General features: G+C 68.4%; 58 protein-coding genes and 1 riboswitch (2 of these 59 running past the window's edge). Of the genes, 30 read left to right on the top strand and 28 right to left on the bottom strand.

Going from position 1 to position 55,502, the window contains the following annotated elements; all coding sequences use genetic code 11:
- Both GS4_RS10750 and GS4_RS10745 read right to left on the bottom strand, forming a co-directional pair.
- Window positions 1-132 carry the start of a flavin-containing monooxygenase gene (locus tag GS4_RS10750; RefSeq protein WP_007620419.1) on the bottom strand. Its footprint begins 1,500 nt before the window's first position, so 132 of the gene's 1,632 nt are visible here — the first part of the coding sequence; the start codon lies at window positions 130-132; the stop codon falls past the left edge of the window.
- Window positions 122-742 (bottom strand): TetR/AcrR family transcriptional regulator, encoded by a 621-nt coding sequence (locus tag GS4_RS10745; RefSeq protein ID WP_007620418.1) that lies wholly within the window; start codon window positions 740-742, stop codon window positions 122-124. The genes GS4_RS10750 and GS4_RS10745 overlap by 11 nt, the downstream gene beginning before the upstream one ends.
- 178 nt (window positions 743-920) lie before the next feature.
- Here GS4_RS10745 and GS4_RS10740 point away from each other — a divergent pair, with 178 nt between their 5' ends.
- On the top strand, window positions 921-1,904 hold the full coding sequence (locus GS4_RS10740) for an LLM class F420-dependent oxidoreductase (protein WP_007620417.1): 984 nt from the start codon (window positions 921-923) through the stop codon (window positions 1,902-1,904).
- A 722-nt stretch (window positions 1,905-2,626) separates the two neighbouring features.
- Here the strand turns inward: GS4_RS10740 and GS4_RS10735 are convergent.
- A complete protein-coding gene (locus GS4_RS10735; protein WP_007620413.1) occupies window positions 2,627-3,781 on the bottom strand; it encodes a pyridoxal phosphate-dependent aminotransferase in 1,155 nt (384 codons plus the stop codon).
- Between the two features lie 178 nt (window positions 3,782-3,959).
- Here GS4_RS10735 and GS4_RS10730 point away from each other — a divergent pair, with 178 nt between their 5' ends.
- Window positions 3,960-4,526 carry a hypothetical protein gene (locus GS4_RS10730; protein ID WP_157226576.1) on the top strand — a complete coding sequence of 189 codons (567 nt, stop codon included), beginning with the start codon at window positions 3,960-3,962 and terminating at the stop codon, window positions 4,524-4,526.
- Window positions 4,527-4,541: 15 nt separating this feature from the next.
- On the opposite strand, the gene GS4_RS10725 is transcribed toward GS4_RS10730, so the two are convergent.
- The 4 genes from GS4_RS10725 to GS4_RS10710 all read right to left on the bottom strand — a co-directional run bounded on the left by GS4_RS10725 (window position 4,542) and on the right by GS4_RS10710 (window position 10,875).
- Window positions 4,542-5,738 carry an alkaline phosphatase family protein gene (locus GS4_RS10725; RefSeq protein ID WP_007620409.1) on the bottom strand — a complete coding sequence of 399 codons (1,197 nt, stop codon included), beginning with the start codon at window positions 5,736-5,738 and terminating at the stop codon, window positions 4,542-4,544.
- A gap of 53 nt (window positions 5,739-5,791) precedes the next feature.
- Entirely contained in the window at window positions 5,792-6,604 is an 813-nt protein-coding gene (gene erm, locus GS4_RS10720) for a 23S ribosomal RNA methyltransferase Erm (RefSeq protein WP_007620406.1), read from the bottom strand.
- 196 nt (window positions 6,605-6,800) lie between these two features.
- Window positions 6,801-8,468 carry a DNA repair helicase XPB gene (locus GS4_RS10715; RefSeq protein ID WP_007620405.1) on the bottom strand — a complete coding sequence of 556 codons (1,668 nt, stop codon included), beginning with the start codon at window positions 8,466-8,468 and terminating at the stop codon, window positions 6,801-6,803.
- A 52-nt stretch (window positions 8,469-8,520) separates the two neighbouring features.
- Window positions 8,521-10,875 carry a helicase-associated domain-containing protein gene (locus GS4_RS10710; protein ID WP_007620404.1) on the bottom strand — a complete coding sequence of 785 codons (2,355 nt, stop codon included), beginning with the start codon at window positions 10,873-10,875 and terminating at the stop codon, window positions 8,521-8,523.
- A 51-nt stretch (window positions 10,876-10,926) separates the two neighbouring features.
- Here GS4_RS10710 and GS4_RS10705 point away from each other — a divergent pair, with 51 nt between their 5' ends.
- The 5 genes from GS4_RS10705 to GS4_RS10685 all read left to right on the top strand — a co-directional run bounded on the left by GS4_RS10705 (window position 10,927) and on the right by GS4_RS10685 (window position 13,171).
- A complete protein-coding gene (locus GS4_RS10705) occupies window positions 10,927-11,148 on the top strand; it encodes a hypothetical protein (protein WP_007620403.1) in 222 nt (73 codons plus the stop codon).
- A gap of 71 nt (window positions 11,149-11,219) precedes the next feature.
- Window positions 11,220-11,699, top strand: a complete 480-nt coding sequence (moaC, locus tag GS4_RS10700; protein ID WP_040510244.1) for a cyclic pyranopterin monophosphate synthase MoaC — start codon at window positions 11,220-11,222, stop codon at window positions 11,697-11,699.
- A complete protein-coding gene (locus GS4_RS10695; RefSeq protein WP_007620401.1) occupies window positions 11,692-12,186 on the top strand; it encodes a MogA/MoaB family molybdenum cofactor biosynthesis protein in 495 nt (164 codons plus the stop codon). Before moaC ends, GS4_RS10695 begins: the two co-directional genes overlap by 8 nt.
- Complete coding sequence (locus GS4_RS10690; RefSeq protein WP_007620400.1) at window positions 12,183-12,632, top strand: molybdenum cofactor biosynthesis protein MoaE; 450 nt, start codon at window positions 12,183-12,185, stop codon at window positions 12,630-12,632. The genes GS4_RS10695 and GS4_RS10690 overlap by 4 nt, the downstream gene beginning before the upstream one ends.
- Entirely contained in the window at window positions 12,632-13,171 is a 540-nt protein-coding gene (locus tag GS4_RS10685; RefSeq protein WP_007620399.1) for a DUF6328 family protein, read from the top strand. The genes GS4_RS10690 and GS4_RS10685 overlap by 1 nt, the downstream gene beginning before the upstream one ends.
- Before the next feature lie 156 nt (window positions 13,172-13,327).
- On the opposite strand, the gene GS4_RS10680 is transcribed toward GS4_RS10685, so the two are convergent.
- From GS4_RS10680 to GS4_RS10660, 5 genes are all read right to left on the bottom strand, one after another.
- Window positions 13,328-13,966 (bottom strand): transglycosylase family protein, encoded by a 639-nt coding sequence (locus GS4_RS10680; RefSeq protein ID WP_007620398.1) that lies wholly within the window; start codon window positions 13,964-13,966, stop codon window positions 13,328-13,330.
- A gap of 7 nt (window positions 13,967-13,973) precedes the next feature.
- A riboswitch (cyclic di-AMP (ydaO/yuaA leader) is annotated at window positions 13,974-14,167 on the bottom strand.
- A gap of 242 nt (window positions 14,168-14,409) precedes the next feature.
- Window positions 14,410-14,658, bottom strand: a complete 249-nt coding sequence (locus GS4_RS10675; RefSeq protein WP_007620396.1) for a MoaD/ThiS family protein — start codon at window positions 14,656-14,658, stop codon at window positions 14,410-14,412.
- Window positions 14,659-14,664: 6 nt separating this feature from the next.
- Window positions 14,665-15,762 carry a GTP 3',8-cyclase MoaA gene (moaA, locus tag GS4_RS10670; protein WP_007620394.1) on the bottom strand — a complete coding sequence of 366 codons (1,098 nt, stop codon included), beginning with the start codon at window positions 15,760-15,762 and terminating at the stop codon, window positions 14,665-14,667.
- An 11-nt stretch (window positions 15,763-15,773) separates the two neighbouring features.
- Window positions 15,774-16,319 carry a flavin reductase family protein gene (locus GS4_RS10665; protein ID WP_007620392.1) on the bottom strand — a complete coding sequence of 182 codons (546 nt, stop codon included), beginning with the start codon at window positions 16,317-16,319 and terminating at the stop codon, window positions 15,774-15,776.
- On the bottom strand, window positions 16,316-16,525 hold the full coding sequence (locus tag GS4_RS10660) for a hypothetical protein (protein ID WP_040510243.1): 210 nt from the start codon (window positions 16,523-16,525) through the stop codon (window positions 16,316-16,318). The genes GS4_RS10665 and GS4_RS10660 overlap by 4 nt, the downstream gene beginning before the upstream one ends.
- A 193-nt stretch (window positions 16,526-16,718) precedes the next feature.
- On the opposite strand from GS4_RS10660, the gene GS4_RS26325 reads away from it, so the two are divergent.
- On the top strand, window positions 16,719-17,144 hold the full coding sequence (locus GS4_RS26325; RefSeq protein ID WP_007620388.1) for a cold-shock protein: 426 nt from the start codon (window positions 16,719-16,721) through the stop codon (window positions 17,142-17,144).
- A 28-nt stretch (window positions 17,145-17,172) separates the two neighbouring features.
- On the opposite strand, the gene GS4_RS10650 is transcribed toward GS4_RS26325, so the two are convergent.
- Window positions 17,173-17,718, bottom strand: coding sequence for a DUF2771 family protein (locus tag GS4_RS10650; protein ID WP_007620386.1), 546 nt, complete (start codon window positions 17,716-17,718; stop codon window positions 17,173-17,175).
- 4 nt (window positions 17,719-17,722) lie between these two features.
- Window positions 17,723-19,744 (bottom strand): MFS transporter, encoded by a 2,022-nt coding sequence (locus tag GS4_RS10645; protein WP_007620383.1) that lies wholly within the window; start codon window positions 19,742-19,744, stop codon window positions 17,723-17,725.
- Window positions 19,745-19,910: 166 nt separating this feature from the next.
- Here GS4_RS10645 and GS4_RS10640 point away from each other — a divergent pair, with 166 nt between their 5' ends.
- A complete protein-coding gene (locus tag GS4_RS10640) occupies window positions 19,911-20,717 on the top strand; it encodes a DUF3027 domain-containing protein (RefSeq protein WP_007620381.1) in 807 nt (268 codons plus the stop codon).
- 74 nt (window positions 20,718-20,791) lie between these two features.
- Window positions 20,792-23,587, top strand: coding sequence for a sacsin N-terminal ATP-binding-like domain-containing protein (locus tag GS4_RS10635; protein WP_007620376.1), 2,796 nt, complete (start codon window positions 20,792-20,794; stop codon window positions 23,585-23,587).
- A 6-nt stretch (window positions 23,588-23,593) separates the two neighbouring features.
- Here the strand turns inward: GS4_RS10635 and GS4_RS10630 are convergent, their stop codons facing one another.
- Complete coding sequence (locus GS4_RS10630) at window positions 23,594-24,184, bottom strand: TetR/AcrR family transcriptional regulator (protein ID WP_007620374.1); 591 nt, start codon at window positions 24,182-24,184, stop codon at window positions 23,594-23,596.
- Between the two features lie 104 nt (window positions 24,185-24,288).
- On the opposite strand from GS4_RS10630, the gene GS4_RS10625 reads away from it, so the two are divergent.
- On the top strand, window positions 24,289-25,428 hold the full coding sequence (locus GS4_RS10625; protein ID WP_007620373.1) for an acyl-CoA dehydrogenase family protein: 1,140 nt from the start codon (window positions 24,289-24,291) through the stop codon (window positions 25,426-25,428).
- Between the two features lie 107 nt (window positions 25,429-25,535).
- Here GS4_RS10625 and GS4_RS10620 read toward each other — a convergent pair whose 3' ends face one another.
- Window positions 25,536-25,868, bottom strand: coding sequence for a WXG100 family type VII secretion target (locus GS4_RS10620; protein WP_007620371.1), 333 nt, complete (start codon window positions 25,866-25,868; stop codon window positions 25,536-25,538).
- 49 nt (window positions 25,869-25,917) lie between these two features.
- Here GS4_RS10620 and GS4_RS10615 point away from each other — a divergent pair, with 49 nt between their 5' ends.
- From GS4_RS10615 to GS4_RS10600, 3 genes are all read left to right on the top strand, one after another.
- Window positions 25,918-26,556 carry an LppA family lipoprotein gene (locus GS4_RS10615; protein WP_051989692.1) on the top strand — a complete coding sequence of 213 codons (639 nt, stop codon included), beginning with the start codon at window positions 25,918-25,920 and terminating at the stop codon, window positions 26,554-26,556.
- 7 nt (window positions 26,557-26,563) lie between these two features.
- Complete coding sequence (locus GS4_RS10610) at window positions 26,564-28,252, top strand: alpha/beta hydrolase (protein WP_007620367.1); 1,689 nt, start codon at window positions 26,564-26,566, stop codon at window positions 28,250-28,252.
- 568 nt (window positions 28,253-28,820) lie between these two features.
- The gene (locus GS4_RS10600; protein ID WP_007620361.1) at window positions 28,821-29,216 is read left to right on the top strand and encodes a hypothetical protein; all 396 of its coding nucleotides are present in this window, start codon (window positions 28,821-28,823) and stop codon (window positions 29,214-29,216) included.
- Window positions 29,217-29,231: 15 nt separating this feature from the next.
- On the opposite strand, the gene GS4_RS10595 is transcribed toward GS4_RS10600, so the two are convergent.
- Complete coding sequence (locus tag GS4_RS10595; protein WP_040510170.1) at window positions 29,232-30,233, bottom strand: helix-turn-helix transcriptional regulator; 1,002 nt, start codon at window positions 30,231-30,233, stop codon at window positions 29,232-29,234.
- Window positions 30,234-30,326: 93 nt separating this feature from the next.
- Here GS4_RS10595 and GS4_RS10590 point away from each other — a divergent pair, with 93 nt between their 5' ends.
- Window positions 30,327-30,752, top strand: coding sequence for a VOC family protein (locus tag GS4_RS10590; protein WP_007620358.1), 426 nt, complete (start codon window positions 30,327-30,329; stop codon window positions 30,750-30,752).
- Between the two features lie 78 nt (window positions 30,753-30,830).
- On the opposite strand, the gene GS4_RS10585 is transcribed toward GS4_RS10590, so the two are convergent.
- Complete coding sequence (locus tag GS4_RS10585) at window positions 30,831-31,562, bottom strand: hemerythrin domain-containing protein (RefSeq protein WP_007620356.1); 732 nt, start codon at window positions 31,560-31,562, stop codon at window positions 30,831-30,833.
- A 221-nt stretch (window positions 31,563-31,783) separates the two neighbouring features.
- Here GS4_RS10585 and GS4_RS10580 point away from each other — a divergent pair, with 221 nt between their 5' ends.
- The 4 genes from GS4_RS10580 to GS4_RS10565 all read left to right on the top strand — a co-directional run bounded on the left by GS4_RS10580 (window position 31,784) and on the right by GS4_RS10565 (window position 35,553).
- Window positions 31,784-32,344 (top strand): phosphatase PAP2 family protein, encoded by a 561-nt coding sequence (locus GS4_RS10580; RefSeq protein ID WP_007620354.1) that lies wholly within the window; start codon window positions 31,784-31,786, stop codon window positions 32,342-32,344.
- A gap of 94 nt (window positions 32,345-32,438) precedes the next feature.
- Window positions 32,439-33,689: an acyl-CoA dehydrogenase family protein gene (locus GS4_RS10575; protein ID WP_007620352.1), complete on the top strand. Its 1,251-nt coding sequence runs from the start codon at window positions 32,439-32,441 to the stop codon at window positions 33,687-33,689.
- The gene (locus GS4_RS10570; protein WP_040510167.1) at window positions 33,686-34,483 is read left to right on the top strand and encodes an SDR family NAD(P)-dependent oxidoreductase; all 798 of its coding nucleotides are present in this window, start codon (window positions 33,686-33,688) and stop codon (window positions 34,481-34,483) included. The genes GS4_RS10575 and GS4_RS10570 overlap by 4 nt, the downstream gene beginning before the upstream one ends.
- Entirely contained in the window at window positions 34,480-35,553 is a 1,074-nt protein-coding gene (locus tag GS4_RS10565) for a phosphotransferase family protein (RefSeq protein ID WP_007620342.1), read from the top strand. Before GS4_RS10570 ends, GS4_RS10565 begins: the two co-directional genes overlap by 4 nt.
- Before the next feature lie 7 nt (window positions 35,554-35,560).
- On the opposite strand, the gene GS4_RS10560 is transcribed toward GS4_RS10565, so the two are convergent.
- Complete coding sequence (locus GS4_RS10560; protein ID WP_007620340.1) at window positions 35,561-36,502, bottom strand: LLM class flavin-dependent oxidoreductase; 942 nt, start codon at window positions 36,500-36,502, stop codon at window positions 35,561-35,563.
- 89 nt (window positions 36,503-36,591) lie between these two features.
- Between GS4_RS10560 and GS4_RS10555 the strand changes: the two genes are divergently transcribed.
- Window positions 36,592-37,203, top strand: a complete 612-nt coding sequence (locus GS4_RS10555) for a TetR/AcrR family transcriptional regulator (RefSeq protein WP_169331478.1) — start codon at window positions 36,592-36,594, stop codon at window positions 37,201-37,203.
- A 5-nt stretch (window positions 37,204-37,208) separates the two neighbouring features.
- On the opposite strand, the gene GS4_RS10550 is transcribed toward GS4_RS10555, so the two are convergent.
- On the bottom strand, window positions 37,209-37,457 hold the full coding sequence (locus GS4_RS10550) for a DUF2530 domain-containing protein (protein ID WP_007620336.1): 249 nt from the start codon (window positions 37,455-37,457) through the stop codon (window positions 37,209-37,211).
- Window positions 37,458-37,691: 234 nt separating this feature from the next.
- Here GS4_RS10550 and GS4_RS10545 point away from each other — a divergent pair, with 234 nt between their 5' ends.
- Window positions 37,692-39,170: an NCS2 family permease gene (locus tag GS4_RS10545; protein ID WP_245555626.1), complete on the top strand. Its 1,479-nt coding sequence runs from the start codon at window positions 37,692-37,694 to the stop codon at window positions 39,168-39,170.
- A gap of 86 nt (window positions 39,171-39,256) precedes the next feature.
- Window positions 39,257-39,697 carry a MarR family transcriptional regulator gene (locus tag GS4_RS10540; protein ID WP_040510165.1) on the top strand — a complete coding sequence of 147 codons (441 nt, stop codon included), beginning with the start codon at window positions 39,257-39,259 and terminating at the stop codon, window positions 39,695-39,697.
- A gap of 42 nt (window positions 39,698-39,739) precedes the next feature.
- Here GS4_RS10540 and GS4_RS10535 read toward each other — a convergent pair whose 3' ends face one another.
- A complete protein-coding gene (locus tag GS4_RS10535; RefSeq protein WP_007620330.1) occupies window positions 39,740-40,981 on the bottom strand; it encodes a GNAT family N-acetyltransferase in 1,242 nt (413 codons plus the stop codon).
- A gap of 73 nt (window positions 40,982-41,054) precedes the next feature.
- Between GS4_RS10535 and GS4_RS10530 the strand changes: the two genes are divergently transcribed.
- Together GS4_RS10530 and GS4_RS10525 are read left to right on the top strand one after the other, a co-directional pair.
- On the top strand, window positions 41,055-41,909 hold the full coding sequence (locus tag GS4_RS10530) for a TrmH family RNA methyltransferase (RefSeq protein WP_007620329.1): 855 nt from the start codon (window positions 41,055-41,057) through the stop codon (window positions 41,907-41,909).
- Window positions 41,910-42,019: 110 nt separating this feature from the next.
- Window positions 42,020-42,340 (top strand): DUF2537 domain-containing protein, encoded by a 321-nt coding sequence (locus GS4_RS10525; RefSeq protein ID WP_051989695.1) that lies wholly within the window; start codon window positions 42,020-42,022, stop codon window positions 42,338-42,340.
- A 32-nt stretch (window positions 42,341-42,372) separates the two neighbouring features.
- Here GS4_RS10525 and GS4_RS10520 read toward each other — a convergent pair whose 3' ends face one another.
- From GS4_RS10520 to serC, 3 genes are all read right to left on the bottom strand, one after another.
- Window positions 42,373-43,140 (bottom strand): DUF6928 family protein, encoded by a 768-nt coding sequence (locus GS4_RS10520; RefSeq protein ID WP_007620325.1) that lies wholly within the window; start codon window positions 43,138-43,140, stop codon window positions 42,373-42,375.
- A 9-nt stretch (window positions 43,141-43,149) separates the two neighbouring features.
- A complete protein-coding gene (gene sepH / locus GS4_RS10515) occupies window positions 43,150-44,145 on the bottom strand; it encodes a septation protein SepH (protein WP_007620323.1) in 996 nt (331 codons plus the stop codon).
- A 223-nt stretch (window positions 44,146-44,368) separates the two neighbouring features.
- Window positions 44,369-45,514, bottom strand: a complete 1,146-nt coding sequence (serC, locus tag GS4_RS10510; protein ID WP_007620321.1) for a phosphoserine transaminase — start codon at window positions 45,512-45,514, stop codon at window positions 44,369-44,371.
- Window positions 45,515-45,766: 252 nt separating this feature from the next.
- On the opposite strand from serC, the gene GS4_RS10505 reads away from it, so the two are divergent.
- The 4 genes from GS4_RS10505 (at window position 45,767) to GS4_RS10490 (ending at window position 50,099) form a co-directional block, all read left to right on the top strand.
- Complete coding sequence (locus GS4_RS10505) at window positions 45,767-46,636, top strand: endonuclease domain-containing protein (protein WP_245555621.1); 870 nt, start codon at window positions 45,767-45,769, stop codon at window positions 46,634-46,636.
- 162 nt (window positions 46,637-46,798) lie between these two features.
- The gene (locus GS4_RS10500) at window positions 46,799-47,467 is read left to right on the top strand and encodes a TetR/AcrR family transcriptional regulator (RefSeq protein WP_040510163.1); all 669 of its coding nucleotides are present in this window, start codon (window positions 46,799-46,801) and stop codon (window positions 47,465-47,467) included.
- A complete protein-coding gene (locus GS4_RS10495; RefSeq protein WP_007620316.1) occupies window positions 47,464-48,471 on the top strand; it encodes an ABC transporter ATP-binding protein in 1,008 nt (335 codons plus the stop codon). The genes GS4_RS10500 and GS4_RS10495 overlap by 4 nt, the downstream gene beginning before the upstream one ends.
- Window positions 48,468-50,099 carry an ABC transporter permease gene (locus tag GS4_RS10490; protein WP_007620314.1) on the top strand — a complete coding sequence of 544 codons (1,632 nt, stop codon included), beginning with the start codon at window positions 48,468-48,470 and terminating at the stop codon, window positions 50,097-50,099. The genes GS4_RS10495 and GS4_RS10490 overlap by 4 nt, the downstream gene beginning before the upstream one ends.
- 27 nt (window positions 50,100-50,126) lie before the next feature.
- On the opposite strand, the gene GS4_RS10485 is transcribed toward GS4_RS10490, so the two are convergent.
- Entirely contained in the window at window positions 50,127-51,254 is a 1,128-nt protein-coding gene (locus GS4_RS10485) for a citrate synthase 2 (RefSeq protein WP_007620312.1), read from the bottom strand.
- A gap of 183 nt (window positions 51,255-51,437) precedes the next feature.
- Between GS4_RS10485 and pdxH the strand changes: the two genes are divergently transcribed.
- Both pdxH and GS4_RS10475 read left to right on the top strand, forming a co-directional pair.
- Entirely contained in the window at window positions 51,438-52,133 is a 696-nt protein-coding gene (pdxH, locus tag GS4_RS10480; RefSeq protein WP_439644619.1) for a pyridoxamine 5'-phosphate oxidase, read from the top strand.
- The gene (locus tag GS4_RS10475) at window positions 52,133-53,407 is read left to right on the top strand and encodes an MFS transporter (RefSeq protein WP_007620310.1); all 1,275 of its coding nucleotides are present in this window, start codon (window positions 52,133-52,135) and stop codon (window positions 53,405-53,407) included. Before pdxH ends, GS4_RS10475 begins: the two co-directional genes overlap by 1 nt.
- A 295-nt stretch (window positions 53,408-53,702) precedes the next feature.
- On the opposite strand, the gene GS4_RS10470 is transcribed toward GS4_RS10475, so the two are convergent.
- The 3 genes from GS4_RS10470 to GS4_RS10460 form a co-directional block, all read right to left on the bottom strand.
- The gene (locus tag GS4_RS10470) at window positions 53,703-54,692 is read right to left on the bottom strand and encodes an oxygenase MpaB family protein (RefSeq protein ID WP_040510234.1); all 990 of its coding nucleotides are present in this window, start codon (window positions 54,690-54,692) and stop codon (window positions 53,703-53,705) included.
- A gap of 314 nt (window positions 54,693-55,006) precedes the next feature.
- Window positions 55,007-55,276 carry a DUF4235 domain-containing protein gene (locus GS4_RS10465; protein ID WP_007620308.1) on the bottom strand — a complete coding sequence of 90 codons (270 nt, stop codon included), beginning with the start codon at window positions 55,274-55,276 and terminating at the stop codon, window positions 55,007-55,009.
- A gap of 1 nt (window position 55,277) precedes the next feature.
- Window positions 55,278-55,502, bottom strand: the 3' portion of a protein-coding gene (locus tag GS4_RS10460; RefSeq protein ID WP_007620307.1) for a DUF3618 domain-containing protein. It continues 69 nt past the right edge of the window; 225 of the gene's 294 nt are visible here — the last part of the coding sequence; its start codon lies off the right edge, out of view — the gene reads right to left on this strand; its stop codon occupies window positions 55,278-55,280.

Raw genomic sequence — 55,502 nt, 5'->3', positions numbered from 1 at the left:
GGCGAGGCCGCCGAAGCCGACACCCACGACGAGCACGTCGACGCGGTGCGGCAGAGTCGAATCCGTTGTGGATAGCTCGCTCGGCGAGGATGCGGGGGCGGGCGAATCCGTCGGCGCGGGATCATTTGCCATGGCCGGCGATCATCTCCTTCCAGATGGGCAGCAGGCGTCGGGTGAGTGCACGGTCGCCGTCCGCGGTGCGCAGGATGCGTGAGACCGCCAGTCCTCGGACGAGTTCGACGCTCAGCTCGATCTGATCCGGCGTGTAGCGGTCGCCGAACAACTCGGCGCTACCGGTCGTGATCGCGTCCGAGACCTTCTGCTCGAGTGGGATCATCGCTGCCCGGAGCGCGGGATCGGTGCGCGCGGCCACCCACAGTTCGAGCGCAGCGTCGAAGAGCGGGCCGGCGAATGCCTCCAGCAGGATGTCGATGTCCTCGTCGCCGGTCCGCGGCCGGGTCAGCAGCTCTGACATCCGGCGGTCGACGAGATGGCCGACCGCAGCCACCACGAGCGACTCGCGCGTCGGGAAATGGTGCAGGAGCGCACCGCGGGAGACGCCCGCGCGACGGTTGACCTCTTGGGTGGTGGTCCCGGCATAGCCGACGTCGACGAGGGCCTCGACCGTCGCGTCGAGCACCTTTGCCCTGGTCGCGGCGGTCCGCTGAGCCTGGGTGCGCTGCGTTCGGGTGGTCTCGGCGTCGTCGGGCGGGGAGTCGCCGTCGGGGGTGTCCTCGGTCACAGCGGCGATGCTAGCGGGTTTTCAACAAACAGTCCAGACTGCTTGTAAGTTTGTCGCTCGACGTTTTCTGCCCATAGATTGTGGCGGCCTGATCTCCGAGCTCGTGCCGTCGGCGTCGTCCGCTTCGTGCGGCTTCTGTCGGGTAGGTCGCCCGTCGGACGCGCATAGACTCGTCGGCATGCGATTCGGATATTTCGTGCCTCAGGGCTGGCGTCTCGATCTCGTCGACATCGAACCGACCGAGCACTGGTCGGTGATGTCGGGTCTGGCCACGCGTGCCGACGAGGGCGACTGGGATTCGATCTGGGTCTACGACCATTTTCACACCGTTCCCGAGCCGACGGCGGAGGCGACCCACGAGGCGTGGAGCCTGGTCTCGGCGTATGCGGCGACGACGTCGAATGTCGAGATCGGGCAGATGTGCACCGCCATGGCGTACCGCAACCCCGCCTACCTGGCGAAGGTCGCGGCCACCGCCGATCTGATCTCCGGCGGGCGCGTACAGATGGGTATCGGTGCGGGCTGGTACGAACACGAGTGGCGCGCGTACGGATACGGATTCCCCTCCGCCGGTGAGCGACTCGGTCGGCTCGCCGAGGGCGTCGACATCATGCGGCAGGCGTGGTCGACCGGCAAGGCCACACTCGACGGCAAGTACTACACGGTCGACGGGGCGATCGCGTCGCCACAGCCGGCGGCCGGGAAGTTGCCGCTGTGGATCGCCGGCGGTGGCGAGAAGAAGACGCTGCGCATCGCCGCCGAGCACGCCGACTACACCAACTTCGACGGGACCCCCGAGACCTTCGCCCACAAGTCCGAGATCCTGCAGCAGCACTGCGCAGACCTGGGACGCGACTTCGACTCGATCGTGCGTTCGGCCAACTTCAACGTCGTCGTCGCCGAGACAGAGGCGGAGGTGGAGAAGCAGCTGGTGGCCCTCGAGGAGGATCTGAAGCGATTCGTCAGTGCCGACGCCGCGGCCGGGATGGTTGCGAATGTCCGTGCGTCGCAGACGGTCGGTACGCCGGAGCAGATCGTCGAGAACCTCTCCCGGGTGAAGGATCTGGGCCTGGAGTACGCGATCTTCTACATCCCCGGCATCGCGAAGGACACCACCGCACTCGATCTCCTCGAGAGTCAGGTACTGCCTGCCCTGCGCTGAGCTGAGTCGGGCGCGGTCGGTTCGGGTTCAGGTTCGGGCGGGTTCGGCGGCGGATTTTTGGCACGTGAGCGGGTGGTGCTGTGGAATGCGCACACCGTGGCCTGCTCAGGTGTCAGAAATCCGGTGCGGGCGGCCGAACGGGGTGGACGGTCGATGAGGTGAGGTGCGGCCCCTGGGTGTCGGGTGGTCGGATTTTTGGCACCTGAGCGTGCGGTGCTGTGGAGTACGCACACCGTGGCTCGCTCATGTGTCAATAGTCCGGTGGGCGGTCGATGATGCCGGGAGCCGGGGCATCGGGCTCTGGTCGCGGACTTCTGACACTTGAGAGCGGCGCGCTGTGGAATGCGCACACCGCTACCCGCTCACGTGTCAGAAACTCGGTGGGGCGGATCTCAGGTGGTGCACGGTCGACGGTTTCGAGTGCACGGTCGACGGGCGGGGTGTTGATGTTGGGACCTGGTTGGTCGGATTTCTGACACCTGAGAGCGGCGCGCTGTGGAATACGCACACCGTGGCTTGCTCACGGGTCAGAAATCCGGTGGGGGCCGGATCTCAGGTGGTGCACGGTCGACGGACCGGGGAGTTGGGGCGGCGGGCCCTGGTCGCGGATTTCTGACATCTGGGAGCGGCACGCTGTGGAATGCGCACCCTGCGTCCCGCACACGTGTCAATAATCCGATTCGGCGGCCGTCGGCGCGCCCCCGACCACCCCAACCGACCCTTCAGGCCTTTCGCAACCGGTCGGCCGCCTGTTCGATGACCTCGGGGCGCTTGGCGAAGGAGAACCGCACGAGGTGCTGCCACGGTTCGCGGTCGTCGGTGAACACCGCCACCGGGACGCCGGCCACGCCGACGCGGGCGGGCAACTCCCGGCAGAACTCGATGCCGTCGGTGATCCCGAGGGGGCGGGGGTCGGCACAGACGAAGTACGTCGCCTCGCTGCGATGGACCGCGAAACCGGCATCGGCGAGCGCGGACGACAGCAGATCGCGTTGTGCGCCCAACTGTTTCGCCGACTCCGACACCCAGTCCAGCTCGGTGTCGAGGGCGCGTGCGACGGCCGGTTGGAACGGCCCGCTGCCCACGTACGACATGTACTGCTTGGCGGTCCGCGCCGCAGCGACCAGATCGGCCGGACCGCTCACCCAGCCGACCTTCCAGCCGGTCACGTTGAATGTCTTGGCCGCGCTGGAGATCCGCAGGGTGCGCTCGCGCATGCCGGGGAAGGTCGCAAGCGGCCGGTGTCGCCGACCGTCGAAGAGCAGATGCTCGTACACCTCGTCGGTGACGGCGATGACGTCGTGTTCCACGCAGAGCCGCGCGATCTCCGCGAGATCGTCGTCGGCGAGGACGGTTCCGGTGGGATTGTGTGGCGAGTTGACGAGTGCCACCGCCGGTTTGACGGCGAATGCTTCCGCGAGACGTTCGCGATCGACGCGGAACCCGTCTCCGTCGGGGACCAGCGGCACGGTGCGGCGGATGCCGCCCGCCATTGCGACGGTCGCGGCGTAGGCGTCGTAGTAGGGCTCGATCATGACGACTTCGCGACCGGCGTCGACCAGCCCGACGATCGCGCCCGCGATCGCCTCGGTCGCGCCGACGGTGACGAGTACCTCGGTGTCGGGGTCATAGGCCAGGTCGTAGAGATCGTGCTGATGACGCGCGACGGCGGCACGGAGCGCCGGGACGCCGATGCCCGGCGGGTACTGGTTCTGTCCGTCTGCGATCGCCTGTTGTGCGGCGGCGAGCATCGATGCCGGACCGTCGGTGTCCGGGAAGCCCTGGCCGAGGTTGATCGCATCGTGTTCGACCGCCAGAGCCGACATCTCGGCGAAGATCGTCGTCGCGAACGGCTGGAGTCGGGGCACGGTGCGCATGAGGCCAGGCTGTCACAGGTCGCGGACCCGCCGTCGCCCTCGGCCCTCGAGTGGTCACACCGATATTCACACACATCGGCGAACGGTCCTGCGCGATGTCCGTTTTCGCAGGTCAGTGAGCATAGCTAACTATTCGAAACCGATGATTCGATGATTGCAACCGGCGTACGCTTCGCGCATGATTCTGCGAACACGCGGTGCCACGGCGCCGTCTCGGGTGGCCAGCACCCTGCTTGTGGTCTTCGGATGTGCGCTCGTGGCGATGGTGACGGCGTGCAGTGCCAGCGTCTCGGTGGGCAGTGACAAGGTGTCCGAGCCCGGCGACGTGAAGGTCGGGGAATGCGTGAAGGTCGGCGGGACCGACGACCAAGGCAAGGTCGAGGCGACCAAGGCGGAGTGCGACTCCGGTGACCTCACGTTCTATGCCGCATCGACGGTGCCCAAGGACACCGACTGCGCGACCCCCAACTACTCGCACCTGACCTTCGACGGGTCGCCGGATCGCCTCTGCCTCACGCCGAACTTCGTGAAGGACAAGTGCTATCAGATCCCGACCGGTGACGGTGCGTCGCTCGCCGACTACGCGATCATCGAATGCGGCACGGCACCGAAGCCGAACACCAGCGAGGTCCGGGTGGTCGAGCGCACCGAGGGGCAACCGACCTGTGCCGCCGACCAACTGGCGGTTCCTTTCGACCTCCCCAGGCCACTCGGGTACTGCCTCGCCCAGGAGTCCCAGACCTAGCCGCGGCAGTGTCGCTCAGGTGGCGCGTGATGTGCTGTGCGCCACCAGCAACGGCACGAACTGCTCGGCGGCGGTCCAGGCGCCGTGGTGGCCTGGCATCTCGACCTCCAGCGTCGGCTCGCTGAGACTGCGGGTGAGGATCGTGGTGTCGCGCGCGACGGCCACCAGGTCACCGACGCGCTCGGCGATCACGTCGGTGACCTCACCGCCGAACCACGCCTCGTCGAGGGCTTGCTCGCGTCGGACCAGGTGAGCGTGGTCGCCGACGATCGACGTCCAGCGTGCGTGGACGTCGTCGAGCGCACCGGGACGTGTGTAGACGTGACGCACCCGCATCTCGCCGGCCACGGCCTCGACCCCGGTCAGGGCGCCGCCGACGGTGTCGAGATCGATCCGGTTGTCCGCCTGGATCATTCCGTGGTCGCCGGTCACCACCAGCACCGCGTCCGACGGGAGCTCCGCGGCGACGTCGGCGACCATGCGGTCGACGACGCCCAGCGCCTCGACCCACTGCGGGGAGCCCGGGCCGAACAGATGTCCGTACGCGTCCAGGTCGGGTGTGTAGGCGTACACGAAGCGCGGTGCGGTCGAATGCGTACGGAGCAGTTCGATGATCGCAGTGCGCAGTTCGGTCGGTGTCTGTGCCCCGACGTGCTCGCCGACGGCGCGGAATGCCGCACGGCTGAATCCGGAACCACGATAGGCCGATGGCATGGCGTAGGTGATCTCGACGCCACGAGCCGCCAGGTCGGCGATCGTGCCGGGATGTGGCGCGATCGCCTCGGGCTCGTAGGTGTCCAGCGCCGACGTCCCGTCCGACCGGTCGAGGGTCCATCGTAAAGCGTTGAGCGTGCGCCGTTCCCGGCCGGCGGTCTGATCGCGAGCGGTGCGGAACGAATAACCGATGATGCCGTGACTGCCGCACGCCGTCCCCGACATCAGGCTGGTGATGCTGGTCGCGGTCGTGGCCGGGAACCCCGCCCGTACTGTGCCCGCGCGGAGTGCGGTGAGGCTGGGGGCGGACTCCCGATGCTGCTCGAGGAGGACGTCGCCGAGGCCGTCGACCACGAGGAGCACGACGTCTCGCGCCGTCGGAATCGGCAACGCCGGCGCGAGCCCTCCAAGAGCGGTGCCGATGGCGGGCAGGACGTCGGCGAGAGTCGGGTGATCGGCCCACACGCGCGGGTGGACCTCGGCCGTCGGGTCGTACATGTCCCCACCGTAGCGGCGCCGTGCCGCAGCGCCCGGGTGATCTCGACCGGTCGTCATCGTCGACCATCCCGGTGCGGGCCGCGTGGTCGACGCTCCGTGCCGGATGGCAGCGCATCGAACAGATCTGCCCATGCCAAAGGTTGCAGGTCGCGCGGCAGATGTCGCATGTCGATACCGTGGATCTCGCGCCACCTGTGGACGGCGGGGGCGCCGCCGCCGGTCAGTCGCGAGACGATCTGCGGCACACCGCGTCCACGGCCGGTGAACACCGAGTGCACCATCGACTGATATGCACGGCGGCGTCCGATCTCGACGAGCGGTTCCGGGCGGCGATCGACGGTGAACAGACCGGCATCCACCGTCGGACGAGGTGTGAACGCCGAGGCCGGCACCCGACGGACGAGGCGGAACTCGTACCAGGGCCACCACTGTGCGGTCATCATGGTCGCGCCACCGACACCGGCTCGGCGTCTCGCGACCTCCCACTGGGTGATGAGCACTGCGGCGTGCCAATTGTCGGCGTGCAGGAGGCGTCGCAGAATCGCGGTGGTCTGATGGAACGGCAGATTCCCGACCACGATGTGTGGCTCCTCCGGCAGTCGGTGCCGCAAGAAGTCGCCGTGGATCACGCTGGTGCGTGGTGGGACACGGCGTCGGAGTCGGGTGACATGGGCGCCATCGATCTCGACCGCGGTGATGGTGCGGCCCAGCGCCGACATCGGCACCGTCAACGCGCCTGCGCCGGGACCGATCTCGACGATGGGGCCATCGGTACGGGCGACGATGGCGACGATCTGATCGATCAGCCGTCGGTCGGACAGGAAGTTCTGGCCGAATTCGTGTCGGCCGGAAGCATACGGGGACATGGGTACTCCGGGTTCGATGTGACCCGGGCAGCACGGGGTACCGCCCAGCAGGACATGCTGAAGCGGCGATACGAGCACTCAGAGACTTCGGACCGCCGCTAGGAGCGACGGATCCGGATCAATGCCATGACCGGTATTCCCATGGCGGGCACGCTAGCCGACGGCCACCGGTGCGCGCATCTGTTTTTTCGGGACGTCAGCTCGCGGAACCCTCGCCGATGGTCGGCCCGAGCAGGTCGTCGGCGTCGGTGATGCGGTAGGCGTAGCCCTGCTCGGCCAGGAATCGTTGCCGGTGAGCGGCGTAGTCGGCGTCGAGGGTGTCGCGGGAGACCACCGAGTAGAAATGGGCTTGGCCGCCGTCCTTCTTCGGGCGCAACAGGCGGCCGAGGCGCTGGGCCTCTTCCTGCCGTGAGCCGAAGGTGCCCGAGACCTGCACCGCCACCGAGGCTTCCGGGAGGTCGATGGAGAAGTTCGCCACCTTCGAGACCACCAGCGTCTGGATCTCGCCGGACCGGAAGCGGTCGAAGAGGACCTCGCGCTCCTTGTTCTTGGTGGACCCCTGGATCACCGGGGCGTCCAGCTCACGTCCGAGTTCCTCGAGCTGGTCGATGTAGGCGCCGATCACGAGTGTCGGAGAACCCTTGTGCCGCGCCAGGATCGACTTCACCACGTTGACCTTGGTGTGGGCGGTCGAGCAGAGCTTGTACTTCTCCTCGGCTTCCGCGACCGCGTACTGCAGTCGTTCCTCGTCGGTGAGCGTGACGCGTACCTCCACGCAGTCGGCCGGCGCGATCCACCCCTGGGCCTCGATGTCCTTCCAGGGGGCGTCGTACCGCTTGGGGCCGATGAGGCTGAAAACGTCGCCCTCGCGCCCGTCCTCGCGGACCAGGGTGGCGGTGAGGCCCAGGCGGCGTCGCGACTGCAGGTCGGCGGTCATCCGGAACACGGGTGCGGGCAGGAGGTGCACCTCGTCGTAGATGATCAGACCCCAGTCGCGGGAGTCGAAGAGGTCGAGATTCTTGTACTCACCCTTCGACTTCCGGGTCATCACCTGGTACGTCGCGATAGTGACCGGACGGATCTCCTTGCGTTCGCCCGAGTACTCGCCGATCTCCTCCTCGGTGAGCGACGTGCGCGCGATCAGCTCGCGCTTCCACTGCCGGCCCGCGACGGTGTTGGTCACCAGGATCAGGGTGGTGGCCTTGGCAGTCGCCATCGCCGCCGCCCCGACCATCGTCTTGCCCGCGCCACACGGCAGCACCACGACCCCGGAACCGCCGGCCCAGAACGACTCCGCGGCAAGCGACTGGTAGTCGCGCAGTTCCCAATCGGTCTGTTCGAGATCGATGTCGTGGGCCTCGCCGTCGACGTAACCGGCGAGGTCCTCGGCCGGCCAGCCGACCTTCAGCAGCACCTGCTTGAGGCGACCACGCTCGGACGGGTGCACCACCACCGTGTCGTCGTCGATGCGGGCGCCGAGCATCGGTGCGACCTTCTTGTTGCGCAGGATCTCCTCGAGGACCGCGCGGTCGAAGCTGACCAGCGTGAGTCCGTGCACCGGGCTCTTGACGAGTTGGAGTCGGCCGAAGCGCCCCATCGTGTCGACGATGTCCATCAGCAGCGGCTGCGGCACCGCGTAGCGGGAGTAGGTCACCAGGGCATCGACGACCTGTTCGGCGTCGTGCCCGGCCGCACGCGCGTTCCACAGCGCCAGCGGGGTGACCCGGTAGGTGTGCACGTGCTCGGGGGCACGTTCGAGTTCGGCGAACGGGGCGATCGCTCCACGCGCTGCCCCGGCGTCAGGGTGATCCACCTCGAGCAGCAGGGTCTTGTCGGATTGCACGATCAGGGGTCCATCGGTCACCCATCCATTGTCCAGATGAGATGGCGATGCGGCCACCCGGTTCGCCGAGGGCTCAGTTCTCCAGCAGCTCCACGCTCGTGATCCGGTGCAGGGAGAAGCGCTGCTCCTCGTCGGTGTCGGGGTCCGCGGCCACCAGCTGACCCGCGCCCAGCGTGCGGGGGACCACCACGTGGCGGCTCGCCGACCCGTGGGCGTCGACGTAACCGACCCGGACGGGCCGATCGACGCGCAGGGCGAGCTGGATCAGCGCCGTCGCCGACTCGCCGCCGCCGACGGCGCGGACCGGCTGGTCTCCGACGGCCGGACGCACCGAGACCGCCCGGTCGTGTGAGCGGATCCGCGAGACGACCTGGGACAGCTGGTCGGCCGACGGTGTCGTCCGGCGTGGCGCGCGGTGGCGTCGTTGTCGGGACACCGTGACCCGACTGCCACGTTCACGCAGGTCGACGAGCGATCCGGACGAGTCCTCGCCCGCCGGCGCGAAGCCGGCCGCGCGCAGTGCGTCGATGACGGTGCGGACCTCGGCGGGCGACACCGCGACCGTCGGCGCCAGTGCCCGCAGGGCCAACGGTTCGGCGGCGTCGCTGCGCAGGACGGCCGCCAGGGTCGCGGCATCCTCGCACCGGACGAAGGCGGATGCCACGCCGACGCGCAGCTGTCCGTGCCTACGGGCGACATCCTCGATCAGGTAGGTCAGCGACTGCGGCACCGGGGTCCGCGAGTGGGCGGTGAACATGGTGATCAGTTCGCTGCTGCTGCGACCGGCATCGAGCGCTCGTCGCACGCTCGCCTCGGTGACGCGGTACACCGATGCCGCACCGCCCGACTCGAGATCGGCGACCAGGTCGACCTGCTCGGCGAGTTCCGGGGTCATCGGTCCCGGGACGGTCAGCGTCAGATCGGCCTGCGTGAGGAAGTGGTCGACCGGCGTCGGCAGTGCCTTGCCCATCGCGACGAGGATTTGCTTCTCGGTGATCTCGCCGTCGCCGTCCGTCAACGCCGCGCGTCCGACCGCGGTGAGCGCGCCGTGGGCGACGACACCCAGTTCGCGCGCCTCCCGGAGGGTCTCCTCGACCACCCGGCGGGAGAATCGGCGAAGGTGACGCGGGTGGTGCCAGGCCAGCGCGGCGGTCAGCGCGTCGGTGGTCACCGGCACGGCAGGCCTTCCCGTCGCCAGGACCTCGAGGACGAGCCGGCGCTGCACCGGCGCATAGGCGTCGTGGAGATCGGCGGACAACGCCGGGTGTGCGGTGCCGTCGCGATCAGGCTCGCCGACCTGCCACGGCCGACGGGGGAGCTCGAGCCAGGCGCCCAACAGCACCGACCACTGGCGGTCGGGGGATTGGTGCACCCACGAGTCGGATGCGGGCGTCGGTGCGAACGCCTGTTCACCGGCGTCGTCGGCGGGCGGCGGATCCGGGAACCCGACGTCGATGAAGCGCAGGTAGGAGAGCAGCTCGACGACCAGCGCGAGGCGCGGCTGACTCAACCCGGTCGCCTTGCCGAGGCGGCGCAGTTCGCGGACACCGAGTGCACCGGACCGCAGGACCGCGGCCGGCGTCGCGCCGAGGACCGTAAGCAACGACGTCGCGTGTCGGATCAGTTCGAGTGCCTCGCCGCCGGCCGCGCCCTCCAACTCGGCCGCGGTGAACTTCCGCGACCGCGCGGGCCCGTCGACGTTCACGTCGGTCGCATGCAGGTCGGGTGCGCGCAGGTCGTCCACCCGCAGTGGCGGCTCGTCGCGCAGGATCTGACCGATCATCGGCGGCAGCTCGACCGTCTGCTCGTCGACGCGGGCCAGCAGTCCGGCCGCGATGAGTCGGGGAACGGGCTGTGCCGGATCGGCATCGGGCGCGGCATCGCGACTGCGTCCGAGGGCGGGTCCACGCGAGAGTGTCTCGAGGAGTCCACGCTGACGCTCGTCGACGTCGGCGAGCAGCGACCGCAGGTGTGCGGCGTCCATGCCGGCCAGCGGTCCGGTCAGATGATGGGCCTTCCACGGCAGCGCCGACGGGGTGTGGGCGGCCGTCTCCAGGCGATCGCGATCGCCCCACACCAGGGCTCGCCGCAGCAGCAGGTCGAGGCGTGCCTCGAGATCCGCGCGGTCGGCACGGTCGGCGAGCGCGTCGAGGACCGCGGCAGCCGGCACCGGCGCCAGGATCTCGCGACGGCCCGCGTCGGTCCCCAGCGCGATGACCATCTCCAGGACAGCGACCGACAACAGGTCGAGGTCTTCGCCTGCGAGGGTGATCGACGCGGCCGACAGAGCACGCTGGCCCAGCACCGCCGAGCCCTGTGGAGGCGGCGAGGCGAGATCGGGCCGGAGGGCCAACAGGTCGGCCAGGGCGTCGTCGGGGCGTCGGGCGAGATCCTCGGCCAGACTGACGCGCTGGTCATCCGGACTCATTCGATCGATTCTACTGACGCGGCCGTTGGGGCCTCATGGCACAATGACCCCGTGGCTGAGACGACTCCCGCCGAGGGCTCCGAGACCCGCGCGGCGAAGAAGCGATACGTGGACAACGGCTGGCCGAAGAACGACGAGGGCGACAGCGCCCACGCGGTCTCCGAGTTCGCGGCGACGGTCTCCGGCGCCCTGTCGCCGTTCGGTGAGACGGAGTTCCCGCTCCCGACCGACGACCTGCCGTATCTCAACCCGAAGACCGTCATCAACCGCTGATCGCTGTGTCCGGGCCCGATCCCACCGACGCACCGACGCCGTCCCGCTCCGAGGAAGCCGACGGTGCGACCGTGGCGGGTTCGGCTCGGCTGACGCATATCGACGAGACCGGCGCAGCCCGCATGGTCGATGTCGGCGACAAGGCCCGCACGCGTCGCCGTGCCGTGGCCGGCGGCACCTTCCGCACCACCGAAGAGGTGGTCTCGCTGCTGATCGACGACGCACTCCCGAAGGGGGACGTGCTCGCGACGGCGCGCATCGCCGGCATCATGGCGGCCAAACGCACCGACGATCTGATCCCCTTGTGCCATCAGCTGTCGTTGTCCTCGGTGGAGGTCGACTTCGCCGTCGGGGCGGAGACCATCGACGTCACCGCGACCGTCGCGACCACGGGTCCGACGGGGGTCGAGATGGAGGCGCTGACGGCCGTGGCAGTCGCCGGCCTGACCCTGCACGACATGGTCAAGGCCGTCGACCGTCGAGCGAGCATGACCGACATCCGGCTGATCGAGAAGACCGGCGGCACATCCGGTTCGTGGCATCGTGACTGAGCGTGCGCTCCGACGCCGGGCCCACGTGGTGGTCGCCTCGACCAGGGCCAGCCGCGGGGTCTACCAGGACCGCACGGGTCCGCTCATCGAATCCTGGCTCACCGAGCGAGATTTCGTCGTCGAAGAACTGCTGGTCGTCGCCGACGGCGATCCGGTGGGTGAAGCGATCCGGGCAGCCGTGTACGCCGATGCCGATCTCGTCCTGACCACCGGCGGCACCGGCCTGTCGCCGACCGATCGGACCCCCGAACAGACGCGGCGTCTCGTCGAGCGCGAGATACCCGGCCTGGCCGACGCCATCCGCGCGGCCGGACTCCCCACAGTCCCGACGTCGGTGCTCTCGCGGGGGGTCGCCGGCATCGCCGGCTCGACGCTGGTGGTCAACCTCCCGGGATCGACCGGCGGCGTCCGCGATGGGTTGTCCGTGCTGGACGGGGTACTCGGTCACGCACTGGACCAGATCCGTGGCGGAGGTGACCACCCATGACCGGGATCGACACGACGATCGTCGTCCGCACCCAGGTGTCGGAGACACCGATCTCGCTCGCCGACCACGAGGCGGCCGTGGTGTCCGCGTCGGGTGGAGCCGCGGGTGCGATGGTCGGCTTCAGCGGTGTGGTGCGCGACCACGACGGCGGCCGCGCCGTGTCCCGACTCTCCTATTCGGCGCACCCGAGCGCGGGTCAGGTGCTCACCGATGTCGTCTCCGGACTCGCCGCCGACGCCGTCGGCGTCCGCGCGGTGGCGGTATCGCACCGGATCGGCGATCTGGCCATCGGTGACGTGGCCTTCGTCGTCGCGGTGGCGGCAGATCATCGCCGCGCCGCCTTCGAGCTGTGCTCCCTGCTCGTCGACGAGGTGAAGGCGCACCTGCCGGTGTGGAAGCAGCAGTTCTTCGACGACGGCTCCGACGAATGGGTCGGATCGGCCTGATGTCAGAGACTCCGGGGGCCGGTGATTCAGCGACCGGGGAACCATCGACCGCGGCGTCGGGGGAGGACTCGACCGGACGGCACGAGACCCCGACCGAGCGCCTGGACCGGAACTGGAACAGCCTCCTCCAGGAACTGCGGGTCGTGCAGACCGGCGGTCAGATCCTCACCGGTCTGATGCTCACGGTCCCGTTTCAGGAGGGATTCGCCGAGCTGAACACCCGGGAGCAGCGGATCTTCCTCGTCAGCCTGGTGTTCGCCGTGCTGTCGACGGTCACGCTGATCTCGCCGGTGGCCCTGCACCGACTCCTGTTCCGACGCCATGCCATCGGTCGGCTCGTCGACCGCGCGCACCGGCTGACCTTGATCGGCATCGCGCTGCTGGGCACCGCGTTGACAGGAGTTGTCACGACGATCTTCGACATCGTGTTCGGTGGGTGGGCCGCGTTGGCCACGGCGATCATCGCCGCGACGGTCTTCGTGCTGATGTGGGTGGTCATGCCGCTGCGCGAGCGGCACCGCATCGCCGACCCGGACTGAGGCCGGCGAGAACTCCAGGTCGCCGTTCCTGGACGAGCGGTCAACGCACTCGCCCCCAGAAATGGACAAGGGCCCCGCACGGGCTCGTGGCCGACGTGCGGGGCCCTTCGACTGGGGCCCTGTGGGCGGGTGCCGCGGGTGCGCGGCTCACCTCGCTCAGGGAAGGGGCAGCAGCTCCTTGTTCTGGTTGAAGAACGAGATCTGGTCGTCGTTCAGCTGGTAGCCGCTCTTCTTGGCCGCTTCCCAGAGGTTCTTGACCTCGGGGCTGATCTGGCCCTTCTTCTCGGCTGCACCGACGGCGGAGTCGACCTGCGACTTGACGTCATCGGTGGACTTGGCCTCCGGCGCGCTCTGCAGCGAGGTCTTCGGGGCCGGGGTGGCCTCCGGCTTCAGGTCGCGGGGGGCGTCGGTGGGGGCCGGACGCGCGGTGGCGCCGGAGAGGCCGGTGCCGCACACGGGCCATGCGCCCTTGCCCTGGCCGGCGAGCACACGCTCGGCCACGACGATCTGCTCCTGCTTGGAGGCCTGGTCGGCGCTCGGGGCGAACTGGTTGCCGCCGTGGCCGGCCCAGGTGGACGGGCTGAACTGCAGGCCGCCCTGGTATCCGTTGCCGGTGTTGATGGCCCAGTTGCCGCCCGACTCACACTGCGCGACCTGGTTCCATTCGGAATCGGTCGCGGCGTTGGCCGTGCCGGTGCCCAGCGCTGCGGCGCCGCCGCCCAGCACGGCGCCGGTGAGGGCGACCTTGGCGATGGTCTTGGTGGTGGAGGTCTGCTTGCGATGACGTCCGGACATGAGTGGTATTCCCTCTCTCCACGCGCCTGCGAAGTCAGCTGTCGGGTTCGAGCGAGAGGCTGCTCGGTCCGGTGTCGGCGAGGCCGATCCGGTACTTAACCCCAAGGGCGATCAGACTGCGATCGCCCGTCTCAGGGGAGATGGTGGGTCCCCCGCCCTCGTTCCCAGATGTTCTGGTCATCCTGTCGGCGGAACGAGGCTCGGCGCGACCGACGGGACGTTATCGATTTGTTTGCTTACTCGTGACCGGTGAATCGCGGTCGCCTCGTACAGTACGAGAACTCGACGGCCGGATCACCCCTGTCCGCAAGCTGTTTTCGGTGTCGCAATCGGGTCTTTCGACCCAGTTGGGGCGTCATCCCAGTTCACGCGGCTGATGGTCGTCTCGTGTCCATCTCGTTATCGCACTGTTATGTGATAAAGCTCACAACGCGAATGTGGCGTCAGCCACCGGCGAAGGGCGGCAACACATCCAGGATGCGACACGGGCCGAGGGGGGCGCTGCGATCGCGCACCGCGATCTCGTCGCGCAGATACGACGACCGTTCCAGGACCTGAGCGAGCGCGGGATTTCCGTGAGCCAGGACCAATTCCAGCTCGCCCAGAGTCGACGACTCGTCGATCGTGACGACGTTCTCGTCCCGACCGGCTGCGGCGCGAGCTGCAGCGAAGTAGCGGATCGTCAGCTGCATCGGAGATCAGCCGCCGATCGCCGACATCGGTCGGTCGGGCTGATGGAAATCCGGTTCGCCGACCGCGTGCCCGGCCTTCTTCTGCCAGGCGTTACCGCGCCAGAGCGCGGCGATCGCGGCATCGACCTCGGTGTCGGGCAGGCCCCCGCGGAGTGCGGGCATGAGGGTCACCTCGTCGTCGGCGAACAGGCAGTTGCGCAGCGACCCGTCGGCGGTGAGACGGGAGCGATCGCAATCGGCGCAGAACGGCCGGGTGACCGACGCGATCACGCCGACCCGGGCCGGTCCGCCGCCCCGCGCGCCGTAGCCGTCCACGAGCCAGGTGGCGGCCGGTGCGGCGCCGCGGGGCCGGGGGTCGGGACGCAAGGTGAATCGGGCACCCAGCGTCGAGAGGATCTCGTCGGCGGTGACCATCGACGCTCGGGCCCACCGATGGTCGGCGTCCAGCGGCATCTGCTCGATGACGCGCAACTCGTAGTCGTGGTCGAGGCAGTACTGCAGCAGATCGCCCAGGCCGCCGAGATCGGCGCGATCGGGTACGACGGCATTGACCTTGATCGAACGCAGACCGGTTGCTGCGGCCGCTGCGAGTCCGTCGAGCACGTCGGCGAGCCGGTCGCGGCGGGTCACCTCGGCGAAGCGAGCCGCGTCGACGGTGTCCAGGGACACGTTGATCCTCGACAGCCCGGCGTCGACCAGACCGCCGATACGGTGACGCAGCCCGAGACCGTTGGTTGTCATCGCGATCTCCGGCCGACCGGGCAGTGCCGCGACCGCGCCGACGATCTCCTCGAGATCCCGGCGCAGCAACGGCTCACCGCCGGTGAAACGGATCGACTCGATGCCCAGATCGCGGACCGCGACCGTGAGGACGCGGACGAACTCGGCGGTGTCGAGCACCGCCGACGGCGGGAGCCAGTCGAGACCGGCGGCCGGCATGCAGTAGGTACAGCGCAGATTGCAGCGATCGGTCACCGACACCCGGAGATCGCGGACGATCCGACCGAAGGTGTCGACCAGCGGCCCCTCGGTCGGCGCGCCGACAGCGGGCGACTCCCCGGCCGTGGTGGTCGGGGTGGGTAGTCCGAGGTCGACGACGCTCACCGGTGCATCAGCTAACCGTCCTTACGGACTTCCAGGGCGCGGAAGCTGCTCGCGTGGAAAACGAGTGGCTCGACCTCGGGGTCGGCGCGCAGTTCCTCGATCTTCAGGAGCACCAGGGTGTGGTCGCCCGCGGGCAGTTCGTTGTAGAGGCTGCAGGAGAGTGCTGCGGCGGCGCCGGGTACGAACACGGCACCCGAATCGGTCCGCTGTGGCTCGATGCCGTCGAACCGCTTCTCGGCCGGCCCGGCCATCTGTCGGCACAGGTCGGACTGATCGCTGGCGAACACGCTCACGCCGATCGCCGGCGCACTGCGCAGCCGGGGCCACGTCGTCGAGGAGTTCTGCACACACAGCGACACCAGCGGAGGGGCGAGTGAGACGGTGGTGAAGGCGCTCGCAGCCATGCCCAGCAGGATCGGATCGCCGTCGGGGGTCTCGATGCGACTCGAGACGGCGACGACACCGGACGGGAAGCAGCTGTACGCGCGCTTGAGCGCCTGGGCGTCGGACGCAGGCGAGAGGTCGCCGACGAGTGAGATCACGCTGTCGATGGTCATCGGGCCCGCCGCCCGGAGCGCAGCGCAAAGATCAGCGAGAGCAGAAATCCGATCGGGGCGAGCATGGTGAGGAGATAGACGACCGTCGGTGCGGTGCCGCCATGGCTGACCATCGGCGTGACGAAGAGGGCCACGATCGCGCCGATGCCGATGACGAAGAGCACCACCGCTGCCTGGAGCAGGCGGGAGGACGTGTTGCTCTGCATGTATCCACGGTAGTTCACCATCGGCGATCCGTGCCGTGACGGATCTCCCACACCGCCGCCGAGCCCCCGTCAAACCCTCGTGACTCCTCGACCGGGGGTTGGCTAGACTGGCCGGACCAGGCGCCTCGCTCATCTGCTGTGGGTGAGGCGCTTTTCCTATGACGATTCCTCGACACAGATGAAGGTGAGCAGAGTGCCGACCGGCAAGGTGAAGTGGTACGACGCGGAGAAGGGCTTCGGGTTCCTCGCCCAGGAGAGTGGCGAGGACGTCTATGTCCGGGCCTCTGCCCTGCCCGAGGGCGTCGAGGCACTCAAGCCCGGTCAGCGCGTCGAGTTCGGCATGGCCGCCGGTCGTCGCGGCCCTCAGGCGCTGACCGTCACCGTCCTCGAGCCGGCCCCCAGCGTGGCGAAGAACACACGCGAGGCCGCGCGCGACGCGTCCCGCAAGGAGGTCAAGCGGCACACGCCGGACGAGTTGCACGGCATGGTCGCCGACCTGATCACGTTGCTCGAGGGCAAGGTGCAGCCGGATCTGCGCAAGGGGCGCTACCCGGATCGCAAGACGGCACAGCGCATCTCCGAGGTCGTCCGCGCGGTCGCGCGCGAACTCGACCACTGACGTCGCGAACCCGACCGTCGGCGGTCGGTCAGGCGGCCGGCTCGTCGGGCACCTTGAGACCCTCGGGGATGGTGTTCACCGCCAGCAGCCCGCGTGACTCGTAGGACTGCTGATCCTGGGTCGGTACGGCGGACACCACGGTCACCTCGACGTTGACCAGGATGTAGTCCGGTCGTGAGGGCAGCACGGTGGTGACGGTGCTGTTCGACCGCATCTGGTGGATGTCCTCCACCGACCCGCGCGGGGTCAGGTACTCGGCGACGAGTCGCCACGGCGACTCCGAGATGCCCTGCGAGACCGACAACATCACCGACTCGCCGACCGGCACCGGGACGTGCGGGATGGAGACGAGGCTCTGCTGCGACGGTTCGCAGGAACGCAGGAACAGGTCGCACCAGATGGCCGGCTTGACTTGGACCAGACGGTCACCGATCGCGAGGTGGAGGTAGGGCCGCTCGTCGTGGTCACCGCCGCGGCTGAGCAGTGCGACCGACGTCGCGACCACGGCGACGAATGCCACCAGGACCGCGGTGCCGATCGCGAGGGCCTTCTTCTCTCCGCTGCTGAGGTTCACGATGTCAGTGCTGTCCTGTCCGGTCGATCGGGTGGTTCGGGGACGGGTGGCCCGGGGATCGGGGATTCGGGGATCGGGACGCGTCGGCATGGGGCGCGCCGGGTTGCGGCCGGGTCGCGGCAGCGCTCGGACTCCGATCCTGACCCGACGATCCACGTGAATCGCCGTCGACCCGGGTGGGTACCGCGAAGGCGACCGTCGGTGCGGCGTGGTCGGGGCGCCGACCACCGAGGCCGGGCACCAGAGTCGAACCCCGCGTGGTCAACACGGTCTGCAGCAGACCGGCGCCGAGCAGCACGGCCACCACGGTGAACCCGATCCACAGGGTCGGTGGCAACAGCACCCCCAGGGAGGCGCCGAACACCCAGCTGAGCTGCAGGACGGTCTCCGAACGTCCGAATGCCGATGCTCGCGACTCCTCGGGCAGATCGTCCTGGATCGACGAGTCGAGGCACACCTTGCCGATGGCGCTCGTGCCCGACGCCACGAATGCGGCGACGGCGGCGAAGAAGATGTTGCCGAACACGGCAGCCAGCACGGCGACCGCGAAGCATCCAGCGGTGGCCCACACCACGATGCTCGGTGGGTTCTTCAGTTCGAGTCGGGTGCCCACACCGTTGCCGAGGAAGTTGCCGACACCTGCGGCGGCTCCGACGGCACCGAGCAGCAGGAGCTGGGTCCAGTCGGAGTGCACGCCCTGCTGTGCCTTCGCGTAGAACGCGACGAACAGGGTGAGGAAGCCGGTCAGGATGCGGATGGTCCCGTTGCCCCACAGGCCGGCGACGACCTTGCGGCCCAACGGCTGTCGCATCTTCTCGGCGATCGCCCGGGCGCCGTCGCGGGCCCGCGCGGACGGCTTGGCGCCCGGCTTGGGTTCCGGCGTCGACGGTTCACCGTGGTAGGTGATGGTCGTCGGGATCTCACCCTCGGTGACCTCGACCCAGGACGGGATCTTCATGCAGAGGTATGCGCCGCCGGCGGCGATGACCGCGAGCCAGGCCATCGCGCCGGGGATGTGGATCGGGAGGACCTTGCCCAGCAGCATCTCGAACAGCGCTGCGAGTGCGCCGCCGATGATGGTGCCGCCGACCAGACCGAAGGTGGTCAGTCGCGAGTTCACCCGTGGGAGGTCGATGGTCGGTGGCACCACGCGCGGCGTGACGGCCGACTTGAGGACGCCGAAGGACTTCGACAGGACGAGGAGACCGAGCGCGCAGGGATAGAGGACCCATGGGTCGTATTGGAGTTGTCCGGCGACCGGGTCCCACGACGAGTTGGCCATGATCAGCAGGGCCAGGACCACGCGCAGGCCGAAGGTGGTGGCCATCGCGATGCGGCGGCCGTGCTGCATCCGGTCGAGGATCGGACCGATCAGCGGGGCGATGAGGGCGAAGGGCGCGATGGTCAGCGCCAGGTAGAGCGCGACGCTGGTCTTCGACTCGCCCGTCGCGGCGGCGAAGAACAGTGTATTGGCCAGGGCGACGGCCATCGCGGCGTCGACGGCGAAGTTCACGATGACGGGCAGCGTCAGCGCGGTCAGTCCGGATCGGTCAGCGCCGTCGGCTGTTGCGGCGCGGTGGATCTTGCCGATGCCCTTGCCGGTCAGCTCGCGGCCGCGCATCGCCGCCACGCGCGCGACGGTGAGCTTCTTCGGCGTGCCGGGCTCGTGATCGGCCGGCATCGCCCTCGTCCCGTTCCCACCCAGGCGGCCGGTCTCGCCGTAGGCATCCCCATCGCCGTCCAGTGGGGGGAGGTGCGGGTTGTGGGTCGGCGGCGGAAGGTAGGCGTTGCGTCCCGATCCGCGCGGTGTGTCTGGTCGTGCGCCCTGGTGGATGGCACTGGTCTGGCCGGACGGGTCACCGCCGGCCGGCGCCGCGTACCCCGGGTGCTGATCAGTTCCCACCGCACGCCGACCGCGTCCACGGGGGTCGGCGGCGGGATAGTTGGCGGTCCCCGGGTGTTGCCCCACCCGTCGCCGGCGGGGTGGATCGAACCCGCGGGCGACGGGCGGTGCGCCCCGCTCCACGTCCTGGTCTCGATGGCCACGTCGGTTCACATCGACAATTGTTCCTCATCGCGCCGACTCGCCGCCCGACGCCCGTCGTCCCGGCGAGCCGACCGGCACAGACGTTCATCTCGTGGATCCACGGGTGTCCGGGATCACCGTTGTGCCGATGTTGCACACTGGAGGCGTGACAGATGTATTCGATGGTGACCGCCTGCTCCAGGCGGTGGACGTCGCACGCGCCGCGCTGATCGACGACGGTCAGCAGCCGGGTGCGCACCTCGACGCGGGTGTCGAGGGCGACTGGGCGGTGGCGCACTATTTCGCCGCCGACATCCCCGGCTACCGCGGCTGGCAGTGGTGTGTGGTGCTGTCGGGTGCTCCCGGGTCCGATGAGATCACCGTCAGCGAGGTGGTGCTGCTCCCGGGTGAGGGGTCGTTGCTCGCCCCGACCTGGGTGCCGTGGATCGAGCGGGTCGCCGCCGGTGACCTCGGTCCCGGCGATGTGCTCGCCGCCGATCCCGACGATGTACGGCTGGTGCCCAACCAGATCGACACCGAGGACGAGTTCCACCTGGACCCCGACGACGACGATCCCGAGGACATCGGACAGATCGCCGGTGAACTCGGACTCGGCCGCCGGCGCCTGCTGAGCCCGGAGGGACGTGACGAGGCCGCCCAGCGCTGGTTCGACGGCGACTTCGGGCCTGCGTCGGAGATGGCGCAGGCTGCGCCCTACCCGTGCTGCACCTGCGGCTTCTACGTCCCGCTCGGCGGGGCCCTCCGACCTGCCTTCGGCGCCTGTGCCAACGAGTACGCGGCCGACGGTCGGGTGGTGGCCGCCGACTACGGATGCGGCGCACACTCCGACGTCGCGCCGCCGAAGGGCGGCGAGGGTTCACCCGCCTACGACGCCTACGACGACGGTGCGGTGGAGATCGTCGAGATCACCCCCGAGCCCGCGACTGTCGGCGCTGACGCCGACGGCTCCTGACAGCAGCGGATCCCGCGCATCGTGGTGGCGTCGATCCCCACGACCATCCCGGCGACATCGCCTCGAGCCCGGCGATGACCGCCCGCCCGGAGCAGTTCGCCGACCCGTTCGGGACAGCTGACCTACGCACATCGACCCTCGAGGGCTGGCGATCGTCGCCCACCCGCCTCCGTGAAGATCTCGCGACCGAACGCGATCTCGTCACCGTCGGCTACCGGGACCGGCTCCTGACCGAACTCGCCGCCAATGCCGCCGATGCCGCGGCCGCGGCGGGAGAACCGGGTGAACTCGCGATCTGGGCCGACGGCGGCGAGATCCACATCGCCAACACCGGTGTGCCGCTGAGCGAGGACGGGGTCCGATCGTTGGCTGCGCTCAGGGTGTCGGCGAAGTCGTCCGACGATCCCCACGCCATCGTCGGGCGGTTCGGTGTCGGGTTCTCGGTGACGGCGACCGTCGCACATCGTGTCGAGATCCGTTCGCGCTCCGGATCGATCGCATTCGACCGGGCCGCCTCGCGTGACGCTGCGGCGGCTGCCGGCATAGGCAGCATCGACGTTCCGCTGCTGCGACTGCCGTGGCCGATCGAGGCTGCTCCCGTCGCGGAGTTCGACACCGAGATCGTGCTGGTGCTCGAGGACGCAGCCGCCGTGGCGGCGGCGATGGATCGAATGCGCGATCAACTGCCCGATCTCCTGCTGGAACTGACGGCTCTGCACCGGACCCGGATCGACGGTCGAGAGATCGGCATCGATCGCCAGCGTCGGCCTGCCGGCGAGACATCCGGCGCGGCCGACGGGGCGGCCGTCCTGTGGAACATCACGATCGACGACACCGACGACACCGACGGCCCGCCGCGGCAGTGGCTGGAGTCGCAGCGGTCCGGTACCCGATGGCTGGCCGAGCTCGACCCCGAGGGCGGCGTGCTCGTCCCTCGCTCCGATGTCCTCCGCGCCCCGACGCCGACCGACATCGAACTGGGGCTGCCGGCGCGCTGTATCACCGAACTCCCCTTGACATCGGATCGTCGCAATCTCCACCCGGAGGCCGACATCCGCACGGCCGCAGCGGGATACGCGGATCTGGTCGCTGGGGTGCGGGCCGACCAACGCCCGGTGCTCATCCCGGAACCCGGTCTCGCGCGCAATGCCGCCGACGCCCGCCTGACGGAGGCGGTCCTCGCCCGGATCGCTGACGCGCGATGGGTGCCGGCCGCGTCCGGTGGCCTACTGACGGCCGGACGCACGGTGATCCTCGCCGACCTGACCGAGGCGGCCGCCGGAGTTCTCGGTGAGGTGATGGGCGACCTGGCAGATCCGGAAGTGTCCGGACGCGAACAACTCTCGCGGATGCGTAGAGCGGGCGCCGAGGAGATCGGATTCGCCGATCTCGCCGAGCGTCTCACCGGCGTGGAACGCGATCCGGTGTGGTGGGGCCGGCTCTATGCCGCCCTCGACCCGATGCTCCAGTCGCAGTCGCTCGTCGACGAACTCGGCGCTCTGCCCATCCCCAGGGCGGACGGGCGGATGTCGATCGGCGCGCGAGGTCTGTATCTCACCGATCTCGAGGGACTCTCGGTGTCGTGGATTCCCGCGGTCGCCGACGCGGCACACCACCCTCTCGTCGAACGTATGGGTGCCCAGCGCATCTCGGCGTCCGAGATCCTGGCCGACGAGCGCCTCCGCGCGGCCCTCGAGTCCGCTGACGACGCCGACGACGTGGTCGAGGAACTGACCCGCGAGGTGCTGGGTGTGATGGCCGTCGACACCGAAGTGGCGCTGCCGAACCGGCTGTCCGGTCTGCTGCTGCTCCGCGACGACTCCGCCGAGCTGCGTCCCGCCGACGAGCTGTTGTTGCCGGGTGGTCCGTTGGCCGGAGTGCTCGTGGCCGACTCGCCGTTCGGGACGGTCGCCGCATCCGTGGTCGACGATGCCGGGACGCAGGTGCTGCGCCGGGTCGGGGTGGGGTGGGGGTTCACCCTGGTGACCGACGATCTGCCCGTCGCCCCCGATCACGACCTTCCCGACGAGGACGCGTGGTGGGATTCTCTTCCGGAGCCACCCGAATCACTGGTCGCGGTCCGCGATCTCGATCTGGTCGACGACGATCGGTGGCGCGCGGCCCTGACGCTGCTCGCCGAGGACCCGGACATCGCGCCGCTGTTGATGGATCGGTCGGGCTACACCGCGTGGTGGTTACGCCACAATGCGATCATCGACGGTCGGCGGCTGGGAGCGTGGCGTGCGCCGTCGGAGGATGCGCTGCTGGAAGTGCTCGATCCGTTGGACCATCCGCACGCCGACGCACTGGCGGGCGCTCTCGCCGCCGTGGCGATCGAGTCGGTCGCGGACGCCGTCGAACGACTGGAGACCCTGGCGGACACGGCCAGGGAGATCACACCGGGGGTCGCGGTGGGTGTGCATGCCGCTCTGGTGGACGCGGTCCGCGCCGGGATCGTCCATCCCGCCGACATCGAACCGCCGCAACGGGTTCGAACATCGGGCGGGACCGCCGAGGGCGACGTTGTCGTGATCGATCGCCCCTGGTACGTCCAGGTCATGGACGCGGGCGAGTTCGCCGTCGCCGGTGCGCCGGTCACCGCCGAGGATGCCGCCGACCTCGCCGACCTGCTCGACATCTCGCTGGCGTCGGAGGCCGTGACGGTGTCCGTGGACGAGCCGGGTCAGCCGGTGACGGCGACCTCCGCCGACGCGGTCCGGTTCGCCATCGAGCGTGACCTGTCGCTCGGACACGGCGACCTCCGTGTCCACGACGAGTTGTGGATCACGCTGTCCCGTCGGGGTGAATCCATCCGGCATCGGGTGCGATGGTGGATCGACGAGTCGGGGATCACGCATGTGGAGCGCTGATCGCACTCAGTCACGGGCTATACCGGTGGTCAGGATCGTCGCCAACTGCCGGTAGGCCTCCGCGTCCTCGAGCCCGGTTGTCGCAGCCACCTCGCGACGCTGAATCCTGCTCATCGCGGCCGCCGCGAGATCGCCCGCGAATGCCGCATGTACGTCGCGGAACTCGCCGGATTCCACGCCGTCTGCGATGAGCTCCTGGACCCGTCGCGCGGCCGCAGCGGTGTTGAGTTCGTACAGTTCGCGGGTCGGGGTGAACGCGTGCAGGTCCGACATGAACTGCTCGGATGCCGGGGAGAGTGCGTCGCCGACTGCCAGCAGGTAACTGATGACGCGGTCGCGAGCGGACCCCGCAGCCGCCACGCGCTCCTCGACGGCCAGGGTCGCGGTCCGGAAGAAGTGGGTGACGGTGAGTGCGACGAGTTGCTCCTTGCTGTCGGCGAGGCGATAGAGCGTCGTCTTCGAGCACCGCAGGCGTGCGGCGATGTCGGCGACCGAGAGTTGCGCGAATCCGTCGGCGAGCAGCAGGTCGACCAGCGCGTCGAACAGGGCGGCCCGGCGCCGAGTGGAGAACGTCGGCGCATCCGTGCTGGTGGGCATCGCTTCTCCTCCGGATCTGGCGTGGCTCGCCATCCCGATAGTACTATCTCAAGTACTTGAGTACTGTTTTGAGAATCATTTGAGAAGCTATTGGAGGCTCAGCCATGGCGGTCGACCGTCTGCTCCCCACCGATGAGGCGCACGATCTCATCGCCCTGGCCAGGGACTTCGCCGACAAGCGACTGTCGCCCATCGTCGACGAGCACGAGAAGGCGGAGAAGTACCCCGAGGGCGTTTTCGCCGAGCTCGGTGCGGCCGGCCTGCTGGGGTTGCCGTACCCGACGGAGTGGGACGGCGGCGGACAGCCCTACGAGGTCTATCTGCAGGTCCTGGAAGAACTCGGCGCACGATGGGCGGCCGTCGCCGTCGCGGTCAGCGTGCACGGACTCGCAAGTCACCCGCTCAACTCGTTCGGCACCGACGAGCAGAAGCAGGCGTGGCTGCCAGACCTGCTCAACGGCCGCATCATCGGCGCCTACAGCCTGTCCGAGCCGCAGGCCGGCTCCGACGCCGCGGCGCTGGTGTGTCGGGCGAAGCCGGTCGACGAGGGATACCGCGTCACCGGCTCCAAGGCGTGGATCACCCACGGCGGCATCGCCGACGTCTACAACCTCTTCGCGCGAACGGGTGAGGGATCGAAGGGGATCAGTTGCTTCCTGGTCCCGCGCGACACCGATGGCCTGTCCTTCGGCAAGCCCGAGGAGAAGATGGGCCTGCACGCGGTGCCGACTACCTCCGCAACCTACGACGACGCGCTGATCGACGCCGGCCGGCGACTCGGCGACGAGGGGCAAGGTCTTGCAATCGCGTTCTCCGCGTTGGATTCCGGCCGTCTCGGCATCGCCGCAGTTGCGACCGGCGTTGCGCAGGCGGCACTCGATGCCGCGGTCGAGTACGCACAGGAGCGGACGACATTCGGGCGCAAGATCATCGACCACCAGGGGCTGAGCTTCGTCCTGGCCGACATGGCCGCCGCGGTCGATTCCGCTCGCGCGACCTACCTCGATGCCGCACGTCGTCGGGATGCCGGACGGCCATACACCCGTGCCGCCGCGACCGCGAAGCTCGTCGCCACCGACGCCGCGATGAAGGTGACCACCGACGCCGTGCAGGTCCTCGGGGGCAACGGCTACACCCGTGACTTCCGCGTCGAGCGATACATGCGCGAAGCGAAGATCACACAGATCTTCGAGGGCACCAACCAGATCCAGCGTCTGGTCATCGGACGGTCATTGGCGGGGTGAGCAGGAGGTCGCACCGGGTCGTCCGATCGGGTGAATTCTGACGGTCGGCAACACGTGTCGCGGGCGCGACGTATCGCTGCGCGCGAGCTTCCGTGTGACGATCCGTCTCAGAGCCGGAGGTCGGTGTCCGTGGACGCGGTCGGCATGACCGCGCGAACGCGTACACCGTTGTCGGAATCCTGTTTCTCGTATCCGGCTGCTGCCGATCCGGTGGATTCGGCGATGTGTGCCAGTGCATTTCGCAGATGAATCGTCGACTGCGACATGCGCGTGGTGAATCCGGAATAACCCGCCGAGGCGGTACCCGCCCATGCCGATCCGCAGTCGGCGAGGGTGCGGTCGGACGCGCGCAGATGCTCGTCGGCGGTGGCCTTGGTGGTCGAGATCGTCTGGGCCGCCGCCCACAGGACGGCGGGATCGACGCGAACGGGTTCGGTCATGTTGTCTCCCGACGTCGGATTTGCGAAGGTGAGCTCACGCTAGCGCACGGTGGCCCGTGATCGCATCGACGTCGAGGGGGACGCAGTGTTCGGGGGATCGGCCGGTCGCGCCAGTCGCGGACCACTCGGGGTGGGCATGATCGTGACCGTCCTGCTGATCGGGGGATGTTCGATGGATGACCAGTCGACGTTCTTCTCGGATGGCTCTGCGGTGTCGCAGGAGCGCGTCGATGAGATGAACGCGGAGTTGCGGGCACTGCCGTCGCTGGAGGCCACGGGTGCTGAGTTCGGTGCGGTGATCCGCGAGATCGCCTCGGCTGTGGAGCGGGTGGCTCCGGGGACGCGGTTTCCGGCAGAGCCGGAAGGCACCAAGAACGGGATCTGCACGGACGAGTGGGCGTCCTCTGACGGCCGACGAGTGTTCCTGGGTTATCTGACGTCGCCGGTGCCCATACCGGAGGACCGGTGGGACGCTGCGCTGGCGGTCGCGCGGGAGCTTGCCGCGGATCATGGGCTGGTTCATGAGACCGTGCGGCGGGATCTGCCGAACGATCACGATGTGGTGTTCAGTGGTGGTGGGCATCGTGTGTCGATCGGTTCGTTGAAAGCCGCGGTGATCTCGGGGGTGACTGCATGTCGACTTCCCGAGCGCACGGGGGCCGGATCACCGACGTCGACGGCGCCGTGAGCACGCGGTGGACCTGACGACCATCGACCGGTGGGACACCGGCGCACTGGACACGATGGCCGACACTCTCGGCAAACGCGTGACCACGGTGGCCGACGTCGAGAGTTCGCTGCGGACCGCGGGCCGGCTGGAGGGATGGTTCGGCGGCGGTGCCGACTCGGCGCGCGAGCTGTATCGGGTCACCGCAGCGGAACTCACCGACGAGGCGGCTGTACTCGGGGCGGCGAAGCGCCTGGCCAGCGACACGAGTTCGGCTGTCACACATCTCAAGTCGCAGCTCGCGAGTCTGCGTGCCGACGCGGCGGCGGAGTCCATGACGATCCACGCCGACGGCAGTGTCACCGGCGCTCCCGACGTCCCGGAGGACGAACGTGCTGCGCATGAGCAGGAACGTCTTCGGATCGAGGCCGCCGCGAAGGCGCTGATCGCCCAGGCCGTCGACATCGACTCCGATGCCGACAAGGTGTTCGCCGACATCCGCGACGGGAAGATCACTGCACGGGGCGCCACGACCATCGAGGACGCGACCCGAGCCGGCGAGGAGCAGGGTGCGTTGACACCGCCTACGCCCCCGGCCGATCCGACGCCGCAGCAGGCGAAGGCGTACTGGGATGCCATGGATGCCGATCAGCAGCAACAGGTGCTGCGAGAGCATCCGGATTGGATCGGGAACGTCGACGGCATCCCGGCGGCCGTGCGGCACCAGGCCAACACCTCACGGATCGACTCCGAGCTGACGCGACTGGAAGCACGCCGAGACAAGCTCGAGGAGCAGCTCGACGACCACTGGTTCGGGGGCACGTTCACCAACGAGGACGCCGAACTCGAACACGTCGAGAAGAAGATCGAGGACGTGAAGAAGCTGCGGGAGCTGATCGGGGAGGACTCATGGAGCCCAGAGAATCCCGACGGCCGGATGCTTCTGTTGATGGACATGCAGTCGGGCGAGCAGGGCATGGCCGCCGTCGCGATCGGGAATCCCGATGATGCCGACCATGTCTCGGTGACGACGCCGGGACTGGACACGAACATCCGGAACAGCCTCGGCAGCATGCTCGGCGAGTCGGACGCCCTTCGTGACGAAACCAACAGGCAGCTGAATCGGGCCGGAAGTGGGGCAGAGAAGGTCTCGACGATCTCATGGCTCGGCTTCGAGCCGCCGGACAACGACAGCAGCCGGCCGCCCGGAGTGCCCTATCTGGAAGTCGCGCAACAAGACAGGGCGGCGGCAGGTGCGGACGACCTCGCCGACTTCTACCGCGGCCTCGCCGTCACCAACAAGGACGATCCGCATCTGGTCGCGCTCGGTCACTCCTACGGCTCACTCACCCAGGGGCTGGCGCTGCAGGAGCCGGGCGGACATCCGGTGGACGACGCGATCTTCTACGGGTCGCCGGGCTTCGAGGCCAACGACGAGCCCGAACTGGGCCTCCGTCAGGGGCACGGATTCGTCATGGAGGGCGACGACGACTTCATCTCGTATGCACAGTCCATGGGGCCGGTGGGTCCCAACGGGCCCGATCCGTCGAGTACCGACCTCGTGCAACTCGATGTCGGCGACCGTGCGACTGCCGATGGCGTGGAGCGGCAGGGAGCGCACACCCACTCCGACTACCCACGCAATGGGGACAACGGAGAGTTGCGAGTGTCGGGCTATCTCATGGCGCGGGTGCTCGCCGGACTGACGCCGCAGTGAGGGATCGGAACTTCCACGTCCACGTCGACCGTGCGCCCTGATTCGTCGACCGTGCGCCCGAAATCGTTCATCGTGCGCTCGAACTCGTTCATCGTGCGCCACAGCGACCACGGGCCGGCGAGACTTCGGCCTGAAACGCACGGTCGACGCTTTCGAGCGCACGGTCGGGGTGGTGGCGATTGTTGGTGCGCGGCGGACAGTTGAGCGATTCGGTCCAGCACGGCGTCGAGTTCGCCGTAGGCGGCCACCAACTCGTCTATCGAATCCGATTGTGTCGCAGCAGGTGGGGCATCGATCACGGGCGAGGTGGGTGTGGGTGGTGGCTTGTCGAAAGCCATGATCATCATCTCCTCATGGCTTCCGTCATCTACCCAGAACACTGTCCGAGCCCGCCGACAATCTCGTTCACCTGGCTGAACGCTGTGGATGAATCTGCTTGCCTGACAACGCTACCGGTGCGAGTCCGCTGCTCATCGCAACTCGGTCAGTACGTCGACGGTCGGTCTGCCTCGCTCGGCCAATGGCGCACTATGCTGAAGTCGCGCAACTACCTGACGAGGGGTGACAGATGTCCGACAACGACGATGGCAGCGACTTCGATACCGCCGACGACCTCGAATTCGACCCCGTACTGGAACTCCCGGGCTGCGTAGGCGACCTGACTCTGGCGATCGGCGAGGTGCGACGTACCGGCGCCGGCCTCACCATCGACGCCGCCCTGCGAGGTACTGATTCGGCAGCGCGGCAATGGAATCCGTTCCCGAAGCTTCCGCGAGCCCATCTGGTGGTCGGTGGTTCGTCTTTTCCTTTCCGGACCCGGGCGTCTGGATCGGATCGGATGGTCAGCATCGAGTACGTACTGCGTCAAGTGCCGCCGTCACAACCGATCACCGGTGCCGTCGTGGAGTTCCGCGACGCGACAACCGACGAGGTCGTGACCTCTCTCGACCTCCCGGAGGGCTGAACCGGCGACGCCCGACTATCCAACCGCCCGCGTGTACCGTGCCGCCAGTTCCGCGAACGCCTGCCTCAGCTCCGGAGGTTCGACCACCTCCACATCGGCGTCGAACCGACCCAGCTGGGCAGCCAATGCGATCCACGACCACGCCCCCGACCGCAGCCGACACCGATCCGTGCCCACCGGCTCGGCAGATCCGTCGTCAACGTACGGCGCCACCGCCCGTAACGGTAGGTCGAGGATGACCACACCGACGCACGGCCACGTCCCGGAGTGATCTGTGGAACCGCGGAACCGACTGAGCACGAATGCGTTCAGGTCGCCGTCCGGTATCTCCCGGGGCGTGAACCGAGGGCCGTTGGGCGATCTCAGGACCATGCGATCGAGCCGATACGTACGCCAATCCGCTCGACTCGGCTCCCACCCGACCACGTACCAGCGGCCGTTGCGGGTGACCAGATGATGCGGTTCGACCTGCCTCGGCGGACGTGGTCCCGACGGCTCCGATCCAGAAGGTGCAGCGGCCCTGGTATCCGACTCGTACACGTAATCGAATCGCAACGTCTCGGTTCCGCGGATCGCTTCGCCGACGGCGAGCAGCCGTTCGTCGACTCCGTCTACGCCAGGCGTTCGCCGATCATCGATGGCGCTGACCTGCAGGAGATCAACGCGATGTCGGAGACGTGCGGGCATGAGCTGGCGGATCGTCGTCAGCGCGCGCACCGACGCCTCGGCGAGACCGGCGCCTGCGGTGGTCGCGAGTTGCAGTGCGATGGCCACCGCGACCGCCTGGTCGTCGTCGAACCGCAGCGGCGGGAGCTCTGAGCCCGGCTCCAGCCGATAACCGCCATCGGGACCCTTGAACGCGGCGATCGGATAGCCCAGCTCGCGCAGTCGGTCGACGTCACGGCGCACGGTACGGGTGCTGATCGCGAGGCGGTCGGCCAACACGGCCGCCGGCCAGTCTCGACGCGCCTGCAGGAGGGACAGCAGATCCAGTAGTCGAGCGGAGGTCGTCGCCATGAACTCGATCGTGGCCCAAGAAGAGGACACATACTGTCCTCTTCGCCTGCGAGTGTTCGACGAGTCAGCACATCCACCGATCAGGAGATCACCATGTCGATCACCACCACAGTTCATCTCAACTTTCGCGGCGACGCCCGCGCTGCACTCGACTTCTACCGATCCGTCTTCGGCGGTGAGGTGGTCATCATGACCTACGGCGATGCCGATGGAGACACGTCGGGCCCACAGGCAGACCAGGTCCTGTGGGGGCAGGTGCAGTCGTCGGAGGGATTCCACGTGATGGCATATGACGTCCAGGCGGACCGACCCTTCGACGCGGGACAGAACCGGCTCTACATGTCGGTCCGTGCCGAGACCACCGACGAGATCACCGGCTACTGGGACGGTCTGTCCGCAGAGGGCACGGTGATCGTCGACCTCGTTCCGTCCGAGTGGTCCCCGCTCTACGGGATGGTGACCGACCGGTTCGGGATCACCTGGGTCCTCGACGTCGCCGTCGCCTACGTGCCGTCCTGACGCTTCACGCCGACGGAAGCACTCAGAACTCCCGTGTGCGAGCAGACCTTCGCTCGCACACGGGAGTTCTGCTCGCACCTATGCCGCCTGTGGCCGGGCGTCGTAGAAGAAGGCTCGACGCTCGGTCCGGCGGAAGAACGGTTCGGCGATGCGCCCGATGAGACGCATGGGGGCGGGTACGCGGCCCATGACATCGGCCCGATCCGCAGACGACAATCCCTTGAGCAGCCAGGGGATCATCCAGAACAGGTCGGTCGGCTTCATGTCCGCGCCGAACTTCTTCTCCAGCGCCGACCATCCGTCGTGGTCGAAGTACTTCTGCACCAACGTCATCGCCTCGCTCTCCTCGTGCCCCAGATGACGTGCCAACGACTCCGTCGCCGCGATCAACGTCGTCGCGAGATCGCCTCGGACCGAATCATCTCCGGCATCGACCATCTGCTGGAAGCCAGATGCGCAGCGCGCCAACAGCGGGTCGATCTCGCTGTGCTCGGCCTCCATCGCGTCGAGCACCGCGGCCTCGTCGTCGGTCGAGTGTGCGTGCAGGGCCGGCCACAGGTGCTCGTCCTCTGCGGTGTGGTGGTGATGGAGCGCGTCGGCGAAGGCCGTCCACCGAGCCGCGAGTGCTCGCCATGTCGCGCGGTCCGCGACCGGTGTCAACGGCACACACGCGACGAAGTCATCCAGGTCGCGGCGGTAACCGTGGTGCATCAGATACATCATGAAGGTGTCGGCGCGACCTGCGGGAGCGGCCGCCTGACCGGGGAGGTTCAGCTGCGGGACGGTTGCGGTCGGGGTGGCGGTGGTCATGTCGAACTCCTCGGGTACTAACTGGTGGTCGCGGTGTCGGTGGTCGTGCGGACTGGTGGACGTCGATGCTCAAGACCGGCCCGGATCGGAAGGTGGGTCGGCTCTCGGTGCACCGCTAGGGTTGCCCGTATGACTTGCGGTGGGCTTGCGGCCGACTTGGATACGCGGCCACAGCCGGGTGGGGCCCGTGCTGACCAGGGATGTCGTCGAATGCGTCGACGATGGAGTTGACCTCTGGAGACTTCGACCGCTCGATCACCGACTGGGTGGTCGAGCATCGGACCGCGCCGGCGGAGGCGATCGCCCACGCAGTGACGATCACCGGGAACACGGTGGTACTCACAGCGGTCGTGGTCGTCGCGACCATCGCCCTGGCCATCCGCGGGCACCGCGCCGAGGCCATGCTGGTCGGCGCCGGATCACTGGTCGGCTACCTGCTGATGCTGGGCACCAAGGCGCTGTTCCAACGTGATCGTCCGCCGGTCCGGGACCGGCTGATCGACATCGACACGTTCTCGTTCCCATCCGGACACGCGATGATGAGCACGGTCGTCCTCGGCCTGATCGCGGTCGCGGCGTACCGGATCAGCACCTGGGTGCACGACCACCCGGCCGTACTGCTTCTCGCCCCGGTCTGGGCGGTCCTCGTCGGGATCTCCCGTGTGGTCCTTGGCGTGCACTGGACCACCGACGTGATCGCGGGCTGGGTCATCGGCGCGGTGTGGGTGGTCGTGTGCGCTGTGCTCGTCTCCCGGGTGCCGAGGACGGCGGATCAGCAGTAAGTGTCGCTGGGCGACATCGGCCGCTACCGGCCGCTACCGATCCACCCGACGGTTCGGTGACCATCCGCACCGACCGACGGCTACGGTCGGGTACATGGATTTCACCCCGTCGGCTCGGTCGGCCGATCTTCGTGACAGGGTGCGCGACTTCGTCGCCGCCGAGCTCGATCCGGTGGAGGGCGAGCTGCACGCCGACATCGCTCGTCGTCGGGCAGCGGGGGGCGACCCGTGGACACCGTCGCCGGTGATCGCCGAGCTACAGGAGAAGGCGCGCGCTCAGGGCCTGTGGAATCTGTTCCTGCCCAAGGAGCATGCCGGTCGCTACGCCGTCGACTTCGGCACCGACGGTGGTGAGGGCCTGAGCAATGTCGACTATGCGCCGATCGCGGAGGTGATGGGTCGCTCGGCGCTGGCGCCGTTGGTGTTCAACTGCAATGCCCCCGACACCGGCAACATGGAGGTGTTGCTGCGTTACGGCTCCGACGACCAGCGTGCGCAGTGGCTCGAGCCGCTGCTACGGGCGGAGATCCGCAGCGCATTCTGTATGACCGAGCCGGCGGTGGCGTCGTCGGATGCGACCAACATGGCCGCGACCGCGGTGCTCGACGGCGACGAGGTGGTCATCAACGGGACCAAGTGGTGGTCGACCGGCGTCGGGAACCCGGACTGCAAGATCCTGGTCTTCATGGGGCTGACCGATCCGGAGGCGCAGCGCCACGGGCAGCACACGATGGTGCTGGTCCCCATCGACACACCGGGAGTCACCGTCGACCGGATGTTGTCGACCATGGGCTATTTCGACGAGCCCCTCGGACACGGACAGGTCAGCTTCACCGACGTGCGGGTCCCGGCGTCGAACATCCTGCTGGGGCCGGGCCGGGCATTCGAGATCGCGCAGGGGCGCCTGGGGCCCGGGCGCGTGCACCATTGCATGCGCGCCATCGGCCTGGCCGAGCGTGCTCTGGAGCTCGGTGTGCGCCGCGCGCTGGAACGTGAGGCGTTCGGCAAGCAACTGGCCCGCCTGGGTGGCAATGCCGAGCGCATCGCCGATGCCAGGATCGCGATCAACCGGTCGCGCCTGCTCGTGCTGCACGCGGCGTGGTTGCTCGATCAGGGAATGTCGCGCGAGGCATTGTCGGCGGTGAGCGAGATCAAGGTCGATGTGCCCAACATGGCACTGTCGGTCATCGACCTCGCGATCCAGCTACACGGTGGTGGCGGTCTGAGCGACGACTTCCCGCTGGCTGCGGCGTGGGTGGGGGCGCGCTCGCTGCGGCTGGCCGACGGCCCCGACGAGGTCCATCGCAACGTCGTGGCCCGTATCGAGTTGGGCAAGTACAAGTGACCGGGCGGAGAGTGCTGATCACCGGTGCCGCAGGTGGATTGGGGGCGGCGCTGACCGCGGCGTTCACCTCTCGCGGCGACCAGGTACTCACCACGGATCGACCCGGTACCGGCGCCGACCTCGAACTCGACGTCACCTCCGACTCCGACTGGGCGCGTGCGCTCGACGCCGTGCGCGAGCGCTGGGGTGGACTCGACATCCTGGTGAACAACGCCGGCGTGGCCGGTGGCGGTCGCGTCGACCGGGCCACCATCGAGGAATGGCGATGGATCACCGACATCAACCTCTTCGGTGTGGTGCGCGGTGTCGCAACCTTCGCCGCGCTCTTCAAAGAGCAGGGCAGTGGCGAGATCGTCAACATCGCCTCGCTGGCCGGTCTGGTGCATCCGGCCGGCATGGGGTCCTACAACGCGGTCAAGGCCGCGGTGGTCGCGTTCACCGAGACCGTCGGGCACGAACTGGCCCAGTACGGTGTGCACGCACATGTGGTGTGCCCCTCGTACTTCCGGACCAACCTCATGGCGTCGATGCAGGGTGCCGATTCGGCGCTCGCCGGTGTGATGAGCGTGCTCGTCGAGCAGTCGCCGATCAGTGCTGAGGACATCGCCGATGCGGTGCTCGCCGGGATCGACGCCGGCGACGACGTGATCGTCCCCGACGACGCCGCACGTCTTGCGGTGGGGCTCAAGCGTGACGATCGCGCCGCCTACGACGCGGTGATGCGCAAACAGGCACGCAAGTTGAACGCGATCGCCGACGCCACCCCCGAGAGCGGATCGGACGGCGCGCGATGAGTGGCGAGGTGGCGGGCGCGCGGCAGGTCCGTTCGGAGGATTCGTTCGACATCGCGGCGGTCGCGGACTGGTTGCGCACGGCAGCGAGGGACGAACCCGGTCTGGACAAGACCCCGGAGGTCCGTCAGTTCTCCGGCGGCGCATCGAATCTGACGTATCTGCTGCGCTACCCCGAGCGTGATCTGATCCTGCGTCGGGCGCCGCGGGGCACCAAGGCGCGCGGCGCACACGACATGCGCCGCGAGTACCGGATTCAGTCGCAGTTGGCCCCGGTGCTGCCCTACATCGCGCCGATGGTCGCGTTCTGCGACGACGAGGCGGTGTTGGGCGCCGACTTCTATGTCATGGGTCGGATCGAGGGGGTCATCCCGCGCAGCGAGTGGCCTGCCGACGTCCCGCTGTCGGCGGAGCAGGCGGAGCGGCTGTGTCACAACGTCATCGACGTGCTGGTCGAGCTGCACTCGGTCGATCCCGAGCAGGCCGGGCTCGCCGACCTCGGCAAGGGACTCGGGTACGTGCGCCGGCAGGTCGAGGGGTGGTCGACGCGATTCCGCAACGCGCGCACCGACGACGTCCCCGACTACGAGTCGGCGATGACCTGGCTCGCCGACAACCAGCCCGACGACATCGCCAACTGCGTCATCCACAACGACTACAAACTCGACAACGTCGTCCTCGACCCCCAGGACGTCACCCGGGTCATCGGCATCCTCGACTGGGAGATGGCGACACTCGGTGATCCGCTGATGGACGTCGCGGGCTCCCTCGCGTACTGGGTGCAGGCCGACGACGACGAGCAGTTCCAGCTGACGCGTCGGGTGCCGACCCATGTACCGGGCATGATCACCCGAGCGCAGTTCGTCGAACGCTATTGCGAGCGGATGGGTTTCGACATGGACGCGGACCGGTGGCGCTGGTACGAGGCGTTCGGGATGTTCCGCCTCGCGGTGATCGCGCAGCAGATCTACTACCGCTACTACCACGGTCAGACCACCAACGAGGCCTACAAGATGCTGGGCTACGCGGTGGGGATGGTGGAGAACCGGCTGTCGGCGATCATCGCGGGGTGACACCGGCTCACACCGACGTGTATCGCCCCTGTGCGGTGAGAGTGCCGACCACGGACTCGATCTGTGTCACGCTGGTCGCGAAGTCGGGCGCAGTGGAGGAGAGCCACACGTGATCGGCGCCTGCGTGCAGATGCCGGTCGATGGCCTCGGCGATCGCGCCCGGAGGGCCGAACCCGAACAGGTCCTCGATGACCCGGTCGCTCGGTGTGGACAGTTCGTCCGCCCGGTATCCGAGCCGGATCAGGTTGTCCGCGTAGGGACTGTCGGGGTGTCCGAGAACTCGTGCCGCGAAGTCGCCCACCATCCGCCGAGCAACTTCGGCGTCGTCATCGACGGCGATGGTGAGTCCGACCGCGAGTACTTTGTCAGGGCCCAGGAACCGTCGGGTCCGTTCGGTGAACGCGGGTGGGACCAACGTGGGGATCGCGCCGTCGGCGTGGTCGCGGGCGACCCCCAGCATGCGCGGGCCGTTCGCGGCCAAGAGGCGGGGTACCCGCACCTCCGGTGCGGGTGACATGGCCACGACATCGTCGAGGCGGTCGAGGTAGCCGCGAGCGATCTCGAGCGGTCGGGTGAAGGTCCGTCCGATGACGTCGGCCTGCTCGGGATATCCGACTCCGACACCCAGGACGAACCGGCCGTCGAATGCCTCTGAGAGTGACGCAGATCCGCCGCCCGCGGTCTGCGGTGGCCGTGCCCACACGTTCGCTATTCCTGTCGCGATGGTGACCTCCTCGGTGGCGGACAACAGGATTCCCGCCTGCGCGAGTATGTCCTTGCCGCCTACGCCTTCGTTGATCCACACCGTCGACACGCCTGCACGTTCCCACCGGCGAGTTGCTTCGATCTGCTCGGCGGCCGGGACGGCGGGAGTGAACGGGATGAAGGGCAGATGCGCACCGATCCGTCCGAGACGAGTGCGCACCGCAGTGAGATCCAGCTCGGTCATCGACTGCTCCGATCGGCAAAGTGAGCGAAACGCGATTGTTTCGAAATGACGATGTTTCGAAACCTAGCACATCCGATATGCTCCAGGCCATGGAGGTGGTGTCATCTGGTTCGGTGATCCGAGGGCGGCCACGCGATCCGTCAGCGGACCGCGCCATCCTCGATGCGGCGTTCGACTTGATCAGCGCACACGGGTACGCGAAAGTGACTGTCTCGGCGATCATCGCCCGTGCGGGGACGTCCTCGGCAACCGTCTATCGGCGGTGGCCCACCAAACTCGATCTGGTCGCCGCGGCCATTGCTTCGCGTCGAGCGGAGATCGACGACATCGACACCGGACGAATGGATTCCGACGTCGCGAGTTTCGTCGAACGGCTGACCGAGGTGATGTGCCTGCGGCCGGCAGACCTCGGTGATGCGCTGGTCGCCGAGTTGCGTCGCGAGCCTGGCCTGTCGGCTGCCGTCGCGGACACGATGGTGGCTCCGCGGTTGCGGGTGATCGCGGCGATCCTGGATCGGGCCCGCGCGCGGGGGGAGATCGGCGAGATACCGGTGGACGTCGCCTACAGCCTGGTGGTCGGGCAGTTGCAGAGTCTCACGCAGGTGAGTGACCGTGCGTTGGACGACTCATATGTCAGCGCGGCGATCGTCGGCGCCACCGCCGCTCTGAGGGCGTATCCCGCTGCGCGATCATCGGTCTGAGCCGCTCAGTCCAGACCCTGCTGGGCGCCGCGGTCCCCGCGGCGCACCCCGGCCCGCTGCACCAGCACGATGGTGGTGCCGAGGATTCCGACGGCGAGCCCGACGACGCACACCCACCCGGTCCGCTCGCCGCCCCAGCCGGTGGTCCACACCACGACGGTCGCCACCGCCCAGATGACCATCCCGACGATGATCAACGGCTCGGGAGCGCGCACCACACGCGGGAGTTCGGGGATGTGCGCTGCGTCCGACATGCCATCAGGGTAGCTTTCGGTGTGTCCGCCACCCAGGCCCCGCCGACGTCGAAGGGGGATTCCGTCTCGATGACCGACCCGAATTCGCCCAGCCCGCAACCATCCGACGCACGATCGTCGGGTTCGACCGGACCGGCAGAGCCCGGACCCGCCGAGAGGCCGGTGACGACACCGGAGGGTGACACGACGGACGCGGGAACCGCGGACGTGGGGACGGGGGCGACCCCGGACACGGTGAGCACCGAGGCGCATCCGACGACGCCGACCGCGACCGTCGCGACGAACCCGGTCGACCGGTTCTTCAAGATCAGCGAGCGCGGGTCCACCTTCAACCGCGAGATCCGTGGCGGCCTGGTCACCTTCTTCACGATGGCCTACATCGTGGTGCTCAACCCGATCATCATCGGCGGTCTGCCGGGCAGCGACAAGAACGCCGACGTCCTCGGGAACGTACTGCCACTGGCACAGGTCGCAGCGGTCACCGCGCTGGTGGCAGGCGTCATGTCGATCATCTTCGGACTCGTCGCGAACTACCCGTTCGCGATCGCGGCGGGCCTGGGCATCAACAGCCTGCTCGCGGTCACCATCGCACCGCAGGTGACCTGGCCCGAGGCGATGGGCCTGGTCGTCATCGACGGCATCATCATCGTCCTGCTGGCGGTCACCGGATTCCGGACCGCGGTCTTCAACGCCGTACCCGACGAACTGAAGGCCGCCATCGCCGCGGGCATCGGCTGTTTCATCGCGTTCATCGGCTTCGTCGACGCCGGCTTCGTCAAGCGCATCCCCGATGCCGCAGGCACCACCGTCCCGGTCCAACTCGGCGCCGACAACTCGATCACCACGGTCCCGACGCTCATCTTCGCGCTCGGAGTGCTCCTGATGGGCATCCTCGTGGTCCGGCGCGTACCGGGCGGCCTCCTCATCGGCATCATCATCACGACGGTCGTGTCGGTCATCCTGGAGGCGGTCTTCGACCTGGGCTCCAGCGTGAAGGATCCCAAGGGATGGAGTCTGTCGGTTCCCGACCTCCCGGATGGACTGGGCAGCCTCCCGAATCTGAGCCTCGTCGGGGACGTCGACCTGTTCGGTGCCTTCACCCGGATCGGCGTCCTCGCCGCCTCCGTCCTGGTCTTCGCCCTCGTTCTGTCCAACTTCTTCGACGCGATGGGCACGATGACCGGCCTGGGCAAAGAGGGCGGCCTCGCCGACGAGAAGGGCAACCTGCCCGGCATCGGGCGCGCGCTGGTGGTCGAGGGCACCGGCGCGGTCGCCGGCGGTGTCGGTTCGGCGTCGTCCAACACGGTGTTCGTCGAGTCGGCGTCCGGCATCGCCGAGGGCGCGCGTACGGGCCTCGCCAACCTCGTCACCGGTGTACTGTTCCTGGCCGCCATGTTCCTGACACCGCTGTACGAGATCGTGCCGCTCGAGGCGGTCGCACCGGCGCTGGTGGTGGTCGGCGCCTTGATGATCGGTCAGGTCCGCAGCATCGACTTCACCCGATTCGACTACGCGCTACCGGCTTTCCTCACCATCGTGACGATGCCGTTCACCTACTCCATCGCCAACGGCATCGGTGTCGGGTTCATCAGCTGGGTGGTCCTGGCCACCGCACGCGGCCGGATCCGGTCCGTGCACCCGTTGCTGTGGGGTGTCGCCATCCTCTTCGCGCTCTACTTCGCGCGCGGACCGATCTCCGATCTGATCGGCTGACCTGGGACGGACCCGACGAGTTCGCTCGGTGGAACGATCGTTGACCTGTGTCCCGCGATCGCTGACTCTGCTCTAGTCTTGTCGTCGTGAACGCACCGAACGGTGACGACAGCTTGTCCGGGGAACTGTCGCTCGCGGTCGTCCGACTCGCCCGGCGCCTGCGGTTGCGGCGTGCGAGCAAGGTCGTCTCCCTGACCCAGTTGTCGGCGCTGCACACCCTGCATCAGGACGGCGCCATGACACCCGGCGCCCTCGCGGCCGCCGAGCGGGTGCAGCCGCCGTCGATGACGCGAGTGATCGCCTCGCTGGCCGATTTGGGGATGATCCGGCGCGAGCCCCACCCCACCGACGGACGGCAGGCGATCGTGACACTCGCGCCGCTGGGCGAGGAGGTCATCACCGCCGAGCGCGCCGCCCGTCAGGAGTGGTTGAGCGACCGACTCGCCGAACTCACCGCGGACGAGCGTCAGGCATTGGCCGACGTCCTCCCGATCTTCGCGAAGATCACCAACGCCGCAGACGGCTGACCGCGCCGGACCGGCGCACCCGGCGCAGTCGCCCGACAGCCGTCAGAAGAAGGTGCCCGAGTACGGCGCGCGGTCTGTCGCGAACGCGAGGTCGAAGGCCGTGAGCGTCTCGGGGGAGTCGGTCCACAGGCGGTCGGCAGCAGCGAACGAACGGGCGTCGATGCCGCCGAGATAGATGCTCGACAGCACCGAGATGTCCAGGCGCACGGTCGGTTCCGCTGTCGACGGAGCGACGATCGCGCCGCCTCCCCGCACCGAGAGGTCGTAGACGCCCGCGCGTCCGCGGAACCCGTCGGTCACCTCGAGCACCACGTCGAGATCGCCGGAGTACTTCCGTTTGCCCAGTGCAGCAGGCACATCCAGGATGGTGAGCCACATCTTGTCGCTGATCCCGGTCACCTGTGCCGCACGGCGGTCGGTGAGTTTGACCGGAAGGGCGTCGTCGACCGGGATCGACGCGGTGACCGTCGGCAGCAGATCGAGGCCGGAGAGCACCCGCCACAGATCGGTGTGCGCCGCATCGGTGACGGCGACGATCTCCGAGATGTCGCCGCGCCGTGGGTCGGTGGCGGTGTTGATCCGGTAGCTGGCATAACCGTCCTGGTGCAGCAGGTAGTGGAGCCCGCTGCTGCCGAAGGGGCGCTGCGACTTGCGGTCGGCGAGGATCGGCTTCCACCAGGCAGCCGACCGGCCGAGCGCGCCGGCGCGGGTCCTGGTCCACCGGTCGTGGATCTCCGGTATGCGCGCGGCCACCTCCTCGGCGGTGCCGTAACGGACCGTCGCCTGCGCGTCGGCTTCCTGTCGGATGCTGGTCCGGGAGAGATCGACCGTGACGTCATGGGCGAAACAGACCGGCCCGAACCCGAACCGCTCGTAGATCGTCGCCTCGCTCGCGGTGAGGATGCCGAAGACCTGCCCCTCGGATTCCCACTGATCGAACAGTTCGGTGATCATCCGCCGGAGAATGCCCCGGCGTCGGTGCGTGGCGGCGACCGACACCCACGAGAGCCCAGCGGTGTCGGCGACGTCGCCACCGGGGAGCGTCATCGGCAGGCGGTAGTACATCGACACGCCGACCAGCCGCGGCGGCGGTGGACCGGCCTCGTCGTACACGACGACCACATCTGAATCGTCCACCTTGCCGCGTAGGTCGGCGCGCTCGGCGTCGGGCAGCGGATTGCGCATCACGAAGGCACGCGCATCGGTGGCGATGATGTTGTCCCAGTCGGCGTCGGTGGCGCGCCGCAGCGTCAGCCCCTCGGCCGGAGAAGGCGTGGTGTTCACCAGTCAACGGTGGCATACCGACCCGGCATCGCCGCACTCCGCCCCGGGGTGTCCCTCTGGCAGACTGACTCAGGTGCCGAACCTCGCCGTCGACGTGATCGACATCATCGATCCCGCTGACGACCGCGTCGACGACTTCCGTGATCTCAACTCGGTCGACCGCAGGCCCGACCTGCCGGCACTGCCCGGCGGTCGCCCCGGCAAAGGTCTGGTGATCGCCGAGGGCGTGCTCGTCGCCCAGCGGATGATCGCCTCCCGATTCGCCCCCCACGCGTTCCTGGGGGTCGACAAACGCCTCGGGGAACTCGCCGACGACCTCACCCATCCCGCCCTCGCCGGGGTGCCGTTCTATCGGGCCACCGCCGAGGTGATGGCCGACGTGGTCGGCTTCCACCTCAACCGCGGGGTTCTGGCCGTGGCCCGCAGACCGTCGACTCTGGACATCGCGTCGGTGATCGAGGATGCGCGGACCGTGGCGGTCCTCGAGGGCGTCAACGACCACGAGAACATAGGCAGCATCTTCCGGAACGCCGCGGGGCTGGGCGTCGACGCGGTCGTGTTCGGTGCCGGGTGCGCCGACCCGCTCTACCGCCGCTGCGTCCGGGTGTCGATGGGCCACGCGCTGCTCGTTCCGTTCGCGTCCGCCGAGGCCTGGCCTGCCGATCTGGAGACGCTCCGCTCGAATGGCTTCCGCATCGTGTCGCTGACCCCGGACCCGGGGTCGGTGGCCCTCGCCGACGCGGTCGACGCAGAACGGGTCGCGTTCATGGTGGGCGCCGAGGGGCCAGGCCTGACCGAGACCGCGATGCGGGCCGGAGACGTCCGCGCCCGTATCCCGATGAGTCGGGGCACAGACTCGCTCAACGTCGCGACCGCGGCGGCCATCGCGTTCTACGAGCGCGCGCGACGGGAGGCGCCCATCTCGTGACCGAGGATCGGGATCAGACTCGTCCGCCCACCGAGCACCCACCGGCCGACGATGTCGGGGAGGCCGAGGCGGCCGGCATCGACGAGTCCGGTGAGGGCACGTCCCTCCCGATCGCCGCGCCGGACTGGGCGGGGGTCGCCCGCGGCCTCGACCGACCGTCGGGTGAGCCGACCCCATGGGTGACCGGACTGATGGTGAGCGCGATCTTTGCCGTGTTCATCGCGTTCCTGCTCGTCGGTGTCTACGAACTGGTCGGTCAGTTGGCGCAGTGGGTGGGGGTCGGCGCGGTGGGCATCGTCTGCATCGGAGTCGGCTGGACCCTGTGGGACCTGCGCGATCGACCGGTCTGGCGGTGGATAGTGTGGGGCACGATGATCGGGCTGCTCGCCGGGATCGGGTCGTCGATCGCGTTGCTCACGATGGGACGCTGACTGCCGGGGACACGTGTCCCGGCAGGTCGGTCTCAGCGACCGCCGAAGCCGAAGTAGCGTGCGATACGGCCACGGTGAGGAGCTGATTCCGGAACCGACGGCGGTGCCGCCGGCGTCGGGCCCGCGGTGCGGGCGTCGAGGTTGGGCACCGGTGGCGGAACGTAGCCGGCCGGGTGGATTGCGAAGCCGGTCACCGGGATACGCGCGGGATCGGTGTCGGTCGGGGCGAGGGGATGGGTGAACCGGAAGCCGACCCAGTCGCGATTCGCGTCCTCGGCGAGCTGTTGCGGATGGAACGGCAGCGCGAACGGCTCGGGGTCGTGGCCGTTCGCGTACTGCAGCGGATGATCGCCCGCCCAGTAGGTCTTCTCGAAGACGTAGGGGAGCCCGATGTCCTCGGTGATGCTGACCGGGGTGGCGGCGAACGAGCGCCTCAGTTCGCCTTCGTCCCACCGTGCGAACGCCCCGACGGTGCTCGCCGGGTCGGTCACGAGCAGGACCGTCGAGCCGGTCGGGTGCAGTGCGGCGACCGTGCGGGTCAGGTCGGACGGTGTGGTGGTCGCGAAGAGTCCGCAGGTGATCACCGCGATCGGACCGAATGCTCCCACGTAGACGTGGGGATCGGTTGCAGCGACAGCGGCGGCCAGGTTCGTGTCGACCACCGGGACGAGCACGTTGTCGGGGTACACGCGCCCGGCGAGATCACGGGCGGCGTCGAGGTTGCCGGTGAGGCCCGCGCGGACCAGACCGGCCGGATCGGGATGGTCGAGCAACCACAGGGTGACAGCGCGAGCCGACATCGAGTGGACTCAGCTGTTCCCGTTGCTGCGGACACCCAGCAGCACGTCTTCCCACGCCGGCACGGCCGGCTTGCGGGACTTGCGACGACGGTTCTTGGCCGGCTGCGATTCGGCGGGAGACGTGTCGGCGTCGGCCGAGGCCGCCGGTTCCGGCTGAGCGTGCTCCACGGTCGGGCGCGTGTCGGGGACCGGGTGAGCGGGCGTCTCGAACACCTCCTGCTCAGCGGAATCGTCGACGGTCGGCGAGCCGAAATCGATCGCGACGGTACCGAATTCGTCGGACTGCGGCGGCAGATGTCGTGCGCGCTGCGCGCCGATCAGCGAGTCCGCGTCGACGGTCACCTCGTCGTGGTCGTCGACGGTCTCCACGTGCACGGCGAGTTCCGGGGGAGCGGCGACCGGGGTGAGTCGACGATGCGGTGTGATGGCCTCGGGGTGGGTCAGCTCGTCGGCGAGATCGTCGAGCGGGTCGGCGGTACCGCCGTGTGCGCCAGGGTGGAAGCGCCAGTGCGCATGGTTGTCGCTGCGTCCGACGAGCCAGCTGATCTGGACGACCCAGAAGCCGTCCTCGCCCTTCCAGGCGTCCCATTCCGCGTCCTGCGGGCTGTTGCCGCGCAGGGTGAGGGCTTCGGTGACCACCTCACCCAGCGTCGCGACGGCCGGTCCGTCCTCGCGGATCGGATGTGACAGAGACGCGAGTTCGGTCGCGCGGGTTCGCTCGAGAAGCACCGGATGCGCGAAACGTTCGATCTTCTCGACCGGGACACCGGCGAGCGCGGCCACCTCGGCCACACTGGCGCCGGCACGGATTCGGGCCTGGATCTCGCGGGGGCGCAATGAACTCTCCATCTCGATCTCGATCTGTCCCAGACGGGAGATGTCGCCCCGGGCAGCCGCACGCAATCGCTCGTCGGCCGCGACGCGGAACTTGTCGCCGGACTGCGGGTCCTGGCAGATGACATGGCTGCCGTCGGCCTCTACACCGACCACGCGAAGTTCACGCATCTGCTCCTCCTCCTCCGACCACGAGTGCGGGCATTGGGGTCACAGTACTTCCTCGACGCGCCGCCGCCCGGTTGGACACGCGGCAAAACCGCAGTTCAACAAGGCTGTGACGCACGGTTCCCAGGGGAACACAGTGGCGTATGTGACCGCTGTGCTCCAGGCTACCGAGTGTGGAGGGACCCGCGGATCTCGCACCCGCGGTGAAGGATCAGGAGGGCAGCGCTCAGAGCGCGGCGACCACGTGATCGATGCTGCGGGTCAGCTGCGAGATGTCCTCGGGGTCGATCGCCGGGAACATGCCGATCCGGAGCTGGTTGCGCCCCAGCTTGCGGTACGGCTCGGTGTCGACGATCCCGTTGGCGCGCAGCACTTTGGCGACCGCGGCGGCATCGACGTCGTCGGAGAAGTCGATGGTCCCGACGACCTGGCTGCGCAGAGTGGGGTCGGTGACGAACGGCGTCGCGTACTCGCTGGCCTCGGCCCACTCGTAGAGGCGGCGTGAGCTGTCGGCAGTCCGTGCGACGCACCAGTCCAGGCCGCCCTGGTCGAGCATCCAGCGGATCTGGTTGTTCAGCAGCAGCAGGGAGGCCACGGCCGGCGTGTTGTACGTCTGGTTCTTGGAGCTGTTGTCCACGGCGGTCGGCAGCGACAGGAACTCGGGGACCCAGCGGTCGGTCTCGGCGATCTGCGCGATGCGCTCGAGCGCGGCCGGGCTCAGCAGGGCGATCCACAGGCCGCCGTCGGAGGCGAAGGACTTCTGCGGGGCGAAGTAGTAGGCGTCGGCGTCGGCGACGTTCACCGGCAGACCACCCGCGCCCGAGGTCGCGTCGATCGCGATCAGGGCGTCGGCCGAGCCTGCCGGTCGGCTGACGGGGACCGCGACGCCGGTCGAGGTCTCGTTCTGCGCCCAACCGATCAGGTCGACGCCGCCGAAGTCGTCGGCGGTCAGCGCGGCGGGATCGGGAGCGGTGCCGGGATCGGTGGAGATCACCGATGGCTCATCGAGGAATGGGGCCTTCTTGGCGACCGTCGCGAACTTCGACGAGAACTCGCCGTAGGTGAGGTGCAGCGACCGCTGCTTGATCAGCCCAAAGGAGGCCGCGTCCCAGAATGCGGTGGTGCCGCCGTTGGACAGCACGACCTCGTAGCCGTCGGGCAGGGCGAACAGATCGGCGAGTCCGGAGCGGATCTCGCCGACGACGTTCTTGACCGGTGCCTGGCGGTGGCTGGTGCCGAACACCGACGCGCCGGTGTCGACGAGCGACTGCAGCTGTTCCGGGCGGACCTTCGACGGTCCGCATCCGAACCGGCCGTCGGCCGGCTTGAGGTCGGCGGGGATGGTGATCGATTCGGGCGCGGTGTCACTCATGCCGCCAGTCTAGGGATGTGGCGTCCGCCACCCGGGCGTCGGGCCTGGATGCGCGGCCTGCTCGTCGATCGTGCGCTCGAGTGCGTTGATCGTGCGCTCGAGGTCGTCGATCGTGCGCTCGAACTCGTCGATCGTGCGTCGTGCGTCCTCGACTGGCTGTCGTGGTCCGTCGAGCGCGGCCAAGTTTCGTGTGCGGGCGGGAACCAGATGTTCCGACTCGACGTCAACAATCGCATGACAGTGGTCGAGTCCATGAGCACCGACGTGAGTATCGTGCGTCGGCGCGAGAAGTTGGAGTCGCAGATGGCGACGTCGGATTTCGACGCGGCGTTCCGCGGTCTCCGTGGAGTCCACTCGATCGCGCGCTCTCGGCTGCTCACGGCTCGGGAACGCATAATCGCTGTGGTCGGCGCTGCTCAGGGCGAACCAGTCGTCGGCGGAACCGCCGCGAGCATCGTGCATGGAACCGCCTGGTATGACGCAGACTTCGACGTCGAGTTGATCCGCGGACCTACTGGTTCCGGGCGCGCTGCGGTCAGCACAAGCGCGCGTCGCCTCGATCTCGCCGCTTCCGATGTGGTGGTCGTCGACGGAATCCGGGTGACGTCTCCCGTGCGTACGGCCTTCGATCTCTTGCGAGTTCGTCCGCCGTGGCGTGCGCTCGGGTACGTCGACATGCTGGCCCGGGCCACTCCGATCGATCCGAGAGAGCTGGCCGATTACGCAGATGATCAGCGTCGGGTTCGGTACGTCCGCCAAGCTCGCGACCTCGCGCGACTCGTGGATGCGCGGTCGGAGTCTCCGCCGGAGAGCTGGGTCCGCTACCTCATGTTCACAGCCGATCTCCCGACGCCCGACCTTCAGATCGAGGTACGGGATCGGCGAGGTGTGGTGTTCGCGCGCATCGACCTCGGATACGAAGCGCTGAAGATCGGGATCGAGTACGACGGCGAGGAGTTCCATTCGTCGCCATCGCAGCAATCGGCCGACTCGCAACGTGACCAGGCGTTGTTCGATCTCGGTTGGCTGATGATCCGTGTCCGGGGATCCCGACTGCGGCAGAACCCCTTCGGAGTGGTGGTCGAGATCGACAAGGCCCTGAAGTCTCGCGGCGGCTACTGAACTGTCGGGGTAGATGCACGGTCGATGATCTGGAGCGCACGATCAACGAATCGGAGCGCACGGTCGACGAATCGGAGCGCACGGTCGACGAATCAGCGCGCACGGTCGACGGAGTGGGCGACTCGTTGACTCAGCGCTGAACGCGCGTTTAATATGTTGTATATGCGTTCAGTCGACGATCGATCCACTCCGCCCGACGATCGGTCGACGCGTGCGCGGGTTCGGGATGTGGCCGTCGAGGTGTTCGCTCGCGAGGGCTTCGGCGCCACGGTGCGGACCATCGCGGAGGCGGCGGGAGTGAGCCCGGGGCTGGTCATCCACCATTTCGGCAGCAAGGAAGCGCTGCGGGCAGAGTGCGACGACCATGTGCTGGCGCTCACCCGACAAGCGAATGCGGCCAAGCTCGCGTCCGACCCCAACGGGTCGGTGCTCGGCGCATTGATGGGCCGGATGGACGTTCTCGAGGAGGACGGCCCACGCATCGTGTATCTGATCCGCAGCGTCCAGGCGGGTGGCCAGATGGCCCGCGACCTCCTCGACCATCTCGCAGTCGATGTCGAGAAGACGGTCCGCGACGGTGTCGCATCCGGGGCGATCCGACCATCCCTCGACGAGGCCGCCCGCGCCCGGTATCTCGTCTCCTACTCGATGGGCACCTTGCTCGTCGACATCACGATGCATCCGCCCGACGACTGGTCCGACGTCGGCGCCATCCTGCGCGCCTATGTCGACCGCGTCGTCGTCCCCGCGACCGAGATGGCGGTCCACGGGATCATGACCGACCCGACACTGCTCGACGCGGTGGTGTCCTATCAAGAGGATCGACGATGAGCGAGCACGCCGCGATCGAGGACCAGGGGCGAGCCGCGCCGGTGATCGAGGTTCGCGATCTGCACAAGAGGTTCGGGCGGTTCGCAGCGCTCGACGGGCTCGACCTCCGGGTGGGGGCAGGGGAGGTCGCCGGGTTCCTCGGTCCCAACGGCGCAGGCAAGTCGACGACCATCCGCGTGCTGCTGGGTATGTACCGCTACGACTCCGGGGAAGTGCGGGTGTTCGGTGCCGAGCCGCGCGCCGACGCCGTGTCCATCCACCGCCGCCTGGCCTACGTACCGGGCGATGTCACGCTGTGGCCGTCGTTGAGCGGCGGTGAGTGCATCGACCTGCTGCTGTCGCTGCGCGGGGTGCGGGCAGCGGCGGCACCCCGACGTGCCGAACTCGTCGAACGGTTCGAGTTGGACCCGACCAAACGGGCGAGCACGTACTCCAAGGGCAATCGACAGAAGGTCGCGCTGATCGCCGCCCTGTGCGCCGACACGGACCTGCTGATCCTCGACGAGCCGACGTCGGGTCTCGATCCGCTGATGAACCATCAGTTCGCGGAATGCGTGCGGGAGCGCGCTGCGGCCGGGTCGGCGATCCTGATGTCGAGCCACATCCTCGCCGACGTCGAGCAGCTCTGCGAGACGGTCACGATCATCCGGGCCGGCCGCACCGTGCAGTCGGGCACACTCACCGAGCTCCGACACCTGCGGCGATCACGGGTGAATGCGACCGTGGTCGGTGACACCTCGGCGCTCGCCACCCCCATCGCCGTCCACGATCTCGCGGTGCAGGGGGAGTCGGTCACCTTCACCGTCGACGACACCGGATTGGGCGAGGTGACGCGCATTCTCGCCGGTCTCGACGTCCGGCGCCTCACCATCGAACCGCCCAGCCTCGAGGAACTGTTCCTACACGCCTATGGCGACGGTGAGAACGATGGACACGGTGACAACGATGGAGCTCACGACGGTTCCGGCGTGCACGGTGCCGCCAACGAGGGCGGCGCGGCATGAGCGTCGCCGTATCGTGCACCGAATTGCCGATACGCACTTCGAGATTCGCCGGCACCCGAGTGCTGCTGGGTCCGGCGTCACGGGCCGAACGCGTGATCGCGCCGACGACGGTCCTGTTGTTCCTGATGATCAACGCCGCGACCGCCGGCTCGATCGTCAGCATGTATCCCGAGGCCGCCGACCGCGTCGCGCTGCAGCAGGGGCCGGGAGCGAATGCGGCGTTCCGTTTCCTGCTCGGTCCGCTGCAGTCGGTCGAATCGACCGCGGCGATCACCGTGTGGCGGGCGGGGCTGTTCATGATCGCGGCTTTCGCCGTGTGTGTCGCCCTGGCGGTCACCAGGCACACGCGGCGCGACGAGGAGCAGGGCCGCGTGGAGATGGTGCGGGCCGGCGCGACGGGCCGACTCGCGCCGATCGCCACGGCGACCATCGTCGCGGTCGTCTACTGCGTCGTCGTGGGTCTGGCGATGTCGCTCATGCTGATCCCGCTCGGGGCCGGGGCGATCGACGTCGTCTGCGTCTTCGCCCAATACGCGACCACCGGGATGGCCGCCGCCGGGGTCGCGCTGGTGGCCGCGCAGGTCGCGACCACCGCCCATCTGGCCAACCTGACCGCGACGGCGATGGTGCTCGGCGGCTACGTGCTGCGCGGGGCCGCCGACATCGTCGACGGATGGGGATGGCTGCGCTGGCTGAGCCCGGTGGGATGGGCCGAGCTGATCGATCCGTTCGGTGCGGACGACCTGTGGTGGGCTGGTGCGTCGATCCTGGTGTTCGTGCTGGCGGTCGGGCTGGCAGGTGTGGTGGCCGAGCGTCGGGATCTGGGGGCCGGTCTGCTCGCACCCCGGCCAGGCCCCGCATCGACGACCCGTCTCGCCGACGTCGGGGCGGTGGCCGTGCGGCTGCTCGGGTCGCAGGCTGTGGCCTGGACGGTTGCCATCGCGGTGTACGCCCTCGTGGTCGGCGCCATCGCACCGTCCGTCGACGAACTGGCCGAGGGCAATCAGTTGTTCGCCGACGTCGTCGGCGCCGCTGGGGTGTCCGCATCTCTGGGCGCGTTGTTCACGTCGACGATGAGCGCGTTTCTCGCCGTCGCGGCCAGCGCGTGGTCGGTCGCGGTCATCTCCCGACTCCGATCGGAGGAGTCGGCGGGACGGGTGGAGGTGTTGTTGGCGACACCGACCTCGCGAAGTCGGCTCTACCTCGCCCACGTCGCGGTGGCGGTCGGCGGCGTGGTCGCCATCCTGGTCGCCACCACACTCGGTTTGGGTGTCGGGACTGCTGCTGCGGGCGGTGATGCCGGATCGGCCTTCGCCGATGCGGCTCGGGCCACCGCGGTGCAACTCCCCGCGGCGACGGTGATCGTGGGGTCGGCGATGCTGCTCTACGGACTCGCCCCGAGGTCGGCTCCCGCCGGCTGGCTGGTGGTGCTCGGTGCGTTGTTGCTCGGGCCTCTGGCCGGGATGTTCCAGCTGCCGCAATGGGTTCGAGACATCTCGCCGTTCACCCACACGCCGACGGTCCCACTGGAACCGGTGCGGGGGACGCCGCTGATCGTCATGCTCGTGGTCGCGGTCGGGCTGATCGCCGTGGGTCGCGCGGCGTTCGACCGACGGGACGTCGGGTAGCAGAAGCTCGCGACCTGCCACATCGGGTCACAACCCGGGCGGCACCACTTCGTCCCAGCCGGCGACGTCCTCGGGGCGTCGGGGACCCGGGCCGGTGTAGATCGCGGCAGGCCGGACGAGCTTGCCCAACCGCTTCTGCTCGAGGATGTGGGCGCACCATCCCGCGGTACGGCCGCAGGTGAACATCGCAGGCATCATGTGCGTCGGCACCTCGGCGAAGTCGAGGATGACCGCCGCCCAGAACTCGACGTTGGTCTCGATCGCACGATCGGGCCGACGCTCCCGGAGCTCGGTCAGCGCAGCCTGCTCGAGGGCCGCCGCCACCTCGTACCGCGGCACGTCGAGCTCGCGGGCGGTGCGCCGCAGCACGCGGGCGCGCGGGTCCTCGGCCCGGTACACCCGGTGGCCGAAGCCCATCAGCTTCTCCTTGCGGTCGAGGATTCCCTTGACCAGGGCACGGGCATCGCCGGACTTCTCCACCTCGGCGATCATCGGGAGTACGCGCGCGGGCGCCCCGCCGTGCAGCGGTCCCGACATGGCACCGATCGCACCCGACAGCGCGGCCGCGACGTCGGCGCCGGTGGAGGCGATGACCCGCGCGGTGAACGTGGAGGCATTGAGTCCGTGCTCGGCCGCACTGACCCAGTACGCGTCGATGGCGCGGATGTGGCGCGGGTCGGGATCGCCTTTCCATCGCGTCATGAACCGCGCGGTGACGGTCTCGCACTCGTCGATGACGTGCTGCGGCACCGCAGGCTGATGGATGCCGCGTGCGGACTGCGCGACGTACGACAACGCCATCACCGACGCACGGGCGAGGTTGTCGCGTGCGGTCGCATCGTCGATGTCCAGCAGGGGCTGATAGCCCCAGATCGGTGCGAGCATGGCCAGCGCCGCCTGCACATCGACACGCACGTCACCGGTGTGGATGGGGAGGGGGAACGGTTCCGCGGGCGGGAGCCCGTTGCCGAACTGGCCGTCCACGAGCAGCGCCCAGACGTCGGAGAAGGTGACGTGGTTCTCGACCAGGTCCTCGATGTCGACACCGCGATATCGCAGGTTGCCGCCGTTCTTGTCCGGTTCGGCGATGTCGGTCGTGAAGGCGACCACGCCCTCCAGACCAGGAACGAAATCGTCGGGAACGTTGCCAGCCATCGGGCACCACCTCATCGTCGACACTGCGGCGTGTTGATCGACCCGGGGCAGAGGGTCGGACACCCCGCATGGGGAGCACAGATGCACTGTAGGCCAGGTCACCACCGGTGGCATACCGGGGAGTAACCAGCGGCGGGAGTAGCCTCTCTCAGAGTGGTGGATCAACCGGTAGACCTCCCCGACATGCGGGTCGGATACGGCGGCGGAATCCCGCCGAACATCGGCGAAGGCGATCGCGCGGCGGGTGCCGACGGTATCCGCGAGAACCTGGACCCCAGCTGGCTGCGTGGCGATCCTCCGTGGCTCGAGCTGTTCCGGGTGTGGCTGGGTGAGGCGGTCGATGCACGGATCGCCGAACCGAATGCCATGGTCGTGGCGACTGTCGACGAGAACGGTCATCCGTCCACACGCACGGTGCTGTGCAAGGGCGCCGACGAGTCCGGCATCGTCTTCTTCACCGGCTACGACTCCGACAAGGGACGTCATCTCGCAGCCAATCCTCATGCCGCGGTGACATTTCCGTGGATCGGCCTGGAGCGACAGGTCCATTTCCGTGGCGCCGTGACCCCGGTTCCCGTCGAGGAGTCCCTCGCGTACTGGGTTCGCCGACCGCGGGGTTCGCAGCTGTCGGCGTTGGCATCCGAACAGTCGCAACCGATCGACAGCCGCATCGACCTCGAGACGAAAGCTGCCGCCGTCGCCGACGAGCTGGGTGGGCCGGACAGCGACACCGCAGTCCCGCTGCCCCCTCGCTGGGGTGGTTACCGTCTGGCCCCGACCGTCGTCGAGTTCTGGCAGGGCCGTGCGAACCGACTGCACAACCGTGCGCGGCTCACCCTGGGTACCGACGGCTGGCAGGCGGAAAGACTCCAGCCCTGATGGCGAGGCTGCTCGCCGACACCACTCCGCTACGCAACGTCTACTTCCGCCGACTGTGGATCGCCAACATCGTCACGGTGATCGGCGCGCAGCTGACGGTGGTGGCGGTGCCCGCGCAGATCTACCAGATCACCGGCAGCTCGGCCTATGTCGGCCTCACCGGCATCTTCGGATTGGTCCCGCTGGTCATCTTCGGGCTCTGGGGCGGCGCGCTCGCCGACGTCTTCGACCGCAGGGTGATCCTGATCATCACCACCGTCGGGCTGATCCTGTGCAGTGCTGCGTTCTGGTTGCAGTCGGCGCTCGGTGTCGGGAACGTCTGGCTCCTGCTGGGGTTGTTCTCCGCTCAGCAGGCCTTCTTCGCGGTCAACCAGCCGACTCGCACCGCCGTCCTCCCTCGGCTGTTACCGCTGACCGAGCTGCCGGCCGCGAACTCGCTCAACATGACGGTGATGCAGGCCGGCGCGATCGCCGGGCCGTTGGCGGGCGGTGCGCTCATCCCGGTCCTCGGTTACTCGTTGCTCTACCTTGTCGACACGGTCTGCCTGTTCGCGACGCTGTGGGCGGTGATCGCGCTGCCCCGTCTGCGGCCGGACCGGGATCCGGACCAGCCGCGTCCGGTTGCCGGATTGCGTTCGGTGATAGACGGATTCGTCTATCTGCGACATCACAAGGTACTGATGGCCAGCTTCCTGGTCGACCTCATCGCGATGATCTTCGGCATGCCACGGGCGTTGTTCCCGCAGATGGCCCACGAGAACTTCGGCGGGCCGGAAGGTGGTGGCATCGCCTTTGCGTTGCTGTTCGCGGCGATCCCGTTGGGTGCGGTCCTGGGCGGGGTGTTCTCCGGGTGGGTGGTCCGTGTCCAGCGACAGGGGCTCGCGGTGATCGTGTGCATCCTCATCTGGGGGCTGTCGATCGTGGTGGCCGGTGGCGCGTTGTTCTTCGCGTCGGGCACCGCGATCCCGATGCTGCCGGTGGTGCTGGTCGCGCTGATGGTCGGCGGTGCAGCCGACATGGCCTCGGCCGCGTTCCGGCAGACCATGCTGCAAGCCGCCGCCACCGACGAGGTGCGTGGCCGACTTCAGGGTGTGTTCATCGTCGTGGTCGCCGGCGGTCCACGGATCGCCGATGTCGCGCACGGTGCCGCGGCGGCGACGGCAGGTACCGCGGTCGCCACGGCCGGCGGCGGGATCGGAGTGATCGTGCTGACCGTCGTTGCAGCGCTCGCGATCCCGGCGTTCGTGCGCTATCGGGCGGGTGAACGCGCCTGAACGGGCGCCCTGAGGTTGTCGGATTTCTGACACCTGATGGGGCCGCGCTGTGGATGGTGCACGGTGTGGCTCGCTGGAGGGTCAGGAATCCGGGCGGAGGGGCTGTTCGGGGTGGTCGGGCTTGATTTCGGTTGGCGGGGCTGTCCGCCCTGGGGTTGTCGGATTTCTGACACCTGATGGGTCTGTGCTGTGGATGGTGCAGAGTACGTCCCGCTCACGCGTCAGGAATCCGAACGACAGTGCTGATCGACCACCACACCGCGGCCGACCGGCGATCCGCAACTGTGCATCCGGGTCAATCGATCCGACCCGGGTAGGTCGCACGTCGCGCGGCGTGGACCGGGCAGTAGTGCATCGGGTTGTCCCGCTCGCTCTCCGGCGGCAGATTGCGCACAGGTGTCTCCACCAGCGGGGCGTCGGCGGCGACACGGCCGGACACCCGGTCCCAGGCGTCGCGCGGCCGTGGGTGCCGCAGGATGCGGTACGGCACAAGGCGATTCATCACGAGGTCCACACCCTTGCCGAACAGTCGGAACACGCGCTCGTCACGGTCCGTCCAGCGCAGACCCATCATCTCGCGGATAGGCTCGTCGTAGAGGCCGGTGGTCAGCCAGACGAAGAACCGCTGGACCGGGGGTGCGGCGTGTCGCCTCCAGATCCGTCGCGGCATCCACGACATCCACGGCGGCGGCGGCAGTTCGGAGATGTCCAGTACGGTGCGCACCGCTGGGTGATCGCGGAGCACGTTGCGGCACATGTGGTCCCAGTACTCGAGGAAGTCCTCGTAGGTGTCGGGCACCGGGCGCATGCTCACCCCGTACATCGCATACCAGGTCTTCGACTCCTCGAAGAGTTGCCGCTTCTGGTCCTCTGACAACCGTGGGCCGAACTTCTCGCACAAGCGGACGTTGCCGTACCAGAACGTCGCGTGTGCCCAGTAGAAGACGTCGGGATCGAGTGCGTGATACCGCGATCCGTCGTCCATCTGTCCTTTGATGGTGCGGTGGTAGTCGCGGACCTCGAGGCCGGTGTCCGGTGTGCGGTCGAAGACCACCCCGCTGATCGGGTACAGCGACCGCATCAGGCGTTCCCACCGTTCGCCGAAGAAGTCGGAGTGTTCCCACACCGCGGCGCCGAGCTTGGGGTGCATGTTCTGCATGGAGCCGGACCACAGGCCGCCGAGCATCCCGGTCCAGGTGCCCCAGATCTGCCATGTCAGCGAGTCGGGTCCGAGCGGGGTGACCTCGGCCGGAGTCGGGGTGTCGAGGCGCGGCCCGGCGTCCATCCGTGCAGATCCGGTGGTGGAGAGTACCTCCGTCATGAGACGAAACTCTAGGTTCGTCTCATCGGGCTGTCAACGGCAGTTACGTGTCGAGCCGAGTGATCGACCGAGGCGGTGTGATGTCGCGGACACCGCCTCGGTGATCTCTCCGGCCGGTCGACCGACGTCCGCGTCGAGAACTCACGCCCGCCGGGAACGGGGGATCGGGGTGCGGTCCCGAGCCGCAGGTCCGCTCTCATCACCACGGTTCGCTCGGGCGCGTCGGCACACACGAGGAATCGGTGGCGATGAGGTCGGGAGCGAACAGGATCAGGTCATCACGTGGGGTCCTCATGCGTCACCGCGCGATAACCACGTGCGCCTGCCCGGTCGACCGCCGCGCGTACGAGCCCGAACACCAAGCCCTGCAGCGCTGCCGCAGCGAGGACCTCGGTGTTGCTGCGCTGGAGGTCCTTGGGATCTGGAGCATTCGGCGTGTCGGCGACTCGTTTCCAGATCTGGGAGAAGACGGCCCCGGCGGCGACACCGCCGAGCACACTGGTGCCGATCGACAGTGGTGTGTAGAAGGCCTTCGACACCACGCTCATCTCACGCCTCCCGACGTCGGCGCCGCACGACGACGACACCGACGACGGCCAGGACAGCCGCGACGGCGGCGCCGATGAGTGCCGGTTGGTTGGCCTTGGCCGTCGCCTGCGCGGACTGTGCGGCATCGGTGGCGGCGGCACTCACCCGCGCAGGCACATCGGCTTTGCGCACCAGGGCGTCGACGGTCTCCGCCAACTCCTCGCGCTGCTGCTCGACTGGTGGCGG

The organism is Gordonia soli NBRC 108243, from assembly GCF_000334455.1.
GTDB classification, from domain to species: Bacteria; Actinomycetota; Actinomycetes; order Mycobacteriales; family Mycobacteriaceae; genus Gordonia; species Gordonia soli.
Note: the sequence above shows the minus strand (reverse complement) of the source record. Positions and strands in the feature narration are given on the sequence as shown.

What these genes read in the sequence shown, in the direction of transcription:
- GS4_RS10740 (WP_007620417.1), top strand. Translation starts at nt 921, where the DNA reads ATGCGATTCGGATATTTCGTGCCTCAGGGCTGGCGTCTCGATCTCGTC.
- GS4_RS10735 (WP_007620413.1), bottom strand. Translation starts at nt 3,781, where the DNA reads ATGCGCACCGTGCCCCGACTCCAGCCGTTCGCGACGACGATCTTCGCC.
- GS4_RS10730 (WP_157226576.1), top strand. Translation starts at nt 3,960, where the DNA reads ATGATTCTGCGAACACGCGGTGCCACGGCGCCGTCTCGGGTGGCCAGC.
- GS4_RS10725 (WP_007620409.1), bottom strand. Translation starts at nt 5,738, where the DNA reads ATGTACGACCCGACGGCCGAGGTCCACCCGCGCGTGTGGGCCGATCAC.
- erm (WP_007620406.1), bottom strand. Translation starts at nt 6,604, where the DNA reads ATGTCCCCGTATGCTTCCGGCCGACACGAATTCGGCCAGAACTTCCTG.
- GS4_RS10710 (WP_007620404.1), bottom strand. Translation starts at nt 10,875, where the DNA reads ATGAGTCCGGATGACCAGCGCGTCAGTCTGGCCGAGGATCTCGCCCGA.
- GS4_RS10690 (WP_007620400.1), top strand. Translation starts at nt 12,183, where the DNA reads ATGACCGGGATCGACACGACGATCGTCGTCCGCACCCAGGTGTCGGAG.
- GS4_RS10685 (WP_007620399.1), top strand. Translation starts at nt 12,632, where the DNA reads ATGTCAGAGACTCCGGGGGCCGGTGATTCAGCGACCGGGGAACCATCG.
- GS4_RS10680 (WP_007620398.1), bottom strand. Translation starts at nt 13,966, where the DNA reads ATGTCCGGACGTCATCGCAAGCAGACCTCCACCACCAAGACCATCGCC.
- GS4_RS10675 (WP_007620396.1), bottom strand. Translation starts at nt 14,658, where the DNA reads ATGCAGCTGACGATCCGCTACTTCGCTGCAGCTCGCGCCGCAGCCGGT.
- GS4_RS10665 (WP_007620392.1), bottom strand. Translation starts at nt 16,319, where the DNA reads ATGACCATCGACAGCGTGATCTCACTCGTCGGCGACCTCTCGCCTGCG.
- GS4_RS10660 (WP_040510243.1), bottom strand. Translation starts at nt 16,525, where the DNA reads ATGCAGAGCAACACGTCCTCCCGCCTGCTCCAGGCAGCGGTGGTGCTC.
- GS4_RS10635 (WP_007620376.1), top strand. Translation starts at nt 20,792, where the DNA reads ATGACCGCCCGCCCGGAGCAGTTCGCCGACCCGTTCGGGACAGCTGAC.
- GS4_RS10630 (WP_007620374.1), bottom strand. Translation starts at nt 24,184, where the DNA reads ATGCCCACCAGCACGGATGCGCCGACGTTCTCCACTCGGCGCCGGGCC.
- GS4_RS10625 (WP_007620373.1), top strand. Translation starts at nt 24,289, where the DNA reads ATGGCGGTCGACCGTCTGCTCCCCACCGATGAGGCGCACGATCTCATC.
- GS4_RS10620 (WP_007620371.1), bottom strand. Translation starts at nt 25,868, where the DNA reads ATGACCGAACCCGTTCGCGTCGATCCCGCCGTCCTGTGGGCGGCGGCC.
- GS4_RS10600 (WP_007620361.1), top strand. Translation starts at nt 28,821, where the DNA reads ATGTCCGACAACGACGATGGCAGCGACTTCGATACCGCCGACGACCTC.
- GS4_RS10595 (WP_040510170.1), bottom strand. Translation starts at nt 30,233, where the DNA reads ATGGCGACGACCTCCGCTCGACTACTGGATCTGCTGTCCCTCCTGCAG.
- GS4_RS10590 (WP_007620358.1), top strand. Translation starts at nt 30,327, where the DNA reads ATGTCGATCACCACCACAGTTCATCTCAACTTTCGCGGCGACGCCCGC.
- GS4_RS10585 (WP_007620356.1), bottom strand. Translation starts at nt 31,562, where the DNA reads ATGACCACCGCCACCCCGACCGCAACCGTCCCGCAGCTGAACCTCCCC.
- GS4_RS10580 (WP_007620354.1), top strand. Translation starts at nt 31,784, where the DNA reads ATGGAGTTGACCTCTGGAGACTTCGACCGCTCGATCACCGACTGGGTG.
- GS4_RS10575 (WP_007620352.1), top strand. Translation starts at nt 32,439, where the DNA reads ATGGATTTCACCCCGTCGGCTCGGTCGGCCGATCTTCGTGACAGGGTG.
- GS4_RS10565 (WP_007620342.1), top strand. Translation starts at nt 34,480, where the DNA reads ATGAGTGGCGAGGTGGCGGGCGCGCGGCAGGTCCGTTCGGAGGATTCG.
- GS4_RS10560 (WP_007620340.1), bottom strand. Translation starts at nt 36,502, where the DNA reads ATGACCGAGCTGGATCTCACTGCGGTGCGCACTCGTCTCGGACGGATC.
- GS4_RS10555 (WP_169331478.1), top strand. Translation starts at nt 36,592, where the DNA reads ATGGAGGTGGTGTCATCTGGTTCGGTGATCCGAGGGCGGCCACGCGAT.
- GS4_RS10550 (WP_007620336.1), bottom strand. Translation starts at nt 37,457, where the DNA reads ATGTCGGACGCAGCGCACATCCCCGAACTCCCGCGTGTGGTGCGCGCT.
- GS4_RS10520 (WP_007620325.1), bottom strand. Translation starts at nt 43,140, where the DNA reads ATGTCGGCTCGCGCTGTCACCCTGTGGTTGCTCGACCATCCCGATCCG.
- sepH (WP_007620323.1), bottom strand. Translation starts at nt 44,145, where the DNA reads ATGCGTGAACTTCGCGTGGTCGGTGTAGAGGCCGACGGCAGCCATGTC.
- serC (WP_007620321.1), bottom strand. Translation starts at nt 45,514, where the DNA reads ATGAGTGACACCGCGCCCGAATCGATCACCATCCCCGCCGACCTCAAG.
- GS4_RS10505 (WP_245555621.1), top strand. Translation starts at nt 45,767, where the DNA reads ATGAGCACCGACGTGAGTATCGTGCGTCGGCGCGAGAAGTTGGAGTCG.
- GS4_RS10500 (WP_040510163.1), top strand. Translation starts at nt 46,799, where the DNA reads ATGCGTTCAGTCGACGATCGATCCACTCCGCCCGACGATCGGTCGACG.
- GS4_RS10495 (WP_007620316.1), top strand. Translation starts at nt 47,464, where the DNA reads ATGAGCGAGCACGCCGCGATCGAGGACCAGGGGCGAGCCGCGCCGGTG.
- GS4_RS10490 (WP_007620314.1), top strand. Translation starts at nt 48,468, where the DNA reads ATGAGCGTCGCCGTATCGTGCACCGAATTGCCGATACGCACTTCGAGA.
- GS4_RS10485 (WP_007620312.1), bottom strand. Translation starts at nt 51,254, where the DNA reads ATGGCTGGCAACGTTCCCGACGATTTCGTTCCTGGTCTGGAGGGCGTG.
- pdxH (WP_439644619.1), top strand. Translation starts at nt 51,438, where the DNA reads ATGCGGGTCGGATACGGCGGCGGAATCCCGCCGAACATCGGCGAAGGC.
- GS4_RS10475 (WP_007620310.1), top strand. Translation starts at nt 52,133, where the DNA reads ATGGCGAGGCTGCTCGCCGACACCACTCCGCTACGCAACGTCTACTTC.
- GS4_RS10470 (WP_040510234.1), bottom strand. Translation starts at nt 54,692, where the DNA reads ATGGACGCCGGGCCGCGCCTCGACACCCCGACTCCGGCCGAGGTCACC.
- GS4_RS10465 (WP_007620308.1), bottom strand. Translation starts at nt 55,276, where the DNA reads ATGAGCGTGGTGTCGAAGGCCTTCTACACACCACTGTCGATCGGCACC.